General features: G+C 44.2%; 58 protein-coding genes, 2 tRNA genes and 1 rRNA gene. 5 read left to right on the top strand and 56 right to left on the bottom strand.

Annotation, left to right across the window (positions count from 1 at the left end):
- Positions 1-22: 22 nt before the first annotated feature.
- From dusB to J7E35_RS18210, 17 genes are all read right to left on the bottom strand, one after another.
- On the bottom strand, positions 23-1,024 hold the full coding sequence (gene dusB, locus J7E35_RS18290; protein ID WP_214782200.1) for a tRNA dihydrouridine synthase DusB: 1,002 nt from the start codon (positions 1,022-1,024) through the stop codon (positions 23-25).
- Positions 1,025-1,059: 35 nt separating this feature from the next.
- Positions 1,060-1,263, bottom strand: coding sequence for a helix-turn-helix domain-containing protein (locus J7E35_RS18285; RefSeq protein WP_214782197.1), 204 nt, complete (start codon positions 1,261-1,263; stop codon positions 1,060-1,062).
- On the bottom strand, positions 1,215-1,742 hold the full coding sequence (gene folK / locus J7E35_RS18280; protein WP_214782194.1) for a 2-amino-4-hydroxy-6-hydroxymethyldihydropteridine diphosphokinase: 528 nt from the start codon (positions 1,740-1,742) through the stop codon (positions 1,215-1,217). Before folK ends, J7E35_RS18285 begins: the two co-directional genes overlap by 49 nt.
- 2 nt (positions 1,743-1,744) lie before the next feature.
- Positions 1,745-2,104, bottom strand: coding sequence for a dihydroneopterin aldolase (folB, locus tag J7E35_RS18275; protein ID WP_214782191.1), 360 nt, complete (start codon positions 2,102-2,104; stop codon positions 1,745-1,747).
- A complete protein-coding gene (gene folP / locus J7E35_RS18270) occupies positions 2,097-2,930 on the bottom strand; it encodes a dihydropteroate synthase (protein WP_214782188.1) in 834 nt (277 codons plus the stop codon). Before folP ends, folB begins: the two co-directional genes overlap by 8 nt.
- The gene (gene pabC / locus J7E35_RS18265) at positions 2,927-3,802 is read right to left on the bottom strand and encodes an aminodeoxychorismate lyase (RefSeq protein ID WP_214782185.1); all 876 of its coding nucleotides are present in this window, start codon (positions 3,800-3,802) and stop codon (positions 2,927-2,929) included. Before pabC ends, folP begins: the two co-directional genes overlap by 4 nt.
- The gene (gene pabA / locus J7E35_RS18260; protein WP_214782182.1) at positions 3,802-4,392 is read right to left on the bottom strand and encodes an aminodeoxychorismate/anthranilate synthase component II; all 591 of its coding nucleotides are present in this window, start codon (positions 4,390-4,392) and stop codon (positions 3,802-3,804) included. The genes pabC and pabA overlap by 1 nt, the downstream gene beginning before the upstream one ends.
- Complete coding sequence (locus J7E35_RS18255; protein WP_251009504.1) at positions 4,389-5,759, bottom strand: anthranilate synthase component I family protein; 1,371 nt, start codon at positions 5,757-5,759, stop codon at positions 4,389-4,391. The genes pabA and J7E35_RS18255 overlap by 4 nt, the downstream gene beginning before the upstream one ends.
- Before the next feature lie 221 nt (positions 5,760-5,980).
- Positions 5,981-6,907, bottom strand: coding sequence for a cysteine synthase A (gene cysK / locus J7E35_RS18250; protein ID WP_214782180.1), 927 nt, complete (start codon positions 6,905-6,907; stop codon positions 5,981-5,983).
- Between the two features lie 257 nt (positions 6,908-7,164).
- The gene (locus J7E35_RS18245; protein ID WP_214782178.1) at positions 7,165-8,049 is read right to left on the bottom strand and encodes a peptidyl-prolyl cis-trans isomerase; all 885 of its coding nucleotides are present in this window, start codon (positions 8,047-8,049) and stop codon (positions 7,165-7,167) included.
- 21 nt (positions 8,050-8,070) lie between these two features.
- Complete coding sequence (gene hslO, locus J7E35_RS18240) at positions 8,071-8,949, bottom strand: Hsp33 family molecular chaperone HslO (RefSeq protein ID WP_214782176.1); 879 nt, start codon at positions 8,947-8,949, stop codon at positions 8,071-8,073.
- 50 nt (positions 8,950-8,999) lie between these two features.
- Positions 9,000-9,776: a type III pantothenate kinase gene (locus tag J7E35_RS18235; protein ID WP_214782215.1), complete on the bottom strand. Its 777-nt coding sequence runs from the start codon at positions 9,774-9,776 to the stop codon at positions 9,000-9,002.
- A 453-nt stretch (positions 9,777-10,229) separates the two neighbouring features.
- Complete coding sequence (gene ftsH, locus J7E35_RS18230; RefSeq protein ID WP_214782174.1) at positions 10,230-12,206, bottom strand: ATP-dependent zinc metalloprotease FtsH; 1,977 nt, start codon at positions 12,204-12,206, stop codon at positions 10,230-10,232.
- 136 nt (positions 12,207-12,342) lie between these two features.
- A complete protein-coding gene (hpt, locus tag J7E35_RS18225) occupies positions 12,343-12,885 on the bottom strand; it encodes a hypoxanthine phosphoribosyltransferase (protein ID WP_214782171.1) in 543 nt (180 codons plus the stop codon).
- Positions 12,886-12,909: 24 nt separating this feature from the next.
- Positions 12,910-14,295, bottom strand: coding sequence for a tRNA lysidine(34) synthetase TilS (gene tilS / locus J7E35_RS18220; protein ID WP_214782168.1), 1,386 nt, complete (start codon positions 14,293-14,295; stop codon positions 12,910-12,912).
- 176 nt (positions 14,296-14,471) lie between these two features.
- Complete coding sequence (locus J7E35_RS18215) at positions 14,472-15,500, bottom strand: protein kinase domain-containing protein (protein WP_214782165.1); 1,029 nt, start codon at positions 15,498-15,500, stop codon at positions 14,472-14,474.
- The gene (locus tag J7E35_RS18210) at positions 15,469-16,206 is read right to left on the bottom strand and encodes a vWA domain-containing protein (protein WP_214782162.1); all 738 of its coding nucleotides are present in this window, start codon (positions 16,204-16,206) and stop codon (positions 15,469-15,471) included. The genes J7E35_RS18215 and J7E35_RS18210 overlap by 32 nt, the downstream gene beginning before the upstream one ends.
- Before the next feature lie 157 nt (positions 16,207-16,363).
- Here J7E35_RS18210 and J7E35_RS18205 point away from each other — a divergent pair, with 157 nt between their 5' ends.
- Positions 16,364-16,549 carry a hypothetical protein gene (locus J7E35_RS18205; RefSeq protein WP_214782158.1) on the top strand — a complete coding sequence of 62 codons (186 nt, stop codon included), beginning with the start codon at positions 16,364-16,366 and terminating at the stop codon, positions 16,547-16,549.
- A gap of 40 nt (positions 16,550-16,589) precedes the next feature.
- Here J7E35_RS18205 and spoIIE read toward each other — a convergent pair whose 3' ends face one another.
- Positions 16,590-19,064, bottom strand: a complete 2,475-nt coding sequence (spoIIE, locus tag J7E35_RS18200) for a stage II sporulation protein E (RefSeq protein WP_214782155.1) — start codon at positions 19,062-19,064, stop codon at positions 16,590-16,592.
- 276 nt (positions 19,065-19,340) lie between these two features.
- Here spoIIE and J7E35_RS18195 point away from each other — a divergent pair.
- Both J7E35_RS18195 and J7E35_RS18190 read left to right on the top strand, forming a co-directional pair.
- A tRNA-Met gene (locus J7E35_RS18195) sits at positions 19,341-19,414 on the top strand.
- Positions 19,415-19,547: 133 nt separating this feature from the next.
- Positions 19,548-19,619: transfer RNA gene (locus tag J7E35_RS18190), tRNA-Glu, on the top strand.
- A 730-nt stretch (positions 19,620-20,349) separates the two neighbouring features.
- Here J7E35_RS18190 and J7E35_RS18185 read toward each other — a convergent pair.
- From J7E35_RS18185 to J7E35_RS18155, 7 genes are all read right to left on the bottom strand, one after another.
- Positions 20,350-20,805 (bottom strand): S1 domain-containing RNA-binding protein, encoded by a 456-nt coding sequence (locus J7E35_RS18185; RefSeq protein WP_192473394.1) that lies wholly within the window; start codon positions 20,803-20,805, stop codon positions 20,350-20,352.
- A gap of 74 nt (positions 20,806-20,879) precedes the next feature.
- Entirely contained in the window at positions 20,880-21,278 is a 399-nt protein-coding gene (locus tag J7E35_RS18180) for an FtsB family cell division protein (RefSeq protein WP_214740331.1), read from the bottom strand.
- Positions 21,279-21,358: 80 nt separating this feature from the next.
- The gene (gene yabQ / locus J7E35_RS18175; protein WP_214782152.1) at positions 21,359-21,994 is read right to left on the bottom strand and encodes a spore cortex biosynthesis protein YabQ; all 636 of its coding nucleotides are present in this window, start codon (positions 21,992-21,994) and stop codon (positions 21,359-21,361) included.
- Positions 21,991-22,293, bottom strand: a complete 303-nt coding sequence (gene yabP / locus J7E35_RS18170) for a sporulation protein YabP (RefSeq protein ID WP_192473397.1) — start codon at positions 22,291-22,293, stop codon at positions 21,991-21,993. The genes yabQ and yabP overlap by 4 nt, the downstream gene beginning before the upstream one ends.
- Before the next feature lie 87 nt (positions 22,294-22,380).
- Positions 22,381-22,653 (bottom strand): RNA-binding S4 domain-containing protein, encoded by a 273-nt coding sequence (locus J7E35_RS18165; protein ID WP_214782149.1) that lies wholly within the window; start codon positions 22,651-22,653, stop codon positions 22,381-22,383.
- Between the two features lie 204 nt (positions 22,654-22,857).
- Positions 22,858-24,321, bottom strand: a complete 1,464-nt coding sequence (gene yabN, locus J7E35_RS18160) for a bifunctional methyltransferase/pyrophosphohydrolase YabN (protein ID WP_214782146.1) — start codon at positions 24,319-24,321, stop codon at positions 22,858-22,860.
- A 29-nt stretch (positions 24,322-24,350) separates the two neighbouring features.
- Complete coding sequence (locus J7E35_RS18155; protein ID WP_214782143.1) at positions 24,351-25,955, bottom strand: putative polysaccharide biosynthesis protein; 1,605 nt, start codon at positions 25,953-25,955, stop codon at positions 24,351-24,353.
- A gap of 212 nt (positions 25,956-26,167) precedes the next feature.
- Between J7E35_RS18155 and J7E35_RS18150 the strand changes: the two genes are divergently transcribed.
- Entirely contained in the window at positions 26,168-26,347 is a 180-nt protein-coding gene (locus tag J7E35_RS18150; protein WP_214782141.1) for a hypothetical protein, read from the top strand.
- Positions 26,348-26,557: 210 nt separating this feature from the next.
- On the opposite strand, the gene spoVT is transcribed toward J7E35_RS18150, so the two are convergent.
- The 20 genes from spoVT to metG all read right to left on the bottom strand — a co-directional run bounded on the left by spoVT (position 26,558) and on the right by metG (position 47,740).
- Positions 26,558-27,094, bottom strand: a complete 537-nt coding sequence (gene spoVT, locus J7E35_RS18145) for a stage V sporulation protein T (RefSeq protein ID WP_214782139.1) — start codon at positions 27,092-27,094, stop codon at positions 26,558-26,560.
- Positions 27,095-27,426: 332 nt separating this feature from the next.
- Positions 27,427-30,963 carry a transcription-repair coupling factor gene (gene mfd, locus J7E35_RS18140; RefSeq protein ID WP_214782137.1) on the bottom strand — a complete coding sequence of 1,179 codons (3,537 nt, stop codon included), beginning with the start codon at positions 30,961-30,963 and terminating at the stop codon, positions 27,427-27,429.
- Positions 30,964-31,064: 101 nt separating this feature from the next.
- Entirely contained in the window at positions 31,065-31,295 is a 231-nt protein-coding gene (gene fin, locus J7E35_RS18135) for an anti-sigma-F factor Fin (RefSeq protein WP_167834220.1), read from the bottom strand.
- A gap of 147 nt (positions 31,296-31,442) precedes the next feature.
- Complete coding sequence (gene pth / locus J7E35_RS18130; protein WP_214782135.1) at positions 31,443-32,003, bottom strand: aminoacyl-tRNA hydrolase; 561 nt, start codon at positions 32,001-32,003, stop codon at positions 31,443-31,445.
- A 123-nt stretch (positions 32,004-32,126) separates the two neighbouring features.
- Positions 32,127-32,759: a 50S ribosomal protein L25/general stress protein Ctc gene (locus tag J7E35_RS18125; RefSeq protein WP_214782133.1), complete on the bottom strand. Its 633-nt coding sequence runs from the start codon at positions 32,757-32,759 to the stop codon at positions 32,127-32,129.
- Positions 32,760-33,267: 508 nt separating this feature from the next.
- Positions 33,268-34,224 carry a ribose-phosphate diphosphokinase gene (locus J7E35_RS18120; protein ID WP_214782131.1) on the bottom strand — a complete coding sequence of 319 codons (957 nt, stop codon included), beginning with the start codon at positions 34,222-34,224 and terminating at the stop codon, positions 33,268-33,270.
- A gap of 18 nt (positions 34,225-34,242) precedes the next feature.
- Positions 34,243-35,616 (bottom strand): bifunctional UDP-N-acetylglucosamine diphosphorylase/glucosamine-1-phosphate N-acetyltransferase GlmU, encoded by a 1,374-nt coding sequence (gene glmU / locus J7E35_RS18115; protein ID WP_214782129.1) that lies wholly within the window; start codon positions 35,614-35,616, stop codon positions 34,243-34,245.
- Positions 35,617-35,899: 283 nt separating this feature from the next.
- Positions 35,900-36,190: a septation regulator SpoVG gene (spoVG, locus tag J7E35_RS18110; protein WP_023613316.1), complete on the bottom strand. Its 291-nt coding sequence runs from the start codon at positions 36,188-36,190 to the stop codon at positions 35,900-35,902.
- Positions 36,177-36,422: a hypothetical protein gene (locus tag J7E35_RS18105; RefSeq protein WP_214782127.1), complete on the bottom strand. Its 246-nt coding sequence runs from the start codon at positions 36,420-36,422 to the stop codon at positions 36,177-36,179. Before J7E35_RS18105 ends, spoVG begins: the two co-directional genes overlap by 14 nt.
- 299 nt (positions 36,423-36,721) lie before the next feature.
- Entirely contained in the window at positions 36,722-37,096 is a 375-nt protein-coding gene (locus J7E35_RS18100) for a RidA family protein (protein WP_214782125.1), read from the bottom strand.
- 32 nt (positions 37,097-37,128) lie between these two features.
- The gene (gene purR, locus J7E35_RS18095; protein ID WP_214782122.1) at positions 37,129-37,953 is read right to left on the bottom strand and encodes a pur operon repressor; all 825 of its coding nucleotides are present in this window, start codon (positions 37,951-37,953) and stop codon (positions 37,129-37,131) included.
- A gap of 55 nt (positions 37,954-38,008) precedes the next feature.
- Positions 38,009-38,878, bottom strand: coding sequence for a 4-(cytidine 5'-diphospho)-2-C-methyl-D-erythritol kinase (ispE, locus tag J7E35_RS18090; RefSeq protein WP_483297200.1), 870 nt, complete (start codon positions 38,876-38,878; stop codon positions 38,009-38,011).
- A 384-nt stretch (positions 38,879-39,262) separates the two neighbouring features.
- The gene (locus tag J7E35_RS18085) at positions 39,263-39,442 is read right to left on the bottom strand and encodes a small, acid-soluble spore protein, alpha/beta type (RefSeq protein WP_041967995.1); all 180 of its coding nucleotides are present in this window, start codon (positions 39,440-39,442) and stop codon (positions 39,263-39,265) included.
- A 387-nt stretch (positions 39,443-39,829) separates the two neighbouring features.
- Positions 39,830-40,093, bottom strand: a complete 264-nt coding sequence (gene veg / locus J7E35_RS18080; RefSeq protein ID WP_023613322.1) for a biofilm formation stimulator Veg — start codon at positions 40,091-40,093, stop codon at positions 39,830-39,832.
- A gap of 196 nt (positions 40,094-40,289) precedes the next feature.
- Entirely contained in the window at positions 40,290-41,168 is an 879-nt protein-coding gene (gene yabG, locus J7E35_RS18075) for a sporulation peptidase YabG (protein WP_214782212.1), read from the bottom strand.
- A 234-nt stretch (positions 41,169-41,402) separates the two neighbouring features.
- Positions 41,403-42,281, bottom strand: a complete 879-nt coding sequence (gene rsmA, locus J7E35_RS18070; RefSeq protein WP_214782116.1) for a 16S rRNA (adenine(1518)-N(6)/adenine(1519)-N(6))-dimethyltransferase RsmA — start codon at positions 42,279-42,281, stop codon at positions 41,403-41,405.
- Positions 42,274-42,834: a ribonuclease M5 gene (gene rnmV, locus J7E35_RS18065; RefSeq protein WP_214782113.1), complete on the bottom strand. Its 561-nt coding sequence runs from the start codon at positions 42,832-42,834 to the stop codon at positions 42,274-42,276. Before rnmV ends, rsmA begins: the two co-directional genes overlap by 8 nt.
- A gap of 411 nt (positions 42,835-43,245) precedes the next feature.
- On the bottom strand, positions 43,246-44,430 hold the full coding sequence (locus J7E35_RS18060; RefSeq protein WP_214782209.1) for a resuscitation-promoting factor: 1,185 nt from the start codon (positions 44,428-44,430) through the stop codon (positions 43,246-43,248).
- A 238-nt stretch (positions 44,431-44,668) separates the two neighbouring features.
- Positions 44,669-45,436, bottom strand: a complete 768-nt coding sequence (locus tag J7E35_RS18055) for a TatD family hydrolase (RefSeq protein ID WP_214782111.1) — start codon at positions 45,434-45,436, stop codon at positions 44,669-44,671.
- A gap of 348 nt (positions 45,437-45,784) precedes the next feature.
- Positions 45,785-47,740, bottom strand: coding sequence for a methionine--tRNA ligase (gene metG / locus J7E35_RS18050; protein ID WP_214782109.1), 1,956 nt, complete (start codon positions 47,738-47,740; stop codon positions 45,785-45,787).
- 700 nt (positions 47,741-48,440) lie between these two features.
- On the opposite strand from metG, the gene J7E35_RS18045 reads away from it, so the two are divergent.
- Positions 48,441-48,728 (top strand): transition state genes transcriptional regulator AbrB, encoded by a 288-nt coding sequence (locus J7E35_RS18045; RefSeq protein WP_102264789.1) that lies wholly within the window; start codon positions 48,441-48,443, stop codon positions 48,726-48,728.
- A gap of 59 nt (positions 48,729-48,787) precedes the next feature.
- On the opposite strand, the gene rsmI is transcribed toward J7E35_RS18045, so the two are convergent.
- The 11 genes from rsmI to rrf form a co-directional block, all read right to left on the bottom strand.
- On the bottom strand, positions 48,788-49,669 hold the full coding sequence (gene rsmI / locus J7E35_RS18040) for a 16S rRNA (cytidine(1402)-2'-O)-methyltransferase (RefSeq protein WP_214782107.1): 882 nt from the start codon (positions 49,667-49,669) through the stop codon (positions 48,788-48,790).
- A gap of 23 nt (positions 49,670-49,692) precedes the next feature.
- A complete protein-coding gene (locus J7E35_RS18035; RefSeq protein WP_214782105.1) occupies positions 49,693-50,436 on the bottom strand; it encodes a tRNA1(Val) (adenine(37)-N6)-methyltransferase in 744 nt (247 codons plus the stop codon).
- 227 nt (positions 50,437-50,663) lie between these two features.
- The gene (gene yabA / locus J7E35_RS18030) at positions 50,664-51,035 is read right to left on the bottom strand and encodes a DNA replication initiation control protein YabA (RefSeq protein WP_102264786.1); all 372 of its coding nucleotides are present in this window, start codon (positions 51,033-51,035) and stop codon (positions 50,664-50,666) included.
- A 13-nt stretch (positions 51,036-51,048) separates the two neighbouring features.
- Entirely contained in the window at positions 51,049-51,879 is an 831-nt protein-coding gene (locus J7E35_RS18025) for a PSP1 domain-containing protein (protein WP_214782103.1), read from the bottom strand.
- The gene (gene holB / locus J7E35_RS18020; RefSeq protein WP_214782101.1) at positions 51,872-52,879 is read right to left on the bottom strand and encodes a DNA polymerase III subunit delta'; all 1,008 of its coding nucleotides are present in this window, start codon (positions 52,877-52,879) and stop codon (positions 51,872-51,874) included. Before holB ends, J7E35_RS18025 begins: the two co-directional genes overlap by 8 nt.
- Positions 52,880-52,892: 13 nt before the next feature.
- Positions 52,893-53,333: a YaaR family protein gene (locus tag J7E35_RS18015; RefSeq protein ID WP_214782099.1), complete on the bottom strand. Its 441-nt coding sequence runs from the start codon at positions 53,331-53,333 to the stop codon at positions 52,893-52,895.
- A gap of 27 nt (positions 53,334-53,360) precedes the next feature.
- Entirely contained in the window at positions 53,361-53,690 is a 330-nt protein-coding gene (locus J7E35_RS18010) for a cyclic-di-AMP receptor (protein ID WP_079504170.1), read from the bottom strand.
- 211 nt (positions 53,691-53,901) lie between these two features.
- Positions 53,902-54,552, bottom strand: a complete 651-nt coding sequence (tmk, locus tag J7E35_RS18005) for a dTMP kinase (protein WP_214782096.1) — start codon at positions 54,550-54,552, stop codon at positions 53,902-53,904.
- A gap of 2 nt (positions 54,553-54,554) precedes the next feature.
- Entirely contained in the window at positions 54,555-55,976 is a 1,422-nt protein-coding gene (locus J7E35_RS18000; protein WP_214782206.1) for an aminotransferase class I/II-fold pyridoxal phosphate-dependent enzyme, read from the bottom strand.
- Positions 55,977-56,059: 83 nt separating this feature from the next.
- Positions 56,060-56,263, bottom strand: a complete 204-nt coding sequence (locus J7E35_RS17995; protein ID WP_214782092.1) for a sigma factor G inhibitor Gin — start codon at positions 56,261-56,263, stop codon at positions 56,060-56,062.
- 1,152 nt (positions 56,264-57,415) lie between these two features.
- Positions 57,416-57,531 (bottom strand): 5S ribosomal RNA (gene rrf / locus J7E35_RS17990).
- Between the last annotated feature and the right edge of the window lie 140 nt (positions 57,532-57,671).

The raw sequence follows: 57,671 nt of genomic DNA, 5'->3' as shown, positions 1-57,671 counted from the left end.
AAAAGTGACGATTAATGTCAATTTATCCAACCTGGTGTGCTATTTGCTCTTTTGCTTCCGCTTCATCCGCGAAGGTTTTCAGCAAGCTGACAAGCTCGTCTCTTGTTGAGCATTCATTGATACCGTTACGGACAGTTGCGTTCCCGCGGATACCCTTTAGGTACCACGCTGCATGCTTGCGCATTTCACGGACGGCAATATGTTCGTTCTTTAAAGCAATCAGGCGGTCAAGGTGCAGGATGCTGACGTCGATTTTTTCGCGCGCACCTGGTTCCCCCATTAATTCCCCTGTTTCGAGGAATTTTACCGTACGGTAGATCATCCATGGGTTTCCGAGAGCAGCACGGCCAATCATGACTCCATCTGCGCCTGTCTCGTCAAGCATTCTCCGGGCATCCTGTGGAGTCTGTACATCCCCGTTGCCGATTACCGGAATGTTTACAGCCTGCTTCACGTCACGGATGATATCCCAGTTTGCTGTTCCTTCATACATCTGTAAACGTGTACGGCCGTGAAGGGCTACGGCATTTCCGCCTGCACGTTCTACAGCTCGGGCATTCTCGATTGCGAAAATATGTTCGTCATCCCAGCCCATGCGCATTTTTACCGTAACTGGCTTTTCTACTGCATCTACCACAGCTGATACCATTTCATAGATTTTATTTGGGTCAAGCAGCCATTTCGCACCTGCATCACATTTCGTGATCTTTGGTACCGGACAGCCCATGTTGATATCAATGATATCGGCATTCGTATTTTTATCCACGTATTGCGCAGCCTGGACAAGCGTTTCCTTTTCACCGCCAAAAATCTGCAGGCTGAGCGGCTTTTCCCGTTCATCTATATATAACATGTCGAGTGTTCTATTGTTTTGAGAAACAATCCCTTTGTCGCTGACCATTTCGGCACAGACAAGGCCGGCGCCGAATTCTTTTACCGTCAAACGGAACGCTGAGTTGCAGATGCCAGCCATTGGCGCAAGGACAACCTGGTTTTTCATTTCGATATCGCCAATCTTGAGCATACTCTGCCTCCTTTTAATTTATCCATATATCAAACCTATTGCGGTGTTAATTCATCTATGCCGACACCCAGGAATTCTGCGATTTTGACAATCAGCCTTTCATCAGGCATCCTGTTGCCGCGTTCGATTTCTCCAAGGATGGAAACCGATACACCCAGCTCTTTAGCGAAGCTTTCCTGTGTAAAACCCTTCAGCTTTCGATAAGCGCGAATACGTCTTCCCCATTTTTCTGCTTCCATATCCGTACTCCTTCTCTATCCGGTATACTTAGTAGACTGTTTTTCAGCGGCTCCTTCATGGTCGGGAGCGTGATATTTGGGTCCATATCAAGCAATGGAAGGATTACAAATGCGCGTTCGCTCATCCGAGGGTGCGGAATTGTAAGCTTCTCTGTTACAATATTTTCGTGATTGAACAGCAAAATGTCAAGGTCCAAAGTTCTTGGGCCCCATTTCACTTCCCTTTTTCTCCCAAGTTTCAATTCGATCTCAAGGCATGTATCGAGTAGTTCGACAGGCGCAAGGCTTGTCTCTACTTGGATTGCCATGTTTAAAAATTGGTCCTGGTCCGTGTAGCCTACCGGGTCTGTCTCATAGACGGAAGAAGTATTTACCACCGAGATTTTCTCATGGCTTTCCAGGAGGATGATGGCCTGTGTCAAATATCCGAACCGGTCCCCCATATTGGAGCCTAGCGCAATATATGCTTTGTTTTCCACTGTCATCTACTCCTTGTGATTTCGACTGCGACGGATTTGTAGTGTCCAGGGATCGGCGGGTCTGGCTTGATGACCTTTACATGGCATGCCTCTACAAGTGAAAAGCGCTCCAGAATAGTGCCTGCGATTTTCTCAGCAATGGCTTCCACTAGCTTGAATGGTTTGCCTTCCACTATTTCCTTGCAAGCCTGATATAACTCCGCATAGTTGATCGAATGCTCCAGTTCATCGCTTTTTCCCGCTTTCGATAGGTCCAGATCTACCGTCAGGTCCACTGCAAAACGCTGGCCTAATCTTGTTTCTTCAGGAAAAACACCGTGGTATCCGTAAAACTCCATATGATTGACATGTATTTTATCCACAATATTCACCCTTTCCCATCATCGCGTCCATCATTTTTGCCATGCGCGACATCTCTTTCACATCATGGATCCTGACGATTTGGCATCCTTTCTGGATTCCATAACAAATGGTCGCTCCCGTACCCTCTGTCCGTTCAGATACAGGAAGATCGAGCACACCGCCGATCATCGACTTTTTCGATGTGCCAAGCAGTACGGGATATCTCAAGGACACAAGCGTATCAAGGTGACGCATCATCTCAAGGTTTTCCCGGAGGTCTTTCGCAAAGCCGATGCCCGGGTCCAGGATGATTTGCTCATCGCTTACCCCTGCTTTTTTCGCGATTGTGATGCTTTCATATAAGTCGTTCAATACATCTCGGATGAAGTTTGAATAATTGCGTTCTTTCCGATTGTGCATCAGGATGATTGGAACTCCGGTTTCTGCCGCGACATCGGCAATTTCCGGGTCTTCCTTCGCTCCCCAGATATCATTGATAATGGCCGCACCAGCATCGACAGCACTTTTGGCAACCTTCGATTTATAAGTGTCTATGGAAATCGGTACCTGGACTTCCTTCGAAATGGCTCCGATCGCAGGCACCACCCTGCTGATCTCCTCTTCATCGGAAATCCGCTCATGCCCCGGCCTTGTCGATTCGCCGCCGATATCAAGAATATCCGCTCCATCGGCAATCATCTGCCTGGCATGTGCAACAGCATTTTCAAGGTGATTGTATTTACCGCCGTCTGAAAAGGAATCAGGCGTGACGTTCAATATTCCCATGATCAATGTTTTATGTGTAAAGTCCAGTGCATATGGACCGGCTTTTATCACGGTATTCATTTTCGAGGTCCTCCATCCAATTTTGTTCTGCTCCATAACGTTTCCCGGCAAGCTTCATATTTGCCGAACAGGCTGTTCGCCAACACCCCTGATTTCCCGGGAAAGCTTTTACCTGAAAAATCTGTGACCGGAACGATTTCCTGAATCGAGTTAGTCAGGAATATTTCCTCAGCTTCTTCCGCTTCTTCCTTTTTGTAAAAGCCTTCACGAACCTCGATGCCTGCATTGCGGGCAAGCGCAATGACGAACCTGCGGGTGACTCCATTTAAAATCCCGGTCTCGATTGCAGGCGTGAAAAGATGGCCATCCCTGTACCAGAAAATATTAGAGACAATTCCTTCGGCTAAAAAGCCATCACGTGTCAGAAAAATCCCTTCCGTATCCATTTCAGGGCCTGCCTCACGCTTGGCCAGTACATTGTTTAGATAATGGTGTGACTTCAGCCGCTCTGTTCCCTCGGGTGTGTTGCGCCTCAATTCCAACAGCACAGCTTTTTTCTCACTCATACTCCCCGCTTGCGGCAGCGGCTTCGCAAAAACAATCACGTTCGGCTCCAGGTAGCTTTCTGTCTGCAAGCCTATTTCGCCATTACCTGCCGAAACATTGAAGCGGATATAGGAATCCTTGAGTTTATTTTTAGCTAATAAACCTTCAAGGATCTTTACGCTTTCCTCCCGGTTAAATTCTGCTTCAATATCCAAAATTCGAAGACTGGCATTCAGCCGCTCCAGATGGTCATCCAGCAAAAAAGGGTGGCCATTGTAGATCCTGAACGTTTCAAAGACACCTAACCCATATAAAAACCCATGGTCAAAAGGAGAAATGGTGGCCTCATCTTTTTTAACGAAACTGCCATTCATGTATACGAACATTATAAACTAACTTCCTTTGCAGTCTTGTAATGAGCTACGAAATTGCGCAGCAGCTGCTTTCCTGGCGTCGTTAGAATGGATTCCGGGTGGAATTGGACGCCTTCGACTGGCAGTTTTTTATGGCGGATTGCCATGATTTCGCCTTCCTCCGTCCAAGCTGAAACCTCCAGACAGTCAGGAAGGGTTTCTTTTTTTACAATAAGCGAATGGTAGCGTGCTGCAGGAAACGGATTTTCAAGTCCTTCAAAAATCGTCTTGCCGTCATGATAGACCATGGACGTTTTTCCATGCATGAGACGCTCCGCACGGACCACGTCACCGCCAAATACCTGGGCAATGGACTGATGGCCCAGACAGACACCAAAGATTGGCGTCTTGCCTGAAAAATTCTTGATTGCCTCCAGGCTAATGCCCGCTTCATTCGGGCTGCATGGCCCAGGTGAAATCATCAAGAACTGCGGATCGAGCTCTGCAATTCCCCTGATGGACGTCTGGTCATTGCGGATGACTTTAAGCTCTTCGCCCATTTCACCTAAATACTGAACAAGATTATATGTGAATGAATCATAATTATCGATCATCAAAATCATACTTTACCCTCCGCAAGCTCTTTCGCCTTCCAAAGAGCAATAGCTTTCTTTAAGGATTCTTTGTATTCATTGGCAGGGATAGAGTCGATAACAACACCTGCTCCTGCCTGGACATGCGCCATCCCATCCTTGATGAGCATTGTCCGGATGATGATGTTCAGTTCCATATTGCCGTTAAAACCGAACCAGCCTAGCGAGCCGGTATACGGTCCGCGCCTCACCGGCTCGAGTTCCTCAATGATTTCCATTGTCCTTACCTTCGGTGCTCCTGTAATCGTGCCGCCAGGGAAGGTCGCATTGACAACATCGAACCATGTTTCACCCTCTGCCAGCTCCCCCCTGACATTGGAGACAATATGCATGACATGCGAGTACTTTTCAATGACCATGAACTCATTGACCTCTACCGTACCGTACTTGCACACCCTGCCAAGGTCGTTCCTTTCCAGGTCGACAAGCATGACGTGTTCGGCACGCTCTTTTTCATTATTGATCAGTTCATTGGCAAGCTGTAAATCTTCTTCGTCAGTTATGCCCCTTGATCTTGTACCGGCAATCGGCCTTGTACTGACCTCCGACCCTTTTATTTTTGCCAAAAGTTCAGGCGAACCGCTGACGAGCTGGAAGTCCTCCGTATGCAAATAACCCATATAAGGAGACGGGTTTAGCTTGCGCAGCTGCCGGTACACTTCCAGCGCTTCCGTTTCGATTGGCTTGGACTGCCTGACGGATAGATTCACCTGGAAGACGTCCCCCTGGGCAATGTATTGCTGCACCTTCTCAACCGCCGCGATGAATTCAGCTTCATCCATGGATACTTGCAGTTCATCTGCAGCAGGCTTTTTTTCGGCGGCAGCTGCTGGCACATCAGCCTGCCAGTTCGCTAACCACCCTAAAAGCCTGTCCTCTGCCTGCTTTTCCTGGCCTTTTTTCGTCAGGGCCATCAGCCAGAGATTTTCAGTCTTATGGTCAAAAACAAACCACTCCTTGAATAGCTGGAAGTAGACCTCTGGGATCCCGGAATCATCCTTGGCAAGTACGGGAAGCTTTTCGATATAGCGGGCATAATCATAGCTCAAATAGCCGATCGCGCCGCCCTGGAAATCCGGCAAGCCTTCTTCTTCAGGCACATGATATATTTCCATTTGATTTTTCATAATTTCAAGAGGATTTCCTTCAAAAATGTTTGAAGAACCATCCTGGGTGATCGTCAGTTGATTATTTTTACCCGAAAATACAATCCAGGGATTAAACGCTGCAATACTGTATCGCCCGCCCCTCCCGCTTTCGAGGATGACATGCTCTTTATATTGTTGTGCAATATGGTCGTATTGATGAAAAAAACGTGAAGCTGTATATGGAATCATCTTTGATTGAATGCTATAGTTCGGCAAGTTTTTCACCTCAATTTTTTTCTCTTTATCCATCATACATGATGAAGGGCGCGCTTTCATTTTTAAAATGATGGTTTTTCATGAAAACTTGGCTATTTTTTTGGTCATCTTAAACTAGTCTGTTGATTTATAAGAATAACCCTATTTCATAGACAAAAAAGAGACAAGCTTATAAAAGCCTGCCTCTTCAAAAACTATTCTTCAAATTGGTATAGCGGGGTACTTAGATAGCGTTCTCCGTTACTTGGGATCACTGCCAATACCTTTTTGCCTTTGCCCAGCTTTTTCGCTGTTTCAAGTGCTGCATAGATGGCTGCACCTGATGAGATTCCGCCGAGGATGCCTGCTTCTTTTGCCGCACGGCGGGCATAGTCAAATGCCTGCTCATTTTCAACCTTGATGATCTCATCATATACGTTTGTATCAAGTACTCCAGGAACGAACCCTGCACCGATTCCCTGAATCTTGTGTGGTCCAGGTTTTCCGCCGGATAATACCGGAGAATCCGTTGGCTCGACTGCAATTATCTTGATATTCTTGTATTTTTCGCGAAGGACTTTTCCTGCTCCTGTAATTGTTCCGCCTGTGCCGATACCAGAGATGAAAGCATCCAGCTGGTCACCCATCTGCTCGACAATTTCCGGTCCAGTCGTTCTTTCATGGATGGATGGGTTTGCTTCATTCTCGAACTGTTGCGGCATGAAGTAACCATTTTCCTTTGCCAGTTCATCCGCTTTGCGGATAGCACCGCCCATACCTTCTGGTCCAGGAGTCAACACAAGTTCCGCTCCATAAGCACGGAGGAGATTCCTGCGCTCCATGCTCATCGTTTCTGGCATGACAAGGATTGCTTTGTAACCTTTGGCTGCAGCCACCATCGCAAGCCCGATCCCTGTGTTGCCGCTCGTTGGCTCGATGATCGTATCCCCTTGCTTCAGGGCTCCCTTTGCTTCAGCATCCTCAATCATTGCCAATGCGATACGATCCTTAACACTGCTCCCCGGATTCATGTATTCAAGCTTCAAATATACCTCTGCACTTTGGTCATCGCCAAGTCCGTTCAGCTTCACAATTGGTGTCTGGCCGATCAACTCTGTAATTGAATTTGCAATACGTACCAAATTATCCACCCCTTTAATCCGACTATTTTAATTGGTTTTATTAAAATTTACCAGTACTTTAAGTATATGTCAATCAGTATGCTTCGACAAAAACTGAAATCATTCTTTTGCCTAGGCTCTTATCGTAGACTTTGCTGCTGAACAGCCTAGCCTGTTCAAAAGCATCACCGAAAAGAGCCCCATCCTTTTTAAACTAACCTTTTTTGAATATCCCTAAACAAAAAAAGCACCGGTGACAAAACCCGGTGCTTCCTTCATTATTTCTTCTCACTGTCTCCATAAAACCAGCTGACTTCTGCATCATTCCAGAAAGCCCGGGCAGAAACAGGGATATCCATTTGTTCGAGGGCTATTTGCCTGCGAATCTGGTTTTCAACTTCATTGTATGCGTATTTCTTTCCTTCAAGCTTCTCATGAAGATAAACGATAACATAACCATTCTCCACTTTAACAGGGCCTGTCCACTCTCCGGATTTCAGCATTTTTGCTGCATCTATTATCTCCGGGGAAACAAGCTCATCTTCTGCAGTAACAAAGCCAATATCACCACCTGCATTAGCCGAAAACTCATCGACAGACCGCTCCATCGCGAGAGCAGCGAAGCTGGAGCCATTCTTCAGCTCCTTCACCGCTGAATCAGCCTCTTCTTTTGTTTCAACGACTATTTGTGACAGGTGATAGGATCCAGGGATATCAAAAAGACTGTTATTCTGTGCGTAAAAGGACTTCATATCCTTTTCCGATACTTTAACATCCCTTGTTAAAATTTCTTCGAGCAGCAGACTGTATTTAATCTGCTGTTTCCATTTCTCCTCTGTTTTTGGTTCGTTACCTGTGGTGGAATACAGTGCCTTATAAATAGTCAATTCGCGTTCGACAGCCTCATCAGACAACTTGACATCATACTTCTCAGCCATTTGTTTGACTACTTCCTGGTCGATCATGTCCCTTAACGTATCTTGGCCGTATCGTTCTTCAAGCTCAGTGAGCCATTCCTGGCGGGAAATCGACTCATTGCCAATTTCCGCAACTGATTCTTTGTTTCCTTCAAGGATTGCAGGCTTGGCTAGCAGCATCACAAGAGTTATTGCGTTCAAAATGGCTAACCCGGCAATAATGTACCAAAGCTGCTTCTTTTCCACTTCTTTTCCCCCAGATATCGCTTATTTTGCTTCTTTCTCTATCTCTTCCAGTTCTTCTTTTGTAAACATGTATTTCTCATTGCAGAAATGGCAGTGTGCTTCTGCCTGTCCCTCTGTCTCGATCATATCACGGATTTCATCTGAACCAAGGCTGATCATGGCATTGCTGAATCGGTCCTTGGAGCAATTGCATTCAAAATTCACCGGCATTGTATCAAGGACTTTTACATTCTCTTTTCCAAGCAATTCTTCCAGCAACTCTTCAGGAGATAATCCTTTTTCAATCAGCTTTGAAACTGGCGGAATAGACTGCAAACGTTGTTCGATTGCTGTGATCGTTTCTTCTGTTGTCCCAGGCATCAGCTGGATGATGAATCCTCCCGCTGCTTTAATGGAGTTATCGGGATTAACCAGTACCCCGACACCAACTGAAGAATTGACCTGTTCGGAAGTTGCGAAATAATAAGTGAAGTCCTCTCCTAGCTCACCAGAGACAATCGGCACCTGTCCTGTAAAATAGTCGCGCAAGCCTAAATCCTTCACGACCGTAAGCGTTCCATCTGTACCGACACCTTGTCTTACATCAAGCTTGCCGTGTTCATTCAATTCGAAGTGGACATGAGGGTTTGATACATAGCCCCTTACCTGCCCTTTGGCATTGCTGTCCACAAGAATGAGTCCAAGCGGACCTCCGCCTTCGATTTTGATTGTCATTTTATCATCGCCCTTGAGCATGGCACCCATCATAACCCCAGCTGTCATTGTCCGGCCAAGTGCGGCAGAGGCTACCGGCCATGTATAATGGCGGCGCTGTGCCTCCCCAACTGTTTCCGTTGTTTTTGCTGCATATGCTCTTACCTGCCCGTCAAAAGCAAGTGCTCTTACTAAATAATCGCTCATTTTTTTACTCCCTTCGTGCTGTAAAGTTGTATGCGTCCTCTTAAGGAAGCTTAATTGTTTTTTTCGATATTGCGCTTATAGATAAGCTGAAGTCCCTTTAACGTCAAAAATGGATCGACAGCATCGATCATATTCGATTCCTGGGCGATCAGGTTTGCCAGGCCGCCTGTCGCGATGACTTTTGGAGGGACTTTACTCTTATCTTTCATCCGTTTAACTATTCCCTCTACTTGTCCAACATATCCATATAGAATGCCAGCTTGCATGGCCGAAACGGTATTCTTTCCAACCACGTCGTCAGGTCTGCTGATCTCAATTCGCGGGAGCTTCGCTGCCCTTGAATAGAGGGCCTCAGTGGAGATGCCTATCCCCGGTGCAATCGCTCCGCCCATATATTGATTATGCTCATTGATGTAGCAGTAGGTTGTAGCAGTCCCAAAGTCGACAATGACCAGCGGGCTTCCATATTCATGGATGGCTGCGACCGCATTGACAATCCGGTCCGCTCCAACTTCCCTCGGATTTTCATATTTAATGTCCAGCCCTGTCTTAATGCCAGGACCAACGACCAATGGCTTAAGGTGGAAGTATTTCTGGCACATCCGCTCAAGCGAGAACATGATCGGCGGCACGACAGACGATATAATAATTCCATCTATATCTGAAAAAGAAAGGTTGACATGGTCAAACAGATTTTTGACGATCATGCCAAATTCATCTTCCGTTCGATGACGGTTTGTCTCTATTCTCCAATGGTGCTTCAACTCTTCTTTATCATATACACCTAACACGATATTTGTATTCCCGACGTCAAAAACAAAAATCAAGCTATTCACCAACTTATTAATAGTTTTCTTAATCAATACTGAAAATATCATATCATAATCGCCAGGAATTCACTAAGTAAAGTAAACATCCTTTTAAAACAAAGGCTTTTTAAAAAAACTTGGCTGTTGATTTCCGTTCCAGACGCTTCGCTTTGCGCGGGGAAGAATTATGAAAAAGCCCAACTACCGTCTTTTTCAAGATCAAATTCTTCCTTGCTGGCGCTGAGCCTCCTCGTCGCAAGCTCCTGCGGGGTCTCACCTGTCCAGTTGATCCCGCAGGACTTTGATTAGCTTCCTTGAATCAGCCCACGCACGAGGGAAATGCGTTAGCATTTTCGGAGGAGTCTACGCGCCTTCCACTCCAATCAACAGGGCTTAAAACACCGATAGGCTTTAATACAACCAAAACAAAAAAAAGCAGATGCTCCGTTAAGAACACCTGCTTCATGAATTCTATTCTTTTGGTTTTGGATTTTCGTCAATAGCCTTTGGATCTTCGATAACTGTGTCAACATTCTTATCAGTCTCTTCGATTGCAGGCATCTCATCTTTTTTCTTATTGATCGTTACTTTCATGTCGTCATTCTCAACACTGACTTTGCGGTCAGGTAGACGGCCATGGTCGATCAAATACTTGATTTGTTCTGCATCAAGAGTTTCAACCTCTAATAACGTGTTCGCAATTATATCAAGCTTATCACGATTCTCTGTCAGCAGTTTTTTCGCTCTTGCATAACTTTCCTTAATGATTGCCTGGATTTCAAGGTCGATTTCATATGCGATCTTGTCAGAGTAATTCTGCTCATTGTTCAGGTCACGGCCTAAGAATACTTGGCCCTGCGCCTGGCCAAACTGCATTGGTCCGAGCTTATCACTCATACCGAATTCAGTAACCATTCTTCTCGCAATGCCTGTGGCACGCTGGAAGTCATTGTGTGCACCTGTGCTTACTTCACCAAAGACGATTTCTTCAGCTACACGGCCGCCAAGGAGTCCAGTGATTTTATCCAAAAGCTCTGGTTTAGTCATGAAGTAACGGTCTTCCTTTGGAAGCATGACAGCATAACCGCCTGCCTGTCCGCGAGGAACAATCGTTACCTTGTGGACCATTTCAGCTTCATCAAGGACAACCCCGATGACGGTATGGCCAGCTTCATGGAACGCAACGATATTTCTTTCCTTTTTGGAGATGACACGATTTTTCTTGGCAGGACCGGCTATGATGCGGTCTGTTGCTTCATCAAGATCTTCCATGTCTATCTTCTTCTTATCTCTCCTGGCTGCAACAAGCGCAGCTTCGTTCAATAAGTTTTCAAGATCCGCTCCAGAGAAACCTGGAGTACGAGACGCAATACTTTTCAAGTTAACGGACTCATCAAGTGGCTTATTTCTAGCATGTACCTTCAATACAGCTTCACGGCCTGCAACATCAGGACGGTCTACTGTGATCTGGCGGTCAAAACGTCCTGGACGCAGTAATGCTGGGTCAAGGATATCAGGGCGGTTGGTAGCGGCTACGATGATGATCCCTTCGTTGGCACCGAATCCATCCATTTCCACTAGCAATTGGTTAAGCGTCTGTTCTCGCTCATCATGTCCTCCGCCGAGACCAGCGCCACGCTGGCGGCCGACTGCATCAATTTCATCTATGAATATGATACATGGAGCATTCTTTTTAGCTGTTTCGAATAAATCACGTACACGTGATGCACCGACACCAACAAACATTTCTACGAAGTCTGAGCCACTGATTGAGAAAAATGGCACTCCAGCTTCCCCTGCAACTGCACGGGCAAGCAATGTCTTACCAGTACCCGGAGGTCCTACCAAAAGGATACCCTTTGGAATACGAGCCCCAAGATCAGCAAATTTGCGAGGATCCTTCAAGAATTCAACAACCTCGACAAGCTCTTGCTTTTCTTCGTCTGCGCCCGCGACATCCTTGAAGCGGACTTTCTTCTTTTCTTCGTTATAAAGCTTCGCTTTGCTCTTGCCGAAGTTCATGACACGGCTTCCGCCGCCCTGAGCCTGGTTCAGCAAGAAGAAGAACAAAATGAAAATGATGATAAATGGAATGATCGACGTAAAGAAGGTCACCCATCCGCTTGTTTCTTTAGCAGGCAGGATTTCGACATCTGCGTCGGCTGCCGCCTGTTCGATTCTGTTAAGCGTTTCAGGATTGTTCCAGACATAGGTGATGAAGCCTTTGCCTTCCTCTTGGCCTTTCATCTGGCCTCTTACTTCATACACACCACGTTCAGGCTGAAGCGTCAGTTCACCGTCAACATTGCCTGCCTCTAGTTCCTGCATGAATTTATCGTAAGAGATTGGTTCAGTTGGCTGGTTATTGCCATTAAAGAAACTCACAACTCCGATAATGACTAAAAATATCAATAAATAAAAGATGGTATTACGGAAGATCCGATTCATCCCTTACCTCCTCCCACGGTAGACAAACTATACTAAATAGTATCATAGCAAATTATGCTAATACAAGAAATTAACATTCAGAATATTTGCTTCTTAATCGAAATGTTGAATTTCATTCACTAAATCGCAACCGTTTTTATTTTGAATAAACTTCTGGCTTCAGGACGCCGATATACGGCAGATTGCGATATTTTTCCGCGTAATCAAGACCATATCCGACAACAAACTCGTCAGGAACAATGAATCCAACATAGTCAGCAGTTATATCAGCCTTTCTTCCTGTTGGTTTATCAAGCAGAGTGACGATTTTAATTGATTTTGCCTTGCGGTATCTGAATAGCTCAACTAGATAACTGAGAGTCAAACCGCTGTCGATGATGTCCTCAATGATCAGGATATCCCTTCCTTCTACGGAAGTATCGAGGTCTTTTAGGATTTTCACCTCTCCGGAAGATACCATGGCATTTCCATAGCTGGAAACATCCATGAAATCCATCTCAAGATACGCATCCATGCGCTTTAGCAGGTCTCCCATGAATGGCATGGCACCTTTTAAAACACCAATTGCCAGTGGGAAGCGGTCCTTGTACTCATCTGTTAATTGAGCCGCCAGCTGCCTTGTCTTTTCCTGAATTTCCTCTTCTGTAAATAATACCTTTTCAATATCATTTTTCATCATGATCCTTGTGCCCCCTGGAAGATATCAATACTTTATATAAGTTAATAGTAATAACCTGTTTCCTTCTGTTGCTTCACTGTTCGATTTTTTAAGCCCTGGAAGCCAAAGGATCCTGCCCTCACTGTCTGTCACAATCGGCCATTCATCTCTTTGGGCTAATGGAATTTTCATATCGATGAAAATATCCTTTACCTTCCTTGAACCATCCATCCCCTTCAATGACATCCGGTCGCCATTTTGCCTTGTCCGGATGATCAGCGGAGTTCCTGTTTGCTCCAGGTCAACGGTAAAGCGATCATTATTGGAAAACTCTTTGTCATGAGCACCATTGAGCAATTGAGCATCAATGGCATTACCATTTGGCAAAACCAGCTGATCAGGACCTGATAATTCGAAACGATAGCTTTGCCTTTCTGGCGGATTCAATTCAAAGTGGCAATTTCCATACGATCGTATAATTCTTAAACCGCCGGGGAAATCAAGAGTACCAGATGGATGGGGGTTGCGAATTATTGAAAAAATCTTTTCAATATGTATAGCGGAAAGAGAAGCAGGTCGATCATTGTAAAGATAATTTAATATTAGTTTAATCCCTCTTCTTTGTAAAGGCATTGGCATTTCCTGAAAAGAACGGATACTAATACTTATCTTTTTGTCCTCTTTCTTCATTACTTTATTCAATTCTTCGCTTGTTAATTCAATAAGATACTCTTCATCCATCTGAAGTTCCTCGGCAAAACGCTGGAAGTGCTCATGGACCGCCGGATTCTCTTCTTTTAAAAAAGGGAGAACTGTTTTCCTGAATCGATTCCTGCTATAGTATGCCTTTTCATTGCTGGGATCGATCCTTGGCTCCAATAAATTCACAGAGCAATATTCTTCCAATTCCTCTTTTGCCAGGCATAAAAATGGCCTGAAAACGGTGAACGGACCGAATTCCCGCATAAAAGGCATTCCTGCCCTGGCTTTCCCGGAACTTCCCCTGGTGAGCCTCATTAGTACCGTCTCTACCTGGTCATCGCCATGATGGCCCAATGCAAGATATTGAAGATGATGCTTTTCCATTACTTGCTCAAAAAAGCCGTATCGGCATGCACGGGCAGCCTGCTGGGAGCTTAGCCCTGTCTCGCGCATATAGGAAGGTACATCGATTCTTTTCATCTCAAAGGGGATACCCCTTTTTTCACAAAAATCTTTCACAAATAAGGCATCCTGGTAAGACTCTTCGCCTCGGAACATATGGTCCACATGGACAGCTACGATCTTCAGGGAGTTCCTTTCCCGCTGCCCGGATAAAAAGTGGAGCAGCGCGAGCGAGTCCGGACCACCAGAAACCCCCACTGCAATTGACTTGTTATTCAGCTGAAAACCATGCTTTTCAAGAAAGTCATTTACCTTTGTATCAATCATCTTGTTCTTCCTTACTAGTATTGCCGGTTTAAGACTATACCCATGCCGGCAAACCATTAATCTTCTAATAACACAGGTTTATTATTTTTCAGCTTAACACTTTCAGCCATCTTTTTTCAAAAGTCAGAGCTTAATCCCTTATGTACGGACGAGACGGGCAAAGGTTTCAAAAAATCTCAGGTAATTTGGCTATAAATATAGAAAAAATATAACAAAGAGATCACCAAAATGATGGTGACTGTTTCAAGCGCCGAGGATTTTTTCTTTTTCTTGCTGTATCCCATCCGTGTTTGCCGGCCAGCTGGGTTTGAATTCGCCCTCGATATATTTGCTTTTTTTTGCGGTTGTGCTTTTGGTTGCGGCGGTGCGTTATGATGCCGGGTACTTTTTTTCGGTTCCGGAGCAGGCTGATGGACTTGCAGAAGCTCTGTCCTCATCTCTCTGGCAGAATGATATTTACCTGCAAGCGCGTTATAGATTATCTTTTCATAGATTTTCAGTTCCCGGCTTTGTTTTACTTTATCCATAATTTCGTTCATTCCGCCAGACTTCTTCGTAAATCTTTTCGGATAGGCCGTGTTCACCATGATCATCCCGACAGCGAATAAATCATAGCCCGGATCTGCTTTCCTGCTGCCAAGACCCCAATAGCCCCGGTCATAGAATTCTGTGAACTCTTTTATCGCCCTCCCTTTTATTGTCGTACCGCCGACATCTATGCAGCGAATCCTTGCCGGGGGGCCGGTCACTATCATATTTTCCGGCTTCAGATCGCCAAATACCCAGCCGTTTTCATGGAGCAGCTGCAAATCAGCAAGCAGTTGCAGGATTATCACACCGGTCCAGTCCGGCCCTTTTTGCTGCAGGAAAGCCAGGAAATCAGGTCCCTTAATGAATTCCATTACATAAAAGCTCACTTTTTTACCCGGACGTTCCCAATCATCCACATCCAGTAAAGAAGGTCCGAGGGCAGATCCCTGGACCTTGGCAAAAGATTTCAACACATTGACCTCAGAGGTGATCGACATTCCATTGTCACTCATTTTCAATGCGACTTGTCTGTTATCGTACCTTGCCAGATAGACAATTCCATTCGCTCCAAAACCAAGCTCTTTTATGATTGTATATCGGTTGTGATGCCATTGCCCTTCGATGATCGTACCAGGAATGACTTTACACAGATTCTTCAAAGAAGGATTCATCATCACCGGACAATAGGCTCCTTAAAGATCGTTTTTTATTAAAATGGGAAAGTGCCTCGCGAATGGCAGGGCCTGTTGGCGTAATTCCTCCGGTTGTCAGCTTGGCAAAAATGCTCGTGAGTGACTCAAGTTTCGGAGTCCAATCCAACAACTTTTCGACATCTTTTCGTTTCCCGGGAAATACAAATACAGAAAAGCGGTTATCCCCTGACCTTGCATTCAAACTTAAGCTCAAGTCCAGCAAGGCTTCTTTTACTGTGGGCAGCTTGTGCTTCATGCTTGCACTGGTATCGACAAGAATCAACACATCGAGCTCGACCGTCTCCCCGAGCTCATCCACAACCTCCATAACCTCGCCGCGCTGCTCTGGCGGAAGGTCTTCCACTGTCCGGCTGCCCCCAAGGATTTGCTGCAGTTCCTTGTTCACTACCCCCTGAAGTGTCTGGGTCATCGCTTTCCTTGTCACCATCTGGACAGTTTGCGATAATTGCTGCGCGTACACAATCTGGCTGACACCGCCGCCAGACATAGCGATTCCCTCGATTTCTGTCATGCCCTGTTCATCTATTACATCCTGTTCCATCACACCGATGACATTGACCGTAATCCCCTGCTCCTTGGCCAGCGCAGCCATTGCAATTGGATCTTCCCCCTGGTTCGAGCAGCCATCCGTAATGAGCAATATTTGCCTGATTGTACCTGTTTTCATGCAATCCCCTCACTTCCAGGCTCTATTTTTTACAATCTAGTAAAAGAAAGAAGCCTATAATAAATTTGTTACCATTTTCGACGAAGTAGAGGGGAAATATACATAAGAAAAGCGAAAGCGCCTTGGTCAGCCCCGACAAGCGCTGGAGGGCCTGACAGTGAAGTCGTTCTTTGACTTCATTGGCAGGCCCGAAATTGAAATGTATAGCCGACTGTCCAGAAACGCAGAAACTGGAGACTCCGACAAAGAAGCGCTTTTTGCTTCTGCCGACGGAGTTGAAGTTTCGGAGTTTCTAGGAGGCGACACTAGACAAGCGTCTCGAGGGGCTAGGCGCTGGAGCTAGACATTTCTCAAAGTCAAGACTCTATGCTCAAATTAATCAGTTAAGCTCTCTTTTGATAATTAGTCACCGGTATGGATGCCCATTTCGGGATATTGTGATCGATTTTTGCGACTACTACTGTCATGTCATCTTCAATTGAGCCATCGCGGGAACGGATGACTTCCTCCATGATCAAGTCGGCGATCGCCTGCGGATCTTCTGTCTGGAGCTCATTGATTTTCCGCTTCATCCATAAATCATAATTCTCGACATGCTTTGGCCCTTCGAATACGCCATCGCTCATCATGACCAGCAAGTCGCCCGCTTTAAGCTGTTCACTAACTACATCCACCTCAAATTCCTGCAATATTCCCATCGGCAGATTGCTCGCCTGGACTTTCATTACCTTTCCTCCGCGTTTGATGAAGCTCGGCGTCGAACCGATTTTCAAGAAACGGGCAGATGCGTTTTGAAGGTCCACCATGACCAAATCCAGGGTAGAGAACATTTCATCCGTGGTTCTTAGTGATAAAATCGAGTTCACGGACTTAATCGCTACTTTTTCCTCAATTCCAGATTGCAGGATTTGCTGCAGCAACAATAAAGTGTCACGGCTTTCGGAATGAGCCCTTTCCCCATTACCCATTCCATCACTGATGGCGATTGCATACTTTCCGCCGCTCAGCTCAATGGTGGAATAACTATCTCCTGATATAAGGTCTCCATCCTTGGCCGCATGGGCGACCCCTGTAGATACAGCATAGGCCTTGGCAGATCGGAATGTCACATGGCAATAACCATTCGGGAACGTCGAGCATTCTTCTGAATTGACCACGATATTTTCTTTCAGGATATCCGAAAGCATCGGTGCGATTAACTTTTCGCATTCGCCATGCCCCTGGCAATATGGAATCGTCATGTCAATATCCACATTTCCTTGTTCCAGACTGTAGATTTCCACATGCTCGATATGGATGCCGAAGTCCTGGAGGGCCTCCAGAATTTGTTCTTCCTGCTTTGAGTGGTTTTCACGCTCACGCTGGATTTCCTTGGCGAAATCCCCCATGACTTCCGAAACACCAAGCAATTGGTCTGCCACGAGACGCCTGCTTTCCTGGACCTGTTTCTTGAGTTTTTTGTTTGCTTGATAATAGGTTAGCTGCTGCTGCATGATTTCCATGACCTTTTTCGACCTGGTGCAATGTTTGTCCCATTCGCGCGAAAGTTTTTGCGGTACGGCGCCAGAATTTTGATCCATCTCCTGCATAATCTCGCTCATATAGTCATAGGTTGTATTAAAGTTCCTTGTCCAGCAATGATCCTTCTTGAAGCATGTCTGGCATGTTTTTTCTGTGACATTGCTCAAGAAATAATCCATATCGCGGTCGGTTTCAAGTGTTTCATCCTGCACCTGCAGAGTAGTAAAGCTTTTCGACAGAGCTTCAAATACATTTGAGAACTGGACGACACGCTGCGCTGTCACATCTCTCATTTTTCTCATATATTGCTGCTGTTCGGCTGAATACTCCGGCGTTCCCGGAATATGTTTGGCGATTTTTGATGTAAGTGATTGTGGCGTCAGGAAAAATAACAGGACGGCTGCTGCCGATTCGGTCAGCGTCTGGCTAAGCGCACCTCCGCCTTCACCATACATTCCAATCAACAGGGTGGCGATGAAAAGGCCAAGTGCAACCCCTGGCTTCTTTCCTTCTTTTAGCAAGCCGCCAAGCAATCCTGAGAAAGCCAGAAGGCTCATATGGTAAAAACTAGACACATTTGCGAGACTGAAGATCAGTCCAGTAACGACCCCGACTGTAGAACCTACTGTGGCTCCAGCGACAAATGAAAAAATGAGGACTAAATACCGGGACATTATGTGTTCTACCGACAAATCATAGATTGTCCACCCAATGGTTCCTGTCATCACCGAAGCAAGCATGATGATCAAACAGACTATTTCCTCCGTTTTCAATGACTGCTTTCGCTTGCTGGCTGTCATCAATGGAATGCTTTGCATGAAGATGAATGTCAACACAAGACCTAACCCGGCTTCGACTCCAGTCATCATTCCCTCATACATAGTGATATTTCCTGACAAAATAAGAGCTTTTAACATTTTGGCTATTAAAATAGTGAAAAATATATAAAGCGGAAGGACTTTCATAGAATTCTTGACCCATTTTTCCGTAAGCTTATATAGCAGTAAAAATAAAAATACAGAAGCGAAGGTGAAGACGGCGTCAGTAAATGACAAGGTTGCAGCCCCGGCAACCAAACCAAACAGCGCAATAGGCGCACGGTCTTTCCGGATAAGATACACAGCCGCAAAAAATGGAAGGCTAAAAGGGGTCAACTTTGCCAGTATCAAGGCACGGCCAAGCAAAAATCCAATGATCAAGAAAATATAGCCTTTTTTCAGGAAAAGGTTTTCAATTTTGGATTGCAGCTTCGACATGCCTTTTGCAAACCTGAATCGTGATTCCTCGAGATGAACTTCACCGATCGGTTCCATCATGTTCCTTTCTACCTTTTGCATTTAATACACTCCCCGTTTTTTTATCGTTGCTGATTATTATAAAAGGGAGTCATCCAGAAGTTTGTCAAAAATAAGGACAAGCATGAAAGTTTCGTTCGACGCATTTCCCCGAAAATAATGCAATTCCTCGAAATACCACGGATTATTTTAACCTTCACGCCAAACGCCACTAAAATTTACCTGATAATATTTTTCTCTTTTCTTTTTAAAATGCATTGACACTATTTTAATATCTATGTATTATATTTCTTGTGCCTCAAAACACATTAACAATATGGCGGTGTAGCTCAGCTGGCTAGAGCGTACGGTTCATACCCGTAAGGTCGGGGGTTCGATCCCCTCCGCCGCTACTAACGAAAAGCGTAGGCGACTGCTTAGCTCCGACAAGCGCTGGAGGGCCGGCAGGTGAAGTCGTTCTTTGACTTCATCGGACGGACCGAAGCGACTCGAGGAGCTAGGAGCCGAAGCTGGACAACAATATATGGCCCCTTGGTCAAGCGGTTAAGACACCGCCCTTTCACGGCGGTAACACGGGTTCGAATCCCGTAGGGGTCATCCGCGTACGAAAACCTCGTTCCTTTGGGAGCGAGGTTTTTTTTGTTTATTTTCGGGCTGTGGAATGCATCAGCACTCCTGCTTTTACCTTTATTCACTCCTGCACTGTTTTTCGGGAAATCCAGACACTTTGCTTTTATCCAAATTCGCTTCGGCAGCACTTTTCGGGCAATGCGGCGCTTTTTCTTTTACCCAAATTCGCTCAAACACTATTATTCAGGCAGTGTCTTATGTTAAAAGCAGTACACATCGCCCAATTCTTCAATCAGTCAAAAGATTAATCTCTCCAATTACCTTTTTAATTCCAGACTTGGTGTGCTTTTAGTCTTGATTCCATTTCCACATTAGTATAATTTCCCTTAATTTGGATGACGGCATGATTATTGCGTTTGTTTGGGCAATTACGGTCCTTTTTCGGGAGATTATTCCTTTTGATCGGGAGATTACGCAGAATGACTGGGCAATTATCGATGTTCATTAAGAGAATAATTTTTCCAGTTACCATTATTCATTAAATCAGGCGTGCTTCTGCCCGATTTTCCATATTGAATGAGCAATTAATGCGGAGAATCATCTTTCATTGGCTTTTATCCTATTAATCAGTGAAAAAACAGCACCAAATTCTCTCCTGCAATCAGGCCTCGAAAAAAAACAAAAAGACAAGCCCTGTAAGAGACTTGTCTTGGTATAGCATGATTCCTGCTATTATATATATTCACTTAGCAGCAAGTTACCCTCTTCTAGCTCCTCTTCCTCCGCGCTTGGATTCAGTAGCACGTTTTAGAGTGGACAGGCGGTCTTCACTGTCCTTCAAGAATTTCGCCATTTTTGATTCGAAATTTTCAGGACGGGCATTGCGGTTGTCGTTTCCTCTGCCGCCCCCGCCGCCGCGTGGACGCTGTGAGTAAGGTCTTGATTCAGATCTTTCTGGTCTTGCAGGTCGTTCAGGCCTATCAACTGCCTTCTTGATAGATAAACCGATTTTACCGTCTTTCTCAACATTGATAACCTTTACTTCAACCTGGTCGCCAACTTTCAGGTGGTCATTGATATCCTTGACATAGTTGTCTGCAACCTCACTGATGTGAACAAGTCCTGTTGAGCCACCCGGCAGCTCGACGAACGCCCCGAAATTTGTAATACCTGTTACCTTTCCCTGTAACTTGCTGCCTACTTCGATTGACATAAAAAAGTTTTGCCTCCTTAAAGATATAAAAAATCAAACTTACATTATATTATACAGAATATGAAAAAAGAGTGTCAATAAGGCGAATCTTGGGAGTCCTTTTTCTCTTTAGGAAGGTTGAAGATGATTTCATTCTTTTCGGACAGGAAATATTCCTTGCGGGCAAGCTTTGCTATGTATTCATCATCGTTCAATTTGACGATTTCCTCATCCAGGATTTCCTGCTGCTTTTGAAGGCTTGCTAATTTTTGCTCTAGCTGTTCCTTTTCCGACTGCTTCTTTTCGAGGGCTGCAGACTGGGAAATGTAGGTTGAGATCATCAAATAAGAAATGACCGATGCGAATAGGGCAAAGACTGCGAGGCGCCTGAAAAGCAGTTTTCGCTTCCTGCTTTCTGCAATCCCGGCTTTTTCACGCTGTTGTACATATTGATTTTCAATCTTGGCTATGCTTTTTTTCCTGATGGCACTCATTCCCCGCAGTCCTCCTTATATATTTTTTTGCTGTTGATTCCGTTCAACAAGACATTGAATAACAATTGCTTTCATACAGCCTATTTTTTTAACTTCTTTATCCATTTTATCGGCTTAGTAAAATAATTCTTTACTATAATTAGAAATCCTGCCAATTTATTATATAATTTCTCGACGCTTTTTTTAACTGTTTTCGGCAAAAGTTTCCAAAAAAGCAGGAGAATCATCTTGACTGGCTTCCAAATTAAGTTATTGAGCAGCCATAGCAAAACGGCAAGAAGCCATTTTAAAAGAGAATAAAGGCCTCTTCCCGTCAAAAGCAATAGTGACAGTGCGGTGGCGGCCAAAAACTGGAGAGGCCTGACCACAAGGATCCTGACAGCCTTCACCATGAATACATATACATTGATCGTATAGGTGATAGACCGTTCCAGCATCTTCAGATAAAGTTTCTTGAACAGGCTCTGATAGGCCGCAAAACCGCATAATAAGGCAAGGAAGATATAAAAACGCAATTCTCCCATATTCACTGAAAATAATACATAGAAAATCGACAGGCCCTGGACTACCCAGAACAGGATGTCATTGATGAAGACGATCCAGGATTTTCGCTTAGATCTTTTCAGAAACCGATTATGCGTATCAAGTGAAGCACCGAATAGACTGCCCATCCAAATCATGGCGAGCATGGTCAAAAATTGGGTCGAAAGCGTCATCGGAATAACTTGCTAAAGAAGCCTTTAGCCTTCTCCCCATGCTGGTCATCAAGATAGACCAGGTCAAAGATTTTCCCTTTGATCGACACAATCCCTTTGTCGACGTCCAGATTCTTCATTTGAAGATTCTGTCCCTTGATCGCAAGGAATCCCATGACTGTCTCTAATAAAAACTCTTCATTATCGAAGCTTTCAACCTGCTTTACTCCGGTGATATCCAGTGTCCGTCTGCCTCTCATCACTAAATCGTGGTCTGGCACATTGCTTTTTGTCTGATTCGTTTCATAATATTGGCTCATTAATATCCCTCACAATCATAATGCACTTTTGTACATGTTTATGATTGAATAAGGGAGAATAGAACAAGCCTTCACACGAAGCTCAGCTTACTCTTCATCGTCCCCTGGGATACGTTCTTCCCCGAGAAGGGTATACATTCCGGCAGCTTCATCTTTACGGGATGTTTCCTGTATTCTCTCGATTTTTGCAGAGACGACTTTTTGTCCAAAGCGGATCGCCAATTCATCGCCCACTTTTACATTCGTACTTGCTTTCGCCGGCACACCGTTGACGGAAATCCTCCCTTGATCGGATACTTCTTTCGCCAATGTCCTTCTTTTGATTAATCTTGATACTTTTAAAAATTTATCCAGCCTCATCGTATTTAAACCCCTTTTTCATTATTGGTTTGTTTTACCTGCGCTCTTTTCATAAGCTTTGTTGCTTCCACACCCATCTGGATTTTTACGATTATGCACGCATATTCATTTCGGCAGCATCTTCGAAAAGAGCCCGAAACTCTAAAATGCGCATAACTGTAAGTGTTGTTCGAAAAGCAACAAACAATGCGAAATACCCTTTACCTATAAACCTTGTGTCTTAGCTTCCTCCCAAAAAGCATCCAATTCATCCAGCGTGTAGTCCTCGACACTTCGCCCACTGTCTGCTGCTTTTTGTTCGATATAGGCAAAGCGGCGCATGAACTTCCTGTTGGTCTTGTTCAGTGCCATTTCCGGATTGATATCGTAATGCCTTGCGAAATTGACAAGCGCAAACAAAAGATCTCCGTATTCCAGCTCGATATCTTCCTGAATGCCTTTTTCGGTGATTTCCTCGGATAGCTCTTCAATTTCTTCCTTTACCTTATCAAGGATGGGTGCCGCCGTCTTCCAGTCAAATCCAACTTTAGCCGCTTCCTTCTGCAGCTCATATGCCTTTAGCAGATTCGGAAGCCCTTTTCCGGCTCCCTCCAGCATAGACTTTGTCGCACCGCCTTTTTCCTGCTCCTTGATTTCCTGCCAGTTTTTCATGACATCTTCTTCGTTCTCCGCCGTTTTGTCCCCGAAAACATGGGGGTGCCTGCGGACCATTTTTGCAGATATGCCTTCAATTACATCATCGATGGTAAAGTAGCCGTCGTCCTCACCTATCTGCGCATGAAGCATGACTTGAAGCAGCACATCGCCCAGCTCTTCAATCATATGATCGATATCATCATGATCGATTGCCTCCAGCAATTCATATGATTCTTCAATCAAGTATTTCTTGAGAGACTGGTGGGTCTGCTTCTTATCCCAAGGACAGCCATTCGGACCGCGCAGTTCTGATATAATTCCACGCAGCTTCAGAAAATCCTTGTATAAAATTTGTTCATCTTCAACCGGCGGAACATAAACCGATGTCAGATTGCTTAGCTCCATCTCCCTGTCCAATTCGTATAATGGGACCTTTTTGATGACCTCATCACTGCTTCCCGCCGCTGTCACGATCCATACCTCATAATCATCGGGCAATCTTTCCATAAGTGTCAGCTTGACCTCAGATGCTACGAACGCATCATACACCTGTCCGATGATTGTGTGGTTCTTCAGCAGCAAATCTTCCTTTGACAATGCTGTGCCATCTAGCAGCTGAAAACCTTCGATCGGATCGATCGCCAGGGACTGGAACATGGCGTCCAGGAAACTCTGGCCGCCGCCGATCTCAATTTCCGTATTCCGCCCTGGTCCTCGTTCGAGCAGGAGCTGCACCGTCCGCTCCGCAATCAAGGGATGTCCTGGAACGGCATAGATTACAGGAGCCTCGGCACTTTCAGCAAGCAAAAACTCGGTGATTTCCTCATAAACATCCTCAAACTGGTCATGCTTCTCATAAATTCCATCGAACGATTGAAACTGCAGCCCTTCCTTCTCAAGCTCAGCAACGACCGGATGCTCTTTTGTCCGCAAAAACAGGTTTTTCTCCTGCTTCAATTTTTTATATACACCAAGCGGAAGCTGGTCGAGGTCGCCCGCTCCCAGTCCGATGATCAAAATCTTGTTTGTCATTTCCCTTTTTTCCTCCTTCATGTAAAACCCTATTTAAAGAATAACTGGACCATCCTGCTGCCGAATGGCAAAGTCACTAGTTCATCTTCAGTCAAAGCCTTCGTTTTGATTAATATGAAAAAATAAACAAGTGCTCCGATAACTATAGAGCTTAATGCTTGGAATACAGCTCCGAGCCTGTCGGGTTCAATATAGTCATAACCGAAATCCGTTATATATAGAAATAATCGTAAAACTATAACCATCACTGCCGAGGAAAACAGGATTTTTCCAATGAAAACAAGTGATAGAACTGGTTGGCCGAGTTCATGTCTCAGCTTAAAAATGAGGATGAACATGACTGCCAGCATCGCCGCCAATGTGGCATAAGCTGCCCCCATTGTCCCAATATCCGGGATCAGTATCAGGTTCAATATGTATTTCAAGCCAAATCCGGCAAGTATGACTGCAGCCGGAAAAATTGACTTATCAAGACCCTGCAAAATGCTCATAATCGTCAGGATGACAGATCCAAATAAAATCATCAAGCTGAGCACTCCAAGCACATTAGATCCATCAGCATTCTCAAACAGCATGATATTAGCTGGAACGATGATGCTATATAACCCAACCGCAGCGGCAGCTCCAAAAATCAAGCTTGTCTGAAGGGCGAGTCTCACTTTGGGCAGGATTCTATCGCGGCGATTACTTGATTTGTCACCTGAAATTGCCGGAACAAGGCTTAAGGACATCGAAGTGGCGACAACTGTCCCAAGCTGGATCAGCGGCTGCCCTCTGTCAAAAATGCCTTTTGCCGACTTTGCTTCCTCGGCTGTCAGCCCCCTTGCCAGCAATGAAGAATACATATTCAAGGAATCCGCAAGCTGCAGCAATATTAACAGCATGCCACTGATGCTGATCGCAAATCCCTGAATGATCAATGCTTTTACGACCCAGGCTGCGTCCTTAAATAAATCCTTGAAGTGAAAATAGGTGAAGGGATTGGCTCCTCCATTTTTCAGATAAAAAAATCCGAGTATCAAAACGGAGATAACCCCGCCTGTTATCGATCCGAATACAGCTCCGGCCCCAGTGACATATAGAGAGAAACCCTGCTGTACAAGCACCGCTGACAAGGTAAGAATGGTCGCGACCCGGATAAACTGTTCTGAAACCTGAGAAATCGCTGTCGGCACCATGTTACCCTTCCCCTGGAAATATCCCCTGAACACTGCGGTGAAGGGGAAGATCAGAAATGGCACAGATACAACCTTAAATAAGGGCTTCAGTTCAGGATCACCGATTTTATTGGCAATCCATCCAGCACCAATATAGAAAAAGGAAAAAAGGAACAACCCAATGATACCGAGAAATACGAGCGAAATGGCCAATAGGCGATCAGCCCTGCCACTATTACCGGCCGCCTGCTGCTCCGTATAAAGCTTTGAAATGACAACCGGAAATCCATATGTAGATAAAACCATGACAATGCCAAAAAAGGGATACACCTGCTGATAAATATAAAAACCAATGTCCCCGACGATATTTTGAAAAGGGACACGGTATAGGGCGCTTAAAATTTTCGTAACCAGGGCAGCCAGAGTAAGGATCATAGCTCCCTTCATCAATTCCTTTGAATCTGCAACGGGCTTCATCGCCCATCTCCTTCCAATTTCAGTTTCAAACGTATTATATCACAAGGGAAAAAGCGGCGGCCGCAAGCGAAACAGACAACATTAATTTGTTAGACAGCTGTAACATAGAAAAGCGCAAGCGCCTTGGTCAGCCCGACAAGCGCAAGCGCCTTAAAGCGCCACGTCCTGTGGCTGGCGGGTCTAGCACATCCTGTTCCTCGGAGGGCTTGACAGTGAAGTCGTTCTTTGACTTCATTGGCAGGACCGAAATCGAAAAGTATAGCCGACTGTCCAGAAACACAGAAACTGGAGACTCCGACAAAGAAGCGCTTTTTGCTTCTGCCGGCGGAGTTGAAGTTTCGGAGTTTCTAGGAGGCGACACTAGACAAGCGACTCGAGCTGCTCAAAGCTAACGCTTATCGCAAGATACTCAGGGAAGACATCTCCGGGATGAAACTGGCTAGGCGCTGAAGCTAGACAAATAGAAAAGCGCTAGCGCCTTGGTCAGCCCCGACAAGCGCGGAGTTGGACACCCTAATTGTGCAACAAGTTTATACTTCCAAGCACGAAAAGAGGCAGCCTCGTCAGCTGCCCTTTCAGGTAAGATTATAAATCGGTGATGATTATTGCTCCATCTGTCTTGCCAGGAAGCCTGCAGCTGTTTCAACAGCTTTTTGTTCCACGTCACCCAATGATCCTTCTTTAGAGAAGATAATTACTGCCCCGATTGGATCCCCGTTTGCAATGATTGGTCCAATTGTATAAGCAGAAACAGGCTCTTCATTCCCCTCTACAAGCGAAATGCTTGTCTGCTGGTTCACTAGGGACGAAGTACGGTCTTCCATCGTCTTTTCAACAAGTTCACTGATGTTTTTATTCAAGTAGTCCTTCTTGGAACCTCCTGCCAATGCGATATAAGTATCTCTATCGCAGATCAATACCGGGTTTCCTAAGCTGTCGTACAGAGCTTCTGCATATTCCTTCGCAAAATCACTCAGCTCACTGATTGGTGAATACTTTTTTAAAATGACTTCACCATCACGGTCCACAAAGATTTCAAGTGGATCCCCTTCACGAATACGAAGTGTTCTTCTGATTTCTTTTGGAATTACGACACGACCTAAATCATCGATTCGACGAACAATACCAGTTGCTTTCATCCAACGTTGCCTCACTTTCATCTGATGATTATTTTTTAGATAAGGTTGTTTTGCTATAATTACTGCTTTCGTTTAAAATCAATCCAATTTACGAAAACAGCATTGGAAATAATAATGCCTTTATTAATCAACCTTACCAAGATTTGAACTTAGTATCTTTCATATGGAAAGTTCTATACACTTCTCATTATTATTTTCTTTGAAGTGATAAAGGTGCCAAAAACGGATAAACCTTCCAGCTAATATTTGCGTACACACAGAAATTACCCTTGTCTATCTTTTTTGAAACACCTTATCATTTTACATTTAGATTACAAAATATTTCCATATGGTTACGATACTGTATTTTCCTGCTCTTTTTGGGAGTCATGAAGTCCCTTAATCATCTCGAAAGTAATTTCGAACCAGCGGTCATTTTTAATTCCTTTAGTATGGACAACCATCTTGAGCTTATTGCCTTCCATACCGAGACCCACCGCATTCCTGTACTGGCTGCTTAGCTTGAACACCTTTTGTCCGTCAATCCGGCTGCTTCCATCCTCTGTTAAAAGGATCGTCACATCCTGCTTAGCCATTTTAATGGATTCCACTCCAGCGGTAATGGCATATACCTTTAATTCTGCAACTTTAAATAACGTTTCCACTTCTTCTGGATAATCCCCAAATCGATCAATGATCTCTTCTTTTAATTCATCAATATCCTTCAATGACTCGATACCGCGGAACCGCTTATACATCTCGATTTTCTGGTGTCCATCAGAAATATAGCCATCAGGTATATAGGCATCGAGCTCAAGATCAATTTCAATCGAAGGCTTGCGGATTTGGTCTTTTTCCGGCTTTCGTTCTTCAATCGCTTCCTTCAGCATCTGGGAATACAGATCGAAACCGACCGAATCGATAAACCCATGCTGCTGGGCGCCTAGCAGGTTGCCGGCACCACGGATTGATAAGTCGCGCATTGCAATTTTGAAACCAGAGCCAAGCTCCGTGAATTCCTTGATTGCCTGGAGACGCTTTTCAGCCACTTCAGTGAGGACTTTGTCTTTTCGGTAAGTAAAATAAGCATAGGCAACCCTGTTGGAGCGGCCTACCCTTCCTCTAAGCTGGTACAGCTGAGAAAGGCCCATTTTATCTGCATCATAAACAATCAGTGTATTGACGTTTGGAATGTCCACACCTGTCTCGATGATTGTTGTACTTACAAGCACATCATATTCACCTTCAAGGAAGCCAAGCATGACGGACTCCAGTTCATTTTCGGTCATGCGGCCATGGGCAAAGGTGACACGCGCATCAGGCACAAGCATGGATATTTCTTCAGCCTTCCGCTCGATGTCCTCAACACGGTTATAAAGAAAATACACTTGTCCGTCCCTTGCTAGCTCGCGTTCAATCGCCTCGCGGACAAGCCCCCCATTGTATTCCATGACATATGTCTGGACAGGGAAGCGGTTCTCGGGCGGTGTCTCGATGACTGATAAATCTCTGACGCCTAGCATTGACATATGCAGCGTCCTTGGAATCGGTGTCGCTGTCAAAGTCAGGACATCCACATTTGTTTTTAGTTTCTTGATCTTCTCCTTATGCGTAACCCCAAAACGCTGCTCTTCATCTATGATCAGAAGGCCTAGGTCCCTGTAGACGATTTCTTTAGATAAAAGCCTGTGGGTTCCAACGACAATATCCACACTTCCTGCTTTAAGACCTTTGATCGTCTCGGTTTGCTGCTTGCGGGTACGGAATCTGCTCAACAATCCGATATTGATTGGGAAATCCTGAAACCTTTCCCTGAGTGTCTCATAATGCTGCTGGGCAAGGATGGTTGTTGGCACAAGGAAAGCAACCTGTTTACCATCGGCTATCGCCTTGAAGGCCGCCCTGATTGCCACCTCGGTTTTACCATAGCCGACATCTCCGCACAGCAGACGGTCCATTGGGCGTTCACGTTCCATATCAAGCTTGATTTCATGGATGGAACGTACCTGGTCTTCCGTTTCCTGATAAGGAAATGAAGATTCAAAATCGCGCTGCATCTCGCCATCAGGAGAGAACGCATGCCCGACGCTAGCCTCACGCTCTGCGTAAAGCTTGATCAAATCATCCGCAATATCCTGGACAGAGGACTGAACCTTGCTCTTGACACGTTTCCAGTCGCTTCCGCCGAGCTTATAGACCTTAGGTTCTTTTCCTTCTGAGCCAACGTACTTTTGGACAAGGTCAATCTGCTCGACTGGGACATAAAGCTTATCTGTTCCCTGGTAGCGGATATGGAGATAATCTTTATGGATACCATTGATTACGAGCGTTTCAATGCCCAGGTATTTACCGATTCCATGGTTTACGTGAACGACATAATCGCCGATCTTAAGTTCCGAATAGCTCTTAATTCGCTCTGCATTAGACAACTTTTGTCTTCTGGCAGGTTTCTTTGTTTTTTTATTGAAAAGTTCCTCTTCTGTAATTACGGCAATCTTTTGGATTGGGAATTCAAAGCCCGTATTCAGGCTGCCCTGGATAATCTGGACTTTTCCTGGAAGCAGCTCCTGCTTGCTGCCCATTTTTACCGCATCGATTTCATAGTCTTCCAGAACCCGTTCGAGTTTTTTGACTCTTTCGGCATCCGGCCCGAGGAAAATAACTGCATAGTTTCCTTTCCGCCAGCGATCCACTTCACCTTTCAGCACATGCATCTGTCCGTGGAAATTCTGCATCTGCTTGCAGGATATATTAATGATGTTCTGCGGACTTGTGTTTGGTACATGCCTTAAAAATAATGATAAATACACAATCGGCTTTCCAGCTTTACTCATCAAGTCAGGAAGCTGGTGTGAAATTTTCAGGTCATGGATGATCTGGCCTTCTCCCAGGAGACTTGTATACCATTCCGCTTCTTCCTTGCCAAGGGACTCATTCATTTCCTGAACCCTGCTTATTTCATCAATGAACAGGAAACCCTTTGACGGCAAGTAATCTATTAAACTTTGAGGCCTTTCATAAGCTATGGACAAGTACTTGAATAGTTGATCAGGTATTTGCCCATTGCGGAGCTGTTCCAATTCATAGCCAATATTTTGCGCCATCAAAGTCTTTGCCTTATCATCCTTAAGCTTCTTTAAACTGCTTGAGAGCCCGTCTTCCAATCCTGTGATCAGACGGTCCAGCTGTTCACTCTCAATCGGATTTTCTGTCGCCGGCCCGATTGCTACTGTTTTCATTTTTTCCTTCGAACGCTGGTCCTCAAGCGAGAATGTCCTGATTGAATCAACCTCTGCATCAAACAGCTCAATCCTGATCGGATCTGCGGATGTCAGCGGGTAAATATCAATAATTCCGCCGCGGACGCTGAATTCTCCGGGAGCCGCAACCATTCCCGCCCTGACATATCCCATGCTGACAAACCGGTTAAGGACCGATTCGAGATCGATTTCTTCGCCTAGCTTGAATGTCAGCTGGAATTTTGCCCACAGATCCTTTGGTGGAAGCAGCTTCCTCAAGCCAGCCATCGGGACAATCACAATACCCGTATTCTTTTTGCTCCAATGGTTCAGAGCTTCTATTCTCTGTGCCTTCAGCTCTGGACTTGAAATACTTATTTCTGCGGCAATCAATTCATTTGCCGGGTAAAGATAGACATCATTTTCCCCTATTAAATTCGCAAGATCATCATATAGTTTTTGCGCTTGCAATAAATTATGTGTCACGATCAGGACGGGGCGCTTCGTCTGTTCGTAGATGGCGGCTAAAAAGACCGTCCTTGCCGAACCGGACAGGCCTGCGACGAGCTGTTCCCTGAGTCCTTCATCCATTCCGGAAATAACAGATTGGACATCATCCTGATGACTAAATAGAGCTTTCAGCCCCTGCATCCAAACCTCTCCCTCTCTATAAAAAATGCTAATCTTTCCTTTTTAAATATACGGCCAATATACAAACAGAAAAATGCTTTGGATGTAGAATCCAAAGCTTTTCAGTGAATCAGGTAGTCATGCTGGTGGAAGTCTGGGTTGCGCTCCAGGGCTTCCTGACAGTCTTCACAGATCGATTTTATATGGATGTCACCGTTCCCTGCGTAAGATACCATCTCCTGGCGCTCTTCCTCGGTCAGCTTATGCAGCCCTAAACTTTCACTGTGGACAGACAATCTGTCCAATGAGCCGATATTCGTGCCGCAATGACGGCATTGATAATGTATAGCCATGCCCGTCCCTCCCAATTTAAGTCATTACTCATTATTGACCCTTTGGCAGGAACTTATGCACTTAGCCTATTGTATGATGCTTTTTTTACATTATATTACTTGATCAAAAGATTGGCACGTTTGGATTGCCATCTTTTCAGACTCCCACTATTGATTAAATGTATTCATAACTTCTAAGAATGGCTTTTTCATCCATTCCTCACAAGCATCGGCAGATTTCAAGACAGACTCTGCCATTTGTTCATTTTCTTCGGCTGTAAAACGGCCAAGCACCCAATCGGTGATCGCCATTCCATTTGTCGGGCGGCTGATGCCTACCCTGATTCGCTTGAACTCCTGTGTCCCTGTATGGGCAATCGTCGACTTGATTCCATTATGGCCGCCTGCGCTGCCTTTTTGGCGCAATCTGATCCTGCCTGTTGGCATATCGAGATCGTCATAAATTACGACCAGATCTTCCAAGTCGATATCGTAAAAATCCATAACGGCCCTGATCGATTCACCAGAAAGGTTCATATAAGTTAAAGGCTTAAGCAAGATGACCTTTTCACCGCCAACGAATCCCTTTCCATATAAGCCTTTATGCTTTGCCTGATCCAATGGGATATTCCACCGTTTTGATAATTCATCTATGACCTCAAAGCCAATATTGTGCCTTGTTTTGTCATATTGCCTCCCCGGATTCCCAAGTCCAACAAACAACTTCACTTTCCACACCCCTAACCAAACGCTTATCTTATTCTTTCAGGGAAACCAGAAAGAACCTCTGTTTCTAATGTACATGAAAACCGCAAAAGACGTAACCCTTTTCAGGCTACGTCTATTACTGCTTTATTCTTCGCTCGCTTCTGTTTCTCTTCCTTCTTCATTTTCAGGCTCTCCCGGTTCTTGTTCTTCGCCGGAGTTGATTTCTTCTTCCACTTTAGGAGGAAGGATTGAAACGACTACCGTATTTTCATCATCATTAATTTCATAATTTCCAGTTTTGATATCAGCAAGTGTCAAGTTTTCATTAACCTGCAGGTTTGTGACATCCACATCAATAGTCTCAGGGATATTGCCTGGAGTCGCTGTGATGTTCACTTCGTGGATCGGCTGCTGAATGACGCCGCCATCCTTGACACCTGCAGCTTGGCCAATGAGATTCACCCTGACGCTTGCATGTACCTTGGAGCTTTTATCGACCACAAGGAAATCAGCATGAAGAATTTCATTCTTGATATGATCTTCTTGATAATCCGTCAACATGACACTTTGCTGGCTGCCGCCTACATCAAGCGAAATGACACCATTTCGGCCATTTTCACGGATGGTCTTCACAAACTCGATGCTGTCCACATAAATGGACTTGCTATCTGTAGTCCTTCCATAGACCACTGCCGGAATATTGCCCTCCTGGCGTAACTTCCTCAGGCTAGAACGTTGAGTACTTGTGCGCTCATTTGCTTTCAATACTGCACTCATGGTTTTGTCCCCTTCCTATTTCGTAAGTTCTTGTCTATATAAAAAATGCCCCAAAACAGGAAGGTCTAAACGTTATACTTTTTGAGCCCTTTCAACAAGGCTGTTGATTTTCGTTCCAGGCGCTTCATTGCCTGCCGGGTCTCCCATGAGTTTGCCACGCTCCATGTCACGTAATCATCCATTTCTTTCTGATTACACAAGTGTCTGAATTGCTAGGGTTATTGACAGCTTTGAGCTCTTCTCCACAAAAGCTGTCATAATTACGAGCTTTTCTTGACAGCTTTGACCTCTTCCCCTCAAAAGCTGTCATAATTACGAGCTTTTCTTGACAGCTTTGACCTCTTCTCCTGAAGCTGTCATAATTACAAGCTTTTCTTGACAGCTTGACTCCTCTTTACCTGAAAAACATGAAAAACGCAAGCCGCCTTGGTCAGACCAAGCCGTATTTTAAAGCACTCATAAACAAGAGTAGGCTTGCCGCTTGGCAAGCCTGTAGTCCCTTATAAAATCAATCAAAAAGCGTGCTGACAGATTGCTCTTCGTGGACGCGGATAATCGCTTCCCCGATCAATGGAGCAACAGACAGCTGATCGATTTTTTCAATGCGCTTTTCTTCTGGAAGCGCGATTGTATTTGTCACAACCAGTTCTTTGATCTTGGAGTTTTCGATACGCTCAATCGCAGGACCTGATAATACAGGGTGCGTACAGCACGCGTAAACTTCAAGTGCCCCATTTTCAACCAGGGCATTTGCAGCTAATGTAATCGTCCCAGCTGTATCGATGATATCATCAATCAAGATCGCAATCTTGCCTTCGATATTACCAACAATATTCATGACTTCAGCAACATTTGGCTTTGGACGGCGCTTATCAATGATCGCAATCGGCGCTTTCAGTCTTTCAGCCATCTTCCTTGCACGAGTAACACCGCCATGGTCAGGAGATACAATGACAACGTCACCGTTCAATTCCTTGCTGTTGAAGTGATCCGCAAGAATCGGCACACCCATCAAGTGATCGATTGGAATATCAAAGAAGCCTTGAATTTGCGGAGCGTGAAGGTCAAGCGTGATCACGCGTGTAGCGCCAGCAGTCTCAAGCAGGTTTGCCACAAGCTTAGCAGTGATTGGTTCACGTGCGCGCGCTTTACGGTCCTGTCTTGCATAGCCGTAATAAGGCATAACAATATTGATTGTTTTTGCTGATGCACGCTTCAATGCATCAATCATGATCAGCAATTCCATGATGTTCTCATTTACTGGAGAGCTTGTTGACTGGATGACATAAACATCGCAGCCACGGATGCTTTCTTCAATGTTGATCTGGATTTCTCCATCGCTGAATTGGGATACAGAGCATTTCCCTAGCTCTACCCCGATTACCTTCGCGATTTCCTGGGCAAGTTCAACATTTGAGTTCAGTGAAAAAACCTTCAAATTTGGGTCAAGATACTGGTTTGACATTATGGACCTCCAAGACTCTTATTTCTTTACGTTCATTTTCCCTACATAATCTTCTTTGTTGACTTGACGAGCACGTGCAAGCGCCAGTGCTTCACCTGGAACATCTTGAGTGATCGTGGAACCGGCTGCTACATATGCGCCTTTTCCAATCGTCACTGGTGCAACAAGATTGGAGTTACAGCCGATGAATACGCCGTCTTCAATCTTGGTCAGGAACTTGTTTTTGCCATCATAATTCACTGTGATCGAGCCGCAGCCGATATTCACATCAGCACCGACTTCTGCATCACCGATATAGCTAAGGTGGGAAGCTTTACTTCCTTTGCCAAATACCGCTTTTTTAATTTCGACAAAATTGCCGATCTTGACTTCATCATGGATATCAGATTCAGGCCTGATATGCGCGAAAGGCCCAATATTGACTTCGGAGCCAATCCTGCTGTCAAAGGCGGCTGATTGGCGGATAACTGTATTATTTCCAATTTCGCAGCAGTTGATTTCAGTATTAGGTCCTATCTGGCACTCTGAACCGATGACTGTTCCTCCAGAAAGCATGGTTCCCGGGAAAATAACCGTATCCTGTCCAATTTTCACATCTGGTCCAATATATGTGTTATTCGGATCAATAATCGATACGCCATTGCGCATATGATACTCATTGATCCGCTTTTTCATCGTGCGTTCGGCTTCAGCTAGAGCGACGCGGTCATTGACACCGAGCGTCTCCGCGAAGTTATCCGTCACATAGGCAGATACGATTTCGCCGTCGTTTTTCAGGATTTCGATGACATCCGGAAGATAATATTCTCCCTGGACATTATCGTTTGATACATTCTGGATCGCCTCGAATAGCATTTTATTGTCGAAGCAATATGTACCCGTATTGATTTCATTGATGCTTCTTTCCTGCTCATTTGCATCCTTATGCTCAACGATTTTCTCGACAAAGCCCTCTGCATTTCGAACGATACGGCCGTAGCCAGTCGGATCCTCCGCCCTCGCCGTCAAGATGGTTGCTTTAGCATTTGTCTCTTCATGATGCTTGAAAAGAGCTTCCATCGTTTCAGCCTTGATCAGCGGAGTATCACCGCAAACGACGATTGTGACTCCCTCTTTGTCTGCTAGCATATCCCCTGCCTGCTGCACAGCATGGGCTGTCCCCAGCTGTTCAGCCTGAAGGGCATACTGGCTGTCCTCACCTAGCTGATCTTTCACTTTTTCTGCTCCATGACCGACAATGGTCACGATTTCGTTTATATCAAGACTTTTCACCTGGTCAATTACATGCTGTACCATTGGCTTGCCGCATACAGGGTGAAGAACTTTATACAATTTAGACTTCATTCTTGTTCCCTGACCGGCAGCTAAAATGATTGCATTACGATTAGACATTAGCAGGCCTCCAATTTACCTTTTTATCCATTACGAATATATCTTAAATAGCCAGCCATTTCAAGAATAGAAGAATAAGTACAATTATTTGTCAGTTTAGGGGGGAAGGTATTAACCGAAAAGCGGAGGCGACACTAGACAAACATCTCGAGGAGTTAGGAGAAGAGCTGAACAAGTTCCGAAGTGATTTTTATAAGAATAGGTTTAGCTAGCGGACAAACTGGGGAAATAAAAAAGAGCCTAACTTATGAAGCAGGCTCTTGATGTTATGCAATTATATATTCTAGGAAGCTCCAGCTTCTTCGAATTCAACTTCCAATTCACCTAAGCGGTGGTACTCTGCCAGTACAGCATCCTGGATTTTTCCGCGTGTACCCGAATTGATCGGATGCGCGATATCACGGAACTCGCCATCAGGAGTGCGCTTACTAGGCATTGCAACAAATAGGCCGTTGTTTCCATCAATCACCCTGATATCATGGACAACAAACTCGTTGTCAAGCGTGATGGAAGCGATCGCTCTCATCCGTCCATCTGTATTAACGCGGCGTAATCTTACGTCAGTTACTTCCATTCTGTTCACCACCTTTACAAATAGATAAAATTCTAGTTAAATAATTCCACATTGAAATCAAATCTCCTTCTTTTACAAGAAAATTTTTTTGAAAAAATAGGGCGAATTTGTGAACTTTTTCATGGAGAAAGCCTTTGCATGCTGATTTATCTTTTAAAAATAGGCTTTTGGAGCTATTGACGATGCGGAAAAATTCTAATAAACCTTCTGAATTGACTCCTTTATTATTCATTTATCCCAAAAAATTTTTGGATTAAAAATATTCATTCAAGCAAAAGTTGAAAGCTGCTATCAGGTATCCGGTTTTGTATATAAGCCATATGTGTGGTTTCTAAATATAAGGGTACCTATAACGGGAGCTGTGCCTTTCTTGTGACCGTCAAATTGGTTTTTCCTTTCCCAGGCACATGTTTGCCCTTTTTGTGACCGTCAAATTGTTTTTTCTCTTTTCACGGGCACATGTTAATTCCTCTTGTGATGTATTCAGCTCCCATTCCACGCTTCACTCTTTCAATAATAAAAAAACGCCCGTTATTTAACGAGCGCTACTACTTCGATTTCCACCAGTGCATCCTTGGGAAGTCTTGCCACTTCTACTGTTGAGCGTGCTGGCTTATGCACATTGAAATACTCTGCATATACTTCATTCAATTGAGCGAATTCATCCATATTTTTGATGAAGACAGTTGCTTTTACGACTGTTTCAAGTGAAGCACCTGCAGCCTCAAGAACTGCTTTCAGGTTACTGAATACCTGATGCGTCTGGGCCTGGATGTCTCCTTCAACCATTACACCCTCAGGAGTCAAGGGAATTTGGCCTGAGCTGTAGAAGAGATTGTTCACAACCACACCTTGCGAATATGGACCAATTGCGGCAGGCGCATTTGAAGTCTGTACAATATTCATTCATTGTCACCCCATTCTTTTTATATGAACAACTATTCTCTGCGAGCGAAGTAATTTCCTTCACTCACGGTAATTTTACGTTCTTTTACGTCTACACCTGAAAGGCGTACGAGTGAGAGATACTCATCGACAAGTCTTTCTTCTATATTCTCCGACTCAACCAGTACCGCTATTCCCGCTAACTCCGCATTGAACTCTTCAAGCAAATTAATCATGCCATTAACGGTGCCGCCCGCTTTCATGAAGTCATCGACAATCAGAACCTTCGAGCCCTCTGCAAGGCTGCGCTTTGATAGCACCATCGTCTGGATCCTTTTTGAAGAACCTGAAACGTAGTTGATGCTTACTGTCGATCCTTCAGTCACTTTGCTATCCCTTCTGACAATCACGACCGGGACATTCAAGTGGCTTGCGACTGCGTAAGCGATCGGAATCCCCTTTGTCGCCACAGTCATGACAACCTCAATATCCTTATCGGCAAAAGCAGATGCGAGCAGCCTTCCGACTTCCTGCACAATTGCTGGATTTCCAAGAATATCATTCATGTAAAGGTAACCGCCTGGCAGCAATCGATCGGGACTTGCCATTATGTTACAAAGTTCATCGATTACCTTCCGGGCTTTTTCCTCACTGACATGGACATGGAACTTGACTCCGCCGGCAGCGCCTGGCACAGTCTGGAGGACACCGATTCCCCGCTGTTCAAATGTTTCTTTGATGATTCCGAGATCTTCACTGATCGAGGACTTTGCTGAACCATACTTTTCGGCAAAATAGGTTAACGGTACCAATTGGCGCGGATGTTCCAGTAAATAAGTCGTCATATCGATCAAACGCTCGCTGCGTCGAAATTTCATTCAAGAACCTCCAAAATCCGAATATTTAAGGTTAATATACCACCATTATACGGATTTAATCAAGGGTATGACGCTCTCCAAGCATTCTTACTGCAAATACCTGGTCACAAAACCCTCGCAGACCGTTATAAATACGATGCATTCGCGAATCATGTGCCACAAGGCTGAATACTGTCGGGCCGCTTCCGCTCATCAAAACAGCATCAGCACCGAACCGCTTCATTTGATCTTTAATCTGTGCTACCTCGGGATAAAGCGAAAGCGTCACATCTTCCAAAACATTTCCGACACTATTGCAGACTCCATGGAAATCTCCATTTTCAATAGCGGTGATCATTTGATTCGTAGGCGGATGCTGAATTTTCTCTACATTAAGGCGGCGATATACCTCCGCAGTCGATACACCGATAAACGGTTTCGCCAATACAATCCAGCACGTCGGCGGTGCCGGCAGTTCCTCGATAATTTCCCCTCTGCCTGTCGCAAGCGCTGTTCCTCCGTACACACAGAAAGAAACATCTGAGCCAATTTCCGCACCCAGCACTGCCAGCTCGTCCAAAGACAGACCAAGCTTCCATAGTTTATTCAAGCCTCTTAATGTCGCCGCTGCATCACTGCTGCCGCCAGCAAGCCCAGCTGCCACCGGAATGGTCTTCTCAATGCCAATGAGAACACCTTGCTTCACCTGGAACCTCTCCTTCAACAGATGCGCTGCCTGGTAAGCAAGATTCCGCTGATCATCCGGCACAAACCGATTATGGGAATGGATCACGATCCTCTCTTCTTCTAGTAAACTAAGTTCGATGCGATCAGCCAAATCAATCGTCGTCATGACCATTTCCACCTCATGGTAACCGTCCGGACGTTTGTGCAAAACATCCAGTGACAAATTGATTTTTGCCGGCGCCTTCACTAAAACCTTCACAACTTCCACCTACTTTAAACGAATTCCACATTTTGTCCTATTTTACCACAAAAAGAAAAGAAAAGCGCAAGCGCCTTGATCAGCCCCGACAAGCGACTCGAGGGCTTGGCACTGGAGTTGGACGATCGTCACTATCAATCCATTCCTTCGTGTAAATTAAGTAAGACTCCCCTGCAAGAAACATTCCTTTATTTTATCATTTGCATTATGGCGAATACAGTAAATTCACAAAGAATTAGAATGGCAGGAGGATACATGGAAGCTGCACACCTTTTTATCCATAAATAAAGCCGGAGCATAAGCCCCGGCGCCGCGATGGATCTGAATTTTATTGGCAACTGTGAAAACAGCTGTTTGGCAGTCTCTAAAGAATCTTCATCTGGGTCAGCGGTTTTGGTTCGCAAGCTGCTGTTCGGCCAGCTCAATCGCTCGCTTCACCATATTACCTGCATCCTTGGCCTTTATGCCGCCCCATCCTTCATTCTGGACGACATCATAGAAGCCAAGTTCTTTCGCAAGCTCTTCCTTCAACCTTTCAGACATAATCCCTCTTCTTCTGCCCATTACTACCATCTCCTTTCACCACCGCGGTGTCCTTAGTATTTTTGAAAAAAGAGATTTTCATGTGCACCTTATTTATCCTGTCTTTTTTTAAGCCTGTTTTCGTAAAGATTGTTGTTAAAACCCTAAAGCCGATTTTAACATGACGTAATATAAGGCCATTTTGCTGGTCGGTATTAAGTTTTGCATGCTCTTTTCTCACAAAAGAGGCAAGTGTGCGAAAAAAAACAGGTCATTCAATCCTATTTTGCAGTCAATAGCAACAAAGTTTGAGAAAAGCGCCTTGCAATCAATAGCAACAAAGTTTGAGAAAAGAGCCTTTTTTAAAAAAGGCAAAATAAAAAGCAGCTAACCCGAAAGTTGACTGCCTGTACTGCATTGAGCCAAAAATCAGCTCAATGCTATTGATCCTGTTGTATCTTCAAAGAAGGTAATTTCCACTGTTTCAGTTAGAACATCTGCGTAGCTGTACGAAACACGTTCAAAAGCATTTTCATCCTGGTCAAGCTCGATGACGAAAACAGAAGGATAAGTTTCCGCTAACACGCCAGAACGTTCAATCGTCTTTCTCCGTCCTCCGTTGGCCTTTAGCATGAGTCTTTTTCCTAAGTTTGAATCAAGCGCTTTTTTGATATCCGATAATGTTTTTGGCATTCGGTCCACCTCACTGTGTAAAGTATAACACGCTGACACTATTTAGTCAAACAAAAACATAAATTATAACAGTACTTAAATTTAAAAGTCAATATATTTCGGACTTCTTTTTCTTCTAAATTTCAACAATTTTAGCGTAGCCTTTAATGCGATAAAATATGTACCAAAATAATAAAAAACGCCGGACGTGTTTTCTTCAGTCCGACGATTTTTTTTTATATGGCATTCCTGTCCTTAATACTCCCTTTGTTTCGATGCCGCCCAGACCCTTATCACCAGTCAAGGTATTGCGAAGTACATCCCACACATTAATGCGCTCCATGAACGGTGTGAAGCTGATTTTAGCGACGATATAAACCGGATCAAGCGCATGGATATTAACTCTTGAAGGGGAACTTGCAAAATTGGCACCAGCATGTATCAACGACTCAAAATGAGACTGGCAAGCGCCAGCGAATATGACCAGCTGGTCCAAATGAGGAACTTTCTTTCGAGCCTCTCTTACTGTCCGAACAAAATGCTTGGAGTGTCGATAAGCGTTGATATCATCCATAGATCCTTTAGACTTTGAATAGGCATCATGCCCGGTGATGACCAGAATATCAGGTCTATAATAATCAATCAGCATTCCGACTTTGTCCGGCATTTCTTTTTCATTGCAATGGAATCCATACACCGGGACCCCTACTTTCTCATAAAGAGTCAGGCACTTTTTTAAATAATTCGGATCTCCATCAACGTGGAGCACCTTCCCAGGCATCTGAAAGTAGTTGTAAGACTTGCTGTAGCCCTCGGTTGCCTCATACTCCTGCTTTTGCTGTAATAGATCAACATCCTGCCTGAATAGCTTATATGACTGTTCTTCAAGTGAACGGAATTCCTTTGTCAGCCTCATGCGCATACTCGGATCGATTTTAATTAGATCTTCATAGGGCGCATCCGCAATTAACCGGAAATCCTCACCATATAATATCGCGATTTTTTTGCCATGTTTCTCTCTGATATCGATAACCCGGAACATAATATCGCATTGATGCGAAACCCTGCCGACGATATCCATGAGGTTAATATTCATCATCCTCACTCCAATTGCCCCGCACACAGGCTGCGCTAAGTGGTATTCTTTCATAAAATATGCAAATACCTATAGACATGTGCTTTCTGGACGGAGTGGATCATTCGGGAAGGATATTCCTGAGTTCGGCTAATATATTCCTGAATCGCAGAGCTTTTTTCCTAAAAAAATAGATATATTCCTCAATTTCGGGTTTTATTCCGAACATCAAAAAAAGCCCGAAATCTCCGGACTTTAGTGAAAATATGGATACAGCGCATTGCTCAATTGTGCGAATTCTTCTATCGACAGAGTTTCTCCCCTGCGTGACTCTTGCACTCCTGCCTGCTGGAGCGCTGCTTGTATACTTTCTTTCTTCTCCTTGCCATTCGGCAGCTGGCTGGTCAAGTTATTCAGGATGGTTTTACGGCGCTGGGCAAAACTTGATCTGGTAACATGGAAAAAGAACTTTTCGTCCTTCACCTTCACAGGCGGTTCATCATGTAATGTTAATCTTATGACCGCTGAGTCTACGTTAGGCTGTGGCATAAAGACCGTTTTCGGAACAATCATCACTGTTTCAGCCTTCGTATAATACTGGACGGCAATGGAAAGTGAACCATATTCCTTCGTTCCAGGCTTGGCCGAAATCCTGTCGCCCACTTCCTTTTGAAGCATACAGACGATGCCCCTGATCGGCAGCCTTTCCTCAAGCAGCTTCATCAGGATAGGTGTTGTCACGTAATATGGCAGGTTGGCCACGACCATAACGTCGCTTTGTTCCTCAAATTCCTCTTGCATCACTGCTCGGACATCTGCTTTAAGTACATCACTATGAATGACTTTTACGTTTGGATAAGGAGATAGTGTATCCTCCAAAATCGGCAGCAAACGCTGGTCGATTTCAAAAGCAACCACCTTTTCAGCTCTTTTCGCCAGCTGTTCTGTCAATGCGCCGATTCCAGGACCGATTTCGATTGCGCCGCTATGGTCGGTTAATTCCGCATGATCGACGATGCGGTTCAGGATATTCGTATCGATCAAAAAGTTCTGTCCCAGGCTCTTTTTAAATGAAAAGCCGTATTTATCAAGTATTTCCTTCGTTCTCATCGGGGTGGCGATATCTTTATGCATTTTGTTCCTCCTTAAGGATTTCTGCCAGCGCATCGGCGAAATCCTGTCTTTTTACCTGAAACATCATCAGGCGCTTGTGCAGCTGCTTGCCATTTGTATATCCGATCTTCAGAAGCCTGCCGAGCTTTTCACGCCTCTCCCTGGAACCAGGACCGCCAATCAGACCCGCAACAATCAAGTCCTCCTGGGTAATCTCTTCGACTGCCTCTGCATCCATTACCTGAGCATCCTTCAGGGCTTCGCGGATCACCTCAGGAGAAGCATGTTCAACACCAAGTCCTCTCCCGGATTTTGGCTTAGCCAATTCCTTTGGGATAAATGCGTGCTTGCACCCTGCAACCTGCTCTGAAATGGTCTTGCGGATCTTTTCGCCCGGATAATCAGGATCGGTAAAAACAATCACACCCCGCTTTTCATGCGCATTCCGGATTCGTTCAATCGTTTCGGCATTGATCGCCGATCCATTCGTTTCGATTGTATCCGCGTCAACAGCACGCCTGATCGCCGTCGTATCATCCTTGCCCTCAACTACTATGATTTCTTTTATTTTCATGATTCCTCCGTACTCGAACTCATTCATCTTCAAATGGATATGATTTTTCTTTATAGTCTAGGCTCTGTTAAACACGGCTGTTGATTTTCGTTCCAGGCGCTTCGCTTTCCGCGGGAAGTCGGGGAGCCTCCTCGGCGCTTTATGCGCCTGCGGGGTCTCCCCATGACTTTCTCATCCCCCAGGAGTCTACGCGCCTTCCACTACAATCAACAGGATGTAATAATCAACATTTAGCATTAACAGAGCCAAAATTAAAAAAGAAATAAATTTTCTTTGAAATAAATGAAACATTTTTGAAATATAATCGTCTATATAGGTGTAAAGTTTTTAAGCGATTACGCTTTTCTTATTATACCTTAAACGTAAAATGAAAAAACAAAAATGCAGAGGAAGAATCCCCTGCATTCATAATTAATTCAGGATTTTGATTTTGACGGTTTTACGGCCCCAACGGTATGCATCTGCTTTTGACGCGAAAAAGACATCGATTTTATTGCCTTTGATAGCTGAGCCTTTATCGGCAGCTATTGCATAGCCATAGCCCTCTACATAAACTTTGGTACCTAAAGGAATAACTCTTGGATCTACTGCAATGACCTTGATGTTAGGGTTTGCCCTCAGGTTGATCCCTGTAGCCGTGTAGCCGGAGCAGCCGTTACAGTTTGCAGTGTACGCTGTGGAAGTAACATAAAACTCCTTGCCTGCCGGTTCACTTGAGCCGCGGGAAACTTGAGCTACGATGACCTTCGTTCCCATTGCCACGACTTTATCCTGTTTCTCTTTCAGTTTCTTTTCACTGACCAGTTTTCTTGATACTTCCTTGCCATTTTCAAGGATGACTTCATACTCCTTGGAAAGCAAGCCTTCCTGGCCTTCTGTTACGACTTTCTGTTTCCCTTTTTCCAGTTTGCTGTCATTTTTCGTAACGACTGCATAGCTAATTGGTTCTTCCACTACATCGGTGACTTTTTCAACTCGAATAACATTAATCACGGCATCTTTTGTGACTGTCTGCTTTAAAGCAGGCTCAACACGGTCCATTTCGTTCAGTGTGATTCCTTGCTGTGATAAAAAGTCAGCGACCGTAGTCGAAGTCGACCATACATCTCGCTCTTTTCCGCCAACTACAATCTTAAGCGGGAAAGCTCTCTGAATGGCAATCTTCAAATCTTGCTTTAACTTAGCGTCTGGGTTTAGGTTTAATTTGTCGTGTTCATTTATGACGATATTCTGTTCTTTCAGGAAGCCCTCAACCGTATCAGCTGCTGTCCAATACGTTTTCTTTTCCTGATCTTGAATTAGCTCTACCTGTTTTGCCGGCTTCCACACAATCGAAAGGTTGTTCTTCACCTCTGTGTTTGCCGCCAGTGATAAATAATCCTCTGAGCGTAGTGAGATTTTGAGATCATTAAATAGATCTTGGATAGTATTTGCATGTGTTTTAATGACTCTTTCTTCGCCATCCAGCGTCAATGCAACTGTCTTTTTGGTCCCTTCATACATGAAGAACCCAAGAGCAGCAGCAAAAACTAGGAAACTAGCAGAAAAAATCACCAGTTTCTTTTTACTCAAAGTCTTGGAAAACAGGTTTTTCATACTATTAATCACGATGAAAAACGCCTCCTCTTCTCGGAGTGATTATAAAGATATTGTTGCCGACTTGTCAACCCAGACACCCTTGCCCAAACGTAGTCCCTATTATGCAAGATGCTCCATAAAAAGAAAAGCAAGAGTTATCGACACGGTTATCCTATGTCGCCAGTGAGACATGTAGAACTTTTTAGAAACAGAAAAAGTTTGGACAACCTTGTTGAAAAATCGACAACATTCTTTATCACTTTATGCCGAATAATTTTTTTGCATTTTTGGCTGTTTCGCCTGCAACTTCTTCGAGTGTTAACCCTTTCAGTTCTGCAATTTGTTCGGCCACCAATTTTACATACGCTGGTTCATTTCTTTTTCCGCGATATGGATGGGGCGTCAGGTAAGGGCAATCTGTTTCGACCAACAGTCGATCCATTGGAATCGATTCTGCCACTTCTTTCGGTTTCTTCGCGTTTTTGAATGTAACCGGTCCGCCAAGCGAAATATAGAAGTTCATATCGATACATTCTAGCGCGGTTTCCACACTGCCGCTATAGCAATGCATGATTCCGCCTACTTCCCCGGCGTTCTCTTCCTTTAAAATTTCAACTATGTCTGCTGTTGCATCACGATTATGTATGATAATAGGAAGATTCACTTCTTTTGCCAGCCTGATTTGTTTGCGGAAGACCTCTTTCTGGATGTCCTTTGGTGACTTGTCCCAATAATAATCAAGGCCCATTTCCCCGAGTGCGACTACTTTCGGATGGCTGGCCAGTTCTCTAAGCCAGTCCAGATGCTCTTGCGTCATATCAATCGCATCGACTGGATGCCAGCCTACACTTGCATAGATAAAATCATAGCCTTCAGCAAGTTCTATCGCTTTCTTGATCGTCGCCTCATCGAACCCGACAACAACCATGTTCGTCACACCCTCAGCAAGCGCCCGGTCAATAACCTCCTGGAGATCATCATTGAATTGTTCTGCATTTAAGTGTACATGTGTATCAAAAAGCATGTTAAAACTCCTTTGCAGCATTGCCCTGCAGTTTCATTCTAGTGATTCCTGACATTAAGTAGAATAGAATCACTGTGGTGTTCTTATTATTGTGATAAAGTTGTGTCGATATCATAACTTTTTTTCAATGTCCAGGTCAAATTTTTGAATTCGGTTTCATAAAAACCCGACAAGTGTCGGGAATGCTTGCGTTATTAAAAGCGCTTGTCAGGGCTGAGCAAGGGCGCTCGCGCTTTGCTTGCTATCTGACTCTCTTACTATCATAAATCACTCTTTTAAAAAAATTGCCTTTTTAACACAAAAAACCTGAAAATGTTACACATGAAACATTTTCAGGTCTAAATGGTTTTATTTTACTTTCGCACCTACTGACAGTGAGTCATCCACTGTCGCTAATGACATGACACCATCCTTTTCACCTGCAAGGATCATTCCCTCAGAAAGCTCCCCGCGAAGTTTGACCGGCTTCAGGTTTGTCACGCAGATTACCTTTTTACCGACAAGGTCTTCCGGTTTATAATATTTCGCTATGCCGGAAACAACCTGGCGCTTTTCATAACCAAGATCCAGTTGAAGCTTCAGCAGTTTATCCGCCTTTTTAACAGGCTCCGCATGAACCACCTTTGCTACCCGAAGCTCAACCTTCATGAAGTCATCAATGGTGATTTCATCCTGAGGTTCCGGTTTCTCTTCTTCAACAGGCGCCGCGGCAGGAGCAGAACCCTGCATTTTTTCCTTGATGAATTCCACTTCATCCTTCAATTCAAGGCGAGGGAAAATCGGTTCACCCTGAACGACCTTCGTTCCTGCTGGAATCTGGCCAAATTCCTCCAGGCTTTCCCAAGATTGAAGCGTTTCAGTGGCGACATTCAGCTGGGCGAAGATTTTATCCGGAGTCCTTGTCAGGAATGGCTTCAATAGTACAGCCACTCTTCTCAATGACTCAGCAAGGTGGACCATTACATCAGAAAGTTCAGCCTTCTTTTCTTCATCCTTCGCCAGTACCCAAGGCTGTGTTTCATCGATGAATTTATTGCAGCGGCTGATCAATTGCCATATGGAAGTAAGCGCCACGGAAAACTCCATTTTTTCCATAGCTTCTTCATACTTCTGGACTGTTACCTTATTCACTTCAAGCAGCTGTTTCTCAAATTCTCCTTCAGAGCCATTGTAGGAAGGAATCTCGCCGTCAAAATACTTATTGATCATCGCAACTGTTCTGTTCAACAGGTTTCCAAGGTCATTCGCAAGGTCAAAGTTGATCCTTTCGACAAAGCCTTCAGGCGTGAACACTCCATCAGAACCAAATGGAACTTCTCGAAGCAGATAGTAGCGAAGCGCATCAAGACCGTAGCGGTCAATCAGTGTCACTGGGTCGACTACATTCCCCTTGGATTTCGACATTTTTCCATCCTTCATCAAAAGCCAGCCATGGGCAAAAACCTTTTTAGGAAGCGGCAGGTCAAGCGCCATCAGCATGATTGGCCAGTAAATGGTATGGAAACGGACAATTTCCTTGCCGACCAGGTGGACATCTGCCGGCCAGTAATTCAAGTACTTGGAGTCATCATCTGTTCCATAGCCAAGAGCTGTGATATAGTTTGACAACGCATCAATCCACACATAAATGACATGCTTCGCGTCGCCAGGGACCTTCACACCCCAATCAAACGTTGTCCGTGAAACGGCCAAATCTTCAAGTCCGGGTTTAATGAAGTTATTAATCATTTCATTTTTACGGGATTCCGGCTGGATGAAGTCAGGATTCTCTTCATAATATTTCAGCAGCCTGTCTGCGTATTTGCTCATTTTGAAGAAATACGATTCTTCTTTTACCTTTTCGACAGAACGGCCGCAATCCGGGCAGTTTCCATCTTCAAGCTGTCTGTCTGTATAGAAGGATTCGCAAGGAGTACAGTACCAGCCTTCGTATTGATCGAGGTAGATATCCCCTTGCTCCAGAAGCTGAGCGAAAATCTTTTCGACAATCTGCTTGTGACGATCCTGGGTCGTACGGATAAAATCATTGTAGGAAATATCCAGCTTGCCCCAGAGCTCCTGGATCCCTTCGACGATTTCATCGACATATTGCTGCGGAGTGATGCCTTTTGCCTCGGCATTGCGCTGGATTTTTTGACCGTGCTCATCCGTACCTGTCAAATACATGACATCATAGCCGCGCAGTCTTTTATAGCGCGCCATTGCATCGCCTGCTACTGTCGTATAAGCATGGCCAATATGTAAATTGCCGCTAGGATAATAAATCGGGGTTGTAAGATAAAAGGTTTTCAATTTCTCTTCCATGAAGATCCTCCTTAACTAAAACTGCTAGTTCATTCTAATAGTAGTTATTATACCAGTTTATGCACCGGGATTCCTAACACTTTAAAACCCAAAACTATGAGCCATTATCCAGGGTTAAGATATTCTTATTTTATCAAATGGTAAAAACAGAATTTCCTGAAAAAGTTCCGCTACGGACATTCTCTCTATAGAGCTTACGAACTTTGTCAGTAGAGATTCATTATGGGGCTATGCCCCTAATATATTTTTATAAAAAAAGCCCCGCCTCAGTTCGTTGGCATGAGCTTTAGTGTCCTGAAAGGTTGATATTCTGCATAATAAAATCATAACCAAATCCACAAATAGAATATACCTGTTACTAAAATAATATACAATCCATCTAGGGTTTGTCGAAATTGTGACATTTTGTCGAATGATATTGTAGAATTTTGTCGAATTATGCGTCGAATACTATTACCTCAATAATATTTTTTCATTATCCTCAATTCGAGATAACCGCACCATTCCTTATTCCTTATTACCTTTCTCATCCATAACCCTTGATATGAAAAGGTTTTCGTTCTGTGTAAAAATTTACTAATAGAAGAAAAATAAAATAATTGACGGTTATTGGAATCCTTGGTATTATAAAACCAATAAGAGAAAAATGTCGAAAAATGACGAACTTAATAGATGGGGAAAATGAGAGGAGATTAAAAAAATGAAATCTACTGGAATTGTTCGTAAAGTTGATGAGCTTGGCCGTGTGGTAATTCCAATCGAACTTAGAAGGACTCTTGGCATCGCAGAAAAGGATGCTTTGGAGATTTATGTTGATGATGACCGCATCATCCTTAAGAAGTACAAGCCTAACATGACTTGCCACATCACTGGTGAAGTTTCTGACAATAACATCACATTGGCAGGCGGCAAGCTGATCCTTAGCCGTGAAGGTGCTGAACAGCTTCTTCAAGAAATCCAGGGAAGCTTCGAGCCTGTAAAAGCATAAATCTAATACTCAAGGCCGTGGATGAATCCACGGCCTTTTTTATATGTGCTGTTTCCGCACTATTCTTTAATATGATACGCCTGGTAAACCTCTCTCTTTTGCATACCTCTATCTTTTGCTGCTTGCTTGATTGCTTCCTTAGAGTTCATTTGTTCTTTGGCAATATAATGTTCAACATGTTCTTCAATGCTTAATCTTTCCCACCATTGGTTTTCTTCTTCGGAAATTGAATCAGGAGATGCCCCTTCGATGATCAATACAAATTCCCCGCGGACTTCTTCTTCCTCTGCCCATGCCAATGCTTCAGCAACTGTTCCCCTTAGGAACTCCTCGTATTTCTTCGTCAGTTCACGACAAAGGACCATTTTCCGATCGCCTAGTCCCTCAAGCATCAAGGACAGCGTTTCCTTCAAACGATGGGGGGATTCATAGAGAACGATGGTTGCCGTCTGCTTTGCCAGCAGCTCAAGTTCCTTTTTCTTATCCTTTTTGCCCCTTTGGAGAAACCCATAATAGTAGAATGGTTGAGGAAGAATGCCAGAGGCAATCAAAGCTGTCAAAGCCGCGTTCGCCCCTGGTAACGGTACGACAGTCAGTCCCTCGGCGATCGCCTCGACCACCAGCTCCGTGCCTGGATCAGAGATAGTTGGCATTCCCGCATCACTGACAAGTGCGACTTTTGCTCCCTCTTTGATCCTTTCAATCAATTTAAATCCGCTGCTTTCCTTATTATGTTCATGATAGCTGGTAACGGGCGTTTCAATCTCAAAATAATTACATAGCTTTTTCGTATTCCTCGTATCCTCCGCCGCAATCCAATCGGCTTCCTTCATGATCCTGATCGCCCTGAATGTCATGTCTTCAAGGTTCCCGATAGGAGTCGGTACGAGGTAAAGAATCCCTTTTTCATATTCCCGTTCAAAGCTTTTCTGCCGTTGCATGTAAATCACCCGTTTCTCTGTACTTATTTGCTTCCATATAACATTTCTTTGATCACCGGGGTATACTCATTATTTTCATCATATACCGTCAATGGCTCAAGAATTTTAAGGTCAGGACTTCCATCCTTGATTGCCTCTACCAAAAGCGTATTCGCTTCCTTCCCGGCCTTAGGATAAACAAACTGGATCCGCTTAGGCTCAAGCCGGTATTTCCTCATCATTTCGATGATATCGATCAATCTGCCAGGACGGTGGACAAAGGCAACCTTACCGCCCTGCTTCACAAGCTGGCTTGATGATTTAATCGCATCCTCGAGTGTGCAGAGGATCTCATGACGCGCAATCGCAAGGTGTTCATTCATATTTATTTCTTCCTTTGAAGGTGTAAGGAAATAAGGAGGATTGCATGTTACGACATCATACTTCTCGTAGCCGAGCTCTTTAGCCGCATCCTTGAGATCACCATGAATCATATGTAACCGATCGTCTAGATTATTATATTCAATACTGCGGACTGCCATATCGTACAACCGCTCCTGGATCTCCACCCCGGTAATTGTCCCCTTTGTCCTTGCGCTTAAAAACAATGGAATTACCCCATTGCCGCTGCACAGGTCGACAATCTTGCCTTTTTGGATTGGCACCCAGACAAACCTTGCAAGCAAAACAGCGTCCAATGAAAACGAAAATACATTCGGGCTCTGGATAATCCTTAAATCCTCTGCCAGCAAATAATCCAATCGTTCATCTTCCCGTAAATTAACCATTATAGATAGTTCCTCCATACATATATGTTCAATGGCTGTGAACCTGTGAACTGCTAATTAAAAATTGATTGTTGCTTTTCGAGTATATATAGGTATCAGCATTCTTAGGGGTTTTGGGCTCCTTTCGAAGATGCCAAATCGAACATGTGTTAAATAGTGTGTAAATGCTTATAACTTTACGAAAGAGTATTATAAAAATAGCCTTCCCAATTAAGGAAGGCTGCCAATTATTTTTTATTAAGAAAGGATAGGCAGAATAAGCAATCCTCTTTGCGGGGGCTTCCGAAATGCAGGTTGCAGATATGGAAGCCTTCCTGATACAGGCGGGCAAGGTTATCGTAGCCTTCACCGATGTCGACCACATTTTTATCACCCTGTGCCTGATTGCTGTTTCCCTTACCGCTCTTCTTAATGGTTGGATCTTTTTTACCAATGGTTTGATCCAGACGGCGTCTTATATGCTCATTTTCCAGCTTTAATGCATTGTTCTCTTCCAGAACCTCTGCCAAATGCTGTTTTAACTCACCAAGCTGACGGTATAAATCACCAATCTGCGATTCCATATTACTTACTGAGTCAAAGATATCTTTTTTATCCACCTGTTCCACCTCATTAATCTGTGGATGATTGCAACGATACAGCTCCTGCTTCCTGTATTTCCTCAAGTGTATATTCCAGCACGCGTTCCTGGCCAGGTATATCGACTTGCATGACTCGTTCCAGGATGTTCAACCCCACAACCTTTCCTGTACCATCAGGTGTAACAATCATTTCACCCAGATCAGGCAGCTGCTCTTTCGCTGTTTCATATTGGTCGTTCTCATATTTCAAACAGCACATGAGCCTGCCGCAAAGGCCGGAAATCTTTGTTGGGTTAAGCGAGAGGTTTTGATCCTTGGCCATCTTGATTGAAACTGGATCAAAGTCCCCCAGGAACGTGGAGCAGCAAAGCATTCTGCCGCATGGTCCTATCCCGCCAAGCATTTTCGCTTCATCCCTTACGCCAATCTGGCGCAGTTCAATCCTTGTCCGGAAAATCGAGGCCAAATCCTTGACCAGTTCCCGGAAATCGACGCGGCCGTCAGCCGTGAAGTAGAAAATGACTTTATTGCGGTCAAATGTATATTCAACATCAACCAGTTTCATATCCAGTTGATGCTCACTCACTTTTTCACTGCAAACATCGTACGCTTCCTTTGCAGCTGTTTTGTTCTCCTCGACAATAAGGCGATCCTTCTGATCTGCAATTCTGACTACCTTTTTCAGAGGCAGGACTACATCCTTTTCGCCGACCTGTTTACGGGGAGTTACGACTCTTCCGTACTCAACGCCCCTTACAGTTTCGACAATGACGAATTCGTCCTTTTGAATTGAGAGATCGCCGGGATCAAAATAATAAATCTTTCCCGCTTTCTTGAAGCGGACACCTACTACATCATACAAGTGTAGATCCCTCCTGCAATTTTAACACCAGCTCTTCCATGAGCAGCTGGGGATTCATATTGGCATGCAGCTTCCTCTTCGCCTCCAGAATGGCTGCCATTTGTTCGGTAAGACGCCGTCCGGATGTCTGTAATGCAAATTGTTCTAAACGTGAGCTTTCGTTTAGATATACAACCTGGTCTTTCTTGCCAAGCTGAATGTATAGTAAATCCTTAAAAATAAGAAGTAATAAATCCAAACCACGATCGATTTGTTCTTTCTCTTTGAAGTGCATAAACCAGTTCTCTTGAAGCGCGACCATAGCTTCAAGGGAATTCTTTTTCAGCACTTCATATAATTTTAACACTATTTTTTGTGCTTGTGCAAACCAATCATCATGACTTATCTCTAAAGCTTCTTCCAAATTATTGGTTAGCTGTGCCAACAGAGGTGCCAGTTGCGGTTGTATCCCATTGGCAATCAGTTGTTCTGCCATATTTTTAGGAGATAACGGCGTGAAATTGATCAACTGGCATCTCGATAAAATAGTCGGCAGCATTTGCTGGGCCTGCTCGGTGATCAACACGGCAACAGTTCCCGCATGCGGCTCCTCAAGGAATTTCAGCAAACTGTTTGCCGCATTTGTCGTCATCCGATCAGCATGGACAATGGTGTATAGCTTATTCTTTGACTCTACCCCTGTTTTTGAAAACTCCTCCTGCAGCTGCTGGATTTGCCCTTTCTTTATCGACAGGCCATCGGGCTCGACAAGATGGATATCCGGATGGTTGCCATGGTTGATCCTTTTGCAGTTCAAGCAGCTTTCACAAGGTTTATAGCCATCAACAGGCGCCCGGCAATTGATGCTCTTGGCAAGAAGAATACTAATCTCCTTTTTGCCGGTGCCCCTCATTCCTTCAAATAAATACGCATGGGCTATTCGATTTTTCAGGATGCTGTTTTTAATCATTTTCAAAACATTCGGCTGAAGTCTCTCCAGCTCGTCCCACGTCTTTGCCAATGCGATCACTCACTTACGTATATAAATTGATCAACAGACCTTTGATTTCCCCTACTTTGCCAAGGATATCAATCTGTTCATCTTTATTATCCATCAACTCTTCTGTCAACTCGACGAGCTTTTCATCAATATTCTCTACAAGTTTCAATGACCTGCCTTCGCCATATTCATTCCAGCTATGCGAGTGCTTTAGCTCCATTTCAAAGCTGACCGCTTCTTTTACGAATTGCTTAACCAGTGGCTTGAATTTGGCCAGGTCCTTGAACGTCCTAAACCGCGCAAGCCTTTCACCGGCAGACTCGACTTCCTTCATTAATTGCTGCATCTGTCCGAGCTGCAATTTATGTTCTTGCTTTACCACCATTTCATTGAACCTGATTCCGCCTCCAGGCTGTTGTTTTTGATCCTGTCGGATTTTATCTATGTTAAGGCGCATATCCTGATTAATCTTCATCTCTTGCTAACTTCCGGGTATTTCCTGTTAAAATTGATGAAACTGCTCAACAGGCAATACGAATACAGTCGCTCCGCCAACCTCTACTTCCACAGGGTAAGGAACATATGAATCTGCATTCCCTCCCATTGGGGAAACAGGTGCTACCAGCTGATCACGCGACTTACAGTTATCCCTTATGACCTCCAATGCCTTATCTACCCTGATGTCTTCTGTACCTATGATAAAAGTAGTATTTCCGGACTTCAGGAATCCACCCGTACTAGCCATTTTTGTTGCGCGGAAATTATGGTCTACTAATGCATTGGATAGACGATTGCTATCCTGGTCCTGGACCACAGCTAATATTAACTTCATTCATTATCCCCCTAGACTTTTTTATAGACTTGCTATACACGGCGCAAGCTCAACGAAAAGATTTCACTCCGTAACTTTTGTATTATCATTATAACAGGATTCATGGGTCAAGACATGATTTAAACGTGAAATCCCATTGGCTTCCAGTTGATACCATTCGCTAAAATAAGCCTTTATTCGCCAATCTAAATAAAAACAAGCCTCAGGTTGATCAAGACTTGTTTGGAAAAAATGTATTTATGAGCGTTTTAATTTCAGCTTCTGCTTGTCCATATACTGTATCGAGTTCCTTAGAAGCATCCACTTTAACAATTCGTTTTGGGAACATCTCAGCCAGGATTAAATAGCCTTCTCTCACCTTTTGGTGGAAGTCGAGCTTTTCCAGGTCCAGTCGATTGACTTCACGGCCTTTGTTTTTATTGATTCTTTCCAGCCCAATCTCCGGTGCGACATCAAAGTATAGAGTCATCGCCGGCATCATATTTTCAATCGCAAATTCGTTGATGGAGTATACTTCATTAATACCTAAACCTCGAGCATGCCCTTGGTACGCAAGAGAACTATCAACAAAACGATCACATAGGACAATTTTTCCTTCTTCGAGAGCAGGCTTCACCTTCTCTGCAAGATGCTGCCTTCTCGCCGCGGCATATAGAAGTGCTTCTGTTCGCGGGTCCATTGCAGTATTTTCCGGATCCAGGATCACTTCCCTGATTTGTTCAGCAATATCGATGCCTCCAGGCTCACGAGTAGCCACCACGGCGTATCCTTCTTTTTCAAGGTTTTGAGCAAGCATCTGAAGGATTGTCGTCTTTCCAGAACCATCCGGACCTTCAATCGTAATAAATATTCCTTTTTCCACTTTTAAAGCCCCCAACTCTTAAACACTTTTATTTTACCAGCATGCAAAGATTCTCCGCCCTGGATTTTTGCTTGTTTTGCTTTTAAGAAAAAGATTGTTTCAATATCGGCTTCCGTCACAACTTCACCAGGGAGACAAAGTGGTATTCCTGGCGGATAAGGAATGATTTGTTCCGCACAGACCTTGCCTGCGGAATCCTGTAACAGGACGTATTCTGTCTGCTGATTCTCCATCTCTTTATAGCTGACTTCCAAAGTTGAAATACTTTTTTGGATGACTTTTGACTCAGGTTTATTTTTCTCATCCGGAATGGTGCTTACTACCTCAGCAATCTTTTCAGCAGCTTCCAGCAAGCGATGCTCCATGCCATGCTTCAGCAACGGAAGAACGAGCAGCACATTATAAGGGTCAGCCATTTCCGTATAAATCCCTTTCGATTCAAGCCTGGATTGCAGCTCGAAACCAGACCAGGATTGAATGGTCAGCTTTAATGGATCAGCCCCTGGCAAAACCCGAATGGATGCCAATTTCTCTAGTTTTTCTTTGAATTCCTGCAGTTCTGTTTTCAAATATGACAAGTCTTCCTGTTTATAAGTACCCAGGAAGCTCCGTGCCAAATCGAGGGATGCCATCAGCGGATAGGAAGGGCTGCTTGACTGTAGGGCCTGTAAATAGAACTTTAGCTTACTGAGTGATACCGAGTTCGACTGATAATGGAGAAAGGCTCCCATTGTCATCGCCGGCAATGTTTTATGAGCAGACTGTACGACAATATCGGCCCCAAGTTCAACGGCAGACTCCGGAAAATAATCCCCTGCGATAAAATGTACACCATGAGCCTCATCCACCAATACAGGAATGCTATGCTCATGAGCCAAATCTATAATGCTTTTGAGATCATAAGTCAGTCCGTAATAATTTGGGTAGGTTAAAATAAGTGCCTTTGCATCCGGATACTGGCTAATGGCTGATTTGACACCATCAATACTTAACCCGGCAGCCACTCCGAACTCTTCGTTGTACTCCGGGCTTATGAATACTGGTTTTGCTTTTGCGAGTCTTATAGCATTCATAATGGATTTATGGGAATTACGCTGGACAAGCACCAAATCATCTTCATTGATTGCCGCCATGATCATCGCAAGATTCCCGACAGTTGATCCATTTATTAAAAAAAAGCTTTTTTTTGTTTTATATAAATCGCTAAGTAAAACCTCAGCTTCGAAAATAACTCCCTCGGGCGAATGAAGGTCATCCAATCCTGTTATTTCGGTTGCATCCAATTTCAAAATCTGCTGAAAGAAGATTTGGCCCTCTACGGAAAAAAAAGACCCATATTTGTGCCCCGGTACATGAAGCGATAGAGGGTTTCCATTTGAATGGTTAACCAATTGAGAGTACAAGGGTGTTTTGGATTGATCCATAATCTCACCTATATCTATAAATTCACACCTATCTATTCTAACACTGTTTTTCAGCAAAAAAAATAAAAGCTCGAAATGAGCTTTTAACTGTAAATGCCAGGCTTTGTTACTTTCCTTAGCTTTTCTACATAATATTTATATTTAGGATCACTCGTATCTGTCTTGATCATGATGCTCTCACAGTCTGTGCATATAAAAGAAGTATACAGGTGTATGCCAGCACTTTTTTTCTGCTCGCAAATCACACACGTTTCCCCGATTTGATTCTTAGCTAAAAGCGAACCCAAATTCTCCACCTCCGTACACCTATTGTTGCCAGGAGCGTTTTTTTGTATACAATTTTTCGAATAATATTTTAGAAAGTTTAGTTGTTTTATATTTTATGATTGACATTCGGATTCCTTGTATGTCTTATAACAATTTAGGTTGGTTTATTATTTGAGAAGAAATGGTTGTTGATTTTTAGATGGTTTAGATCAGGGATTTAGGATTATATTACGATTGATGAAAGGTTTGTTTTGGTTGGGACAAATTTTCGGACTTTTCCTCCAAACCTGACTGAAGTTGTATTAAGTTCAGACAACTTTGTGTGTTTTTCCTTCAAACCTGGCTGAAGTTGCATCAAGTTCAGACAACTTTTCGTGTTTTTCCTTCAAACCTGTCTGAAGTTGGCTCAGGTTCTGACAACTTTTCGTGTTTTTCCTTCAAACCTGTCTGAAGTTAACTCAGGTTCAGACAACTTTGTGTGCTTTTCCACCAAACCTGTCTGAAGTTGCATCAAGTTCTGACAACTTTTCGTGTTTTTCCATCATACCTGTCTGAAGTTGGCTCAAGTTCTGACAACTTTTCGTGTTTTTCCTTCAAACCTGTCTGAAGTTGCATCAAGTTCAGACAACTTTCCGTGTTTTTCCTTCAGACCTGTCTGAAGTTGGCTCAAGTTCAGATAACTTTTCGTGTTTTTCCATCAAACCTGTCTGAAGTTGCATCAAGTTCAGACAACTTTTCGTGTTTTTCCATCAAACCTATCTGAAGTTGCATCAAGTTCAGACAACTTTTCGTGTTTTTCCTTCAAACCTGTCTGAAGTTGACTCAGGTTCAGACAACTTTTTATGCTTTTCCACCAAACCTGTCTGAAGTTGACTCAAGTTCAGACAACTTTTCGTTATTTTTCCTTAAACCTGTCTGAAGTTGCATCAAGTTCAGACAACTTTTCGTGTTTTTCCACCAAACCTGTCTGAAGTTGGCTCAAGTTCAGACAACTTTTCGTGTTTTTCCACCAAACCTGTCTGAAGTTGACTCAGGTTCAGACAACTTTTCGTTCATTACCTCCAAACTTGTCCGAAGTCAGGCCAAATATATTCAGTTACTGCCATATTTCACACATCATTTATAAATCAGCATACAAAAAAAGAACAGCCATTACAGCTGTTCTTTTGCGTGCCCGGCGGCGTCCTACTCTCACAGGGGGAAACCCCCAACTACCATCGGCGCTGAGAAGCTTAACTTCCGTGTTCGGTATGGGAACGGGTGTGACCTTCTCGCCATCGCCACCAGACTATTTAATTGAAAGGAAAGTATTTATTCCTTCAAAACTAGATAATGTTGTAAGAAGAATTCAAGAAGAACGAGCAATCTATTTTGGTTAAGTCCTCGAACGATTAGTATCAGTCAGCTCCACACGTCACCGCGCTTCCA

Origin of the sequence: Bacillus sp. ISL-45, assembly GCF_018613195.1 — a bacterium.
GTDB lineage: Bacteria > Bacillota > Bacilli > Bacillales > Cytobacillaceae > Mesobacillus.
This window is presented reverse-complemented; position numbering and strand designations above follow the sequence as displayed.

What these genes read in the sequence shown, in the direction of transcription:
- J7E35_RS18165 (WP_214782149.1), bottom strand. Translation starts at nt 22,653, where the DNA reads ATGAGGCTGGATAAATTTTTAAAAGTATCAAGATTAATCAAAAGAAGG.
- J7E35_RS18055 (WP_214782111.1), bottom strand. Translation starts at nt 45,436, where the DNA reads ATGCTTTTTGATACACATGTACACTTAAATGCAGAACAATTCAATGAT.
- J7E35_RS18255 (WP_251009504.1), bottom strand. Translation starts at nt 5,759, where the DNA reads ATGATTCCATATACAGCTTCACGTTTTTTTCATCAATACGACCATATT.
- spoIIE (WP_214782155.1), bottom strand. Translation starts at nt 19,064, where the DNA reads ATGCAAAAGGTAGAAAGGAACATGATGGAACCGATCGGTGAAGTTCAT.
- J7E35_RS18285 (WP_214782197.1), bottom strand. Translation starts at nt 1,263, where the DNA reads ATGGAAGCAGAAAAATGGGGAAGACGTATTCGCGCTTATCGAAAGCTG.
- J7E35_RS18060 (WP_214782209.1), bottom strand. Translation starts at nt 44,430, where the DNA reads ATGAAAAACCTGTTTTCCAAGACTTTGAGTAAAAAGAAACTGGTGATT.
- veg (WP_023613322.1), bottom strand. Translation starts at nt 40,093, where the DNA reads ATGCCAAAAACATTATCGGATATCAAAAAAGCGCTTGATTCAAACTTA.
- spoVG (WP_023613316.1), bottom strand. Translation starts at nt 36,190, where the DNA reads ATGGAAGTAACTGACGTAAGATTACGCCGCGTTAATACAGATGGACGG.
- rnmV (WP_214782113.1), bottom strand. Translation starts at nt 42,834, where the DNA reads ATGAAAATAAAAGAAATCATAGTAGTTGAGGGCAAGGATGATACGACG.
- pabC (WP_214782185.1), bottom strand. Translation starts at nt 3,802, where the DNA reads ATGTTCGTATACATGAATGGCAGTTTCGTTAAAAAAGATGAGGCCACC.
- J7E35_RS18210 (WP_214782162.1), bottom strand. Translation starts at nt 16,206, where the DNA reads ATGAAAACAGGTACAATCAGGCAAATATTGCTCATTACGGATGGCTGC.
- J7E35_RS18015 (WP_214782099.1), bottom strand. Translation starts at nt 53,333, where the DNA reads ATGAAGATTAATCAGGATATGCGCCTTAACATAGATAAAATCCGACAG.
- yabP (WP_192473397.1), bottom strand. Translation starts at nt 22,293, where the DNA reads ATGAGCCAATATTATGAAACGAATCAGACAAAAAGCAATGTGCCAGAC.
- J7E35_RS18105 (WP_214782127.1), bottom strand. Translation starts at nt 36,422, where the DNA reads ATGAATAATAAAGGAGTCAATTCAGAAGGTTTATTAGAATTTTTCCGC.
- hpt (WP_214782171.1), bottom strand. Translation starts at nt 12,885, where the DNA reads ATGATGAAAAATGATATTGAAAAGGTATTATTTACAGAAGAGGAAATT.
- rsmA (WP_214782116.1), bottom strand. Translation starts at nt 42,281, where the DNA reads ATGCATAAAGATATCGCCACCCCGATGAGAACGAAGGAAATACTTGAT.
- metG (WP_214782109.1), bottom strand. Translation starts at nt 47,740, where the DNA reads ATGGAAGAGAAATTGAAAACCTTTTATCTTACAACCCCGATTTATTAT.
- J7E35_RS18100 (WP_214782125.1), bottom strand. Translation starts at nt 37,096, where the DNA reads ATGAATATTGTACAGACTTCAAATGCGCCTGCCGCAATTGGTCCATAT.
- purR (WP_214782122.1), bottom strand. Translation starts at nt 37,953, where the DNA reads ATGAAATTTCGACGCAGCGAGCGTTTGATCGATATGACGACTTATTTA.
- J7E35_RS18155 (WP_214782143.1), bottom strand. Translation starts at nt 25,955, where the DNA reads ATGAAGCCCGTTGCAGATTCAAAGGAATTGATGAAGGGAGCTATGATC.
- yabQ (WP_214782152.1), bottom strand. Translation starts at nt 21,994, where the DNA reads ATGACGCTTTCGACCCAATTTTTGACCATGCTCGCCATGATTTGGATG.
- J7E35_RS18085 (WP_041967995.1), bottom strand. Translation starts at nt 39,442, where the DNA reads ATGGGCAGAAGAAGAGGGATTATGTCTGAAAGGTTGAAGGAAGAGCTT.
- yabG (WP_214782212.1), bottom strand. Translation starts at nt 41,168, where the DNA reads ATGAATATTAACCTCATGGATATCGTCGGCAGGGTTTCGCATCAATGC.
- J7E35_RS18010 (WP_079504170.1), bottom strand. Translation starts at nt 53,690, where the DNA reads ATGAAGTTAATATTAGCTGTGGTCCAGGACCAGGATAGCAATCGTCTA.
- J7E35_RS18125 (WP_214782133.1), bottom strand. Translation starts at nt 32,759, where the DNA reads ATGAGTGCAGTATTGAAAGCAAATGAGCGCACAAGTACTCAACGTTCT.
- glmU (WP_214782129.1), bottom strand. Translation starts at nt 35,616, where the DNA reads ATGTCTAATCGTAATGCAATCATTTTAGCTGCCGGTCAGGGAACAAGA.
- spoVT (WP_214782139.1), bottom strand. Translation starts at nt 27,094, where the DNA reads ATGAAAGCAACTGGTATTGTTCGTCGAATCGATGATTTAGGTCGTGTC.
- J7E35_RS18000 (WP_214782206.1), bottom strand. Translation starts at nt 55,976, where the DNA reads ATGGATCAATCCAAAACACCCTTGTACTCTCAATTGGTTAACCATTCA.
- J7E35_RS18035 (WP_214782105.1), bottom strand. Translation starts at nt 50,436, where the DNA reads ATGGTTAATTTACGGGAAGATGAACGATTGGATTATTTGCTGGCAGAG.
- mfd (WP_214782137.1), bottom strand. Translation starts at nt 30,963, where the DNA reads ATGCAGGGGCTGAAAGCTCTATTTAGTCATCAGGATGATGTCCAATCT.
- hslO (WP_214782176.1), bottom strand. Translation starts at nt 8,949, where the DNA reads ATGAGCGATTATTTAGTAAGAGCACTTGCTTTTGACGGGCAGGTAAGA.
- folP (WP_214782188.1), bottom strand. Translation starts at nt 2,930, where the DNA reads ATGAATACCGTGATAAAAGCCGGTCCATATGCACTGGACTTTACACAT.
- tilS (WP_214782168.1), bottom strand. Translation starts at nt 14,295, where the DNA reads ATGATTGATACAAAGGTAAATGACTTTCTTGAAAAGCATGGTTTTCAG.
- ftsH (WP_214782174.1), bottom strand. Translation starts at nt 12,206, where the DNA reads ATGAATCGGATCTTCCGTAATACCATCTTTTATTTATTGATATTTTTA.
- J7E35_RS18045 (WP_102264789.1), top strand. Translation starts at nt 48,441, where the DNA reads ATGAAATCTACTGGAATTGTTCGTAAAGTTGATGAGCTTGGCCGTGTG.
- J7E35_RS18185 (WP_192473394.1), bottom strand. Translation starts at nt 20,805, where the DNA reads ATGTCAATCGAAGTAGGCAGCAAGTTACAGGGAAAGGTAACAGGTATT.
- J7E35_RS18215 (WP_214782165.1), bottom strand. Translation starts at nt 15,500, where the DNA reads ATGATGAATCCTTCTTTGAAGAATCTGTGTAAAGTCATTCCTGGTACG.
- rsmI (WP_214782107.1), bottom strand. Translation starts at nt 49,669, where the DNA reads ATGCAACGGCAGAAAAGCTTTGAACGGGAATATGAAAAAGGGATTCTT.
- dusB (WP_214782200.1), bottom strand. Translation starts at nt 1,024, where the DNA reads ATGCTCAAGATTGGCGATATCGAAATGAAAAACCAGGTTGTCCTTGCG.
- pabA (WP_214782182.1), bottom strand. Translation starts at nt 4,392, where the DNA reads ATGATTTTGATGATCGATAATTATGATTCATTCACATATAATCTTGTT.
- J7E35_RS18120 (WP_214782131.1), bottom strand. Translation starts at nt 34,224, where the DNA reads ATGTCAAACCAGTATCTTGACCCAAATTTGAAGGTTTTTTCACTGAAC.
- fin (WP_167834220.1), bottom strand. Translation starts at nt 31,295, where the DNA reads ATGGCTATACATTATCAATGCCGTCATTGCGGCACGAATATCGGCTCA.
- yabN (WP_214782146.1), bottom strand. Translation starts at nt 24,321, where the DNA reads ATGACAAACAAGATTTTGATCATCGGACTGGGAGCGGGCGACCTCGAC.
- J7E35_RS18180 (WP_214740331.1), bottom strand. Translation starts at nt 21,278, where the DNA reads ATGAGTGCCATCAGGAAAAAAAGCATAGCCAAGATTGAAAATCAATAT.